Source organism: Pseudomonas urethralis, assembly GCF_021602465.1.
GTDB classification, from domain to species: domain Bacteria; phylum Pseudomonadota; class Gammaproteobacteria; order Pseudomonadales; family Pseudomonadaceae; genus Aquipseudomonas; species Aquipseudomonas vlassakiae.
On record NZ_BQIJ01000018.1, the window covers coordinates 1 to 56,023 of the forward strand.

The 56,023-nt window shown below is 64.3% G+C and carries 53 protein-coding genes and 2 tRNA genes (1 of these 55 cut by a window edge); 33 read left to right on the forward strand and 22 right to left on the reverse strand.

Annotation, left to right across the window (positions count from 1 at the left end; translation table 11 throughout):
• The first annotated feature begins 91 nt into the window (after window positions 1-91).
• Both L6D64_RS23005 and L6D64_RS23010 read left to right on the forward strand, forming a co-directional pair.
• The gene (locus L6D64_RS23005) at window positions 92-268 is read left to right on the forward strand and encodes a hypothetical protein (protein ID WP_236192587.1); all 177 of its coding nucleotides are present in this window, start codon (window positions 92-94) and stop codon (window positions 266-268) included.
• A gap of 9 nt (window positions 269-277) precedes the next feature.
• Window positions 278-523, forward strand: a complete 246-nt coding sequence (locus tag L6D64_RS23010) for a helix-turn-helix transcriptional regulator (RefSeq protein WP_099815245.1) — start codon at window positions 278-280, stop codon at window positions 521-523.
• On the opposite strand, the gene L6D64_RS23015 is transcribed toward L6D64_RS23010, so the two are convergent.
• The 3 genes from L6D64_RS23015 to sohB all read right to left on the reverse strand — a co-directional run bounded on the left by L6D64_RS23015 (window position 520) and on the right by sohB (window position 2,883).
• Window positions 520-1,497: a site-specific integrase gene (locus L6D64_RS23015; protein ID WP_099815251.1), complete on the reverse strand. Its 978-nt coding sequence runs from the start codon at window positions 1,495-1,497 to the stop codon at window positions 520-522. The genes L6D64_RS23010 and L6D64_RS23015 overlap by 4 nt on opposite strands.
• A 139-nt stretch (window positions 1,498-1,636) precedes the next feature.
• Window positions 1,637-1,710 (reverse strand) — tRNA-Cys (locus tag L6D64_RS23020).
• Between the two features lie 153 nt (window positions 1,711-1,863).
• Window positions 1,864-2,883: a protease SohB gene (gene sohB / locus L6D64_RS23025; RefSeq protein WP_176508574.1), complete on the reverse strand. Its 1,020-nt coding sequence runs from the start codon at window positions 2,881-2,883 to the stop codon at window positions 1,864-1,866.
• Window positions 2,884-3,078: 195 nt separating this feature from the next.
• On the opposite strand from sohB, the gene L6D64_RS23030 reads away from it, so the two are divergent.
• The 4 genes from L6D64_RS23030 (at window position 3,079) to L6D64_RS23045 (ending at window position 6,205) form a co-directional block, all read left to right on the forward strand.
• Window positions 3,079-3,789 carry a histidine phosphatase family protein gene (locus L6D64_RS23030; protein WP_176508575.1) on the forward strand — a complete coding sequence of 237 codons (711 nt, stop codon included), beginning with the start codon at window positions 3,079-3,081 and terminating at the stop codon, window positions 3,787-3,789.
• A 54-nt stretch (window positions 3,790-3,843) separates the two neighbouring features.
• Entirely contained in the window at window positions 3,844-4,161 is a 318-nt protein-coding gene (locus tag L6D64_RS23035; protein WP_054884931.1) for an SCP2 sterol-binding domain-containing protein, read from the forward strand.
• 185 nt (window positions 4,162-4,346) lie between these two features.
• Window positions 4,347-5,414 carry a phosphotransferase family protein gene (locus tag L6D64_RS23040; protein WP_176508576.1) on the forward strand — a complete coding sequence of 356 codons (1,068 nt, stop codon included), beginning with the start codon at window positions 4,347-4,349 and terminating at the stop codon, window positions 5,412-5,414.
• 23 nt (window positions 5,415-5,437) lie between these two features.
• Window positions 5,438-6,205, forward strand: coding sequence for an SDR family oxidoreductase (locus tag L6D64_RS23045; protein ID WP_099815250.1), 768 nt, complete (start codon window positions 5,438-5,440; stop codon window positions 6,203-6,205).
• A 78-nt stretch (window positions 6,206-6,283) separates the two neighbouring features.
• On the opposite strand, the gene L6D64_RS23050 is transcribed toward L6D64_RS23045, so the two are convergent.
• Window positions 6,284-6,634 (reverse strand): hypothetical protein, encoded by a 351-nt coding sequence (locus L6D64_RS23050; RefSeq protein ID WP_176508577.1) that lies wholly within the window; start codon window positions 6,632-6,634, stop codon window positions 6,284-6,286.
• 105 nt (window positions 6,635-6,739) lie between these two features.
• On the opposite strand from L6D64_RS23050, the gene L6D64_RS23055 reads away from it, so the two are divergent.
• From L6D64_RS23055 to L6D64_RS23075, 5 genes are all read left to right on the forward strand, one after another.
• Complete coding sequence (locus tag L6D64_RS23055; RefSeq protein WP_152957096.1) at window positions 6,740-7,033, forward strand: RcnB family protein; 294 nt, start codon at window positions 6,740-6,742, stop codon at window positions 7,031-7,033.
• A 113-nt stretch (window positions 7,034-7,146) separates the two neighbouring features.
• Entirely contained in the window at window positions 7,147-7,329 is a 183-nt protein-coding gene (locus L6D64_RS23060) for a hypothetical protein (protein ID WP_176508578.1), read from the forward strand.
• 74 nt (window positions 7,330-7,403) lie between these two features.
• A complete protein-coding gene (locus tag L6D64_RS23065; RefSeq protein WP_176508579.1) occupies window positions 7,404-7,796 on the forward strand; it encodes a glycine zipper domain-containing protein in 393 nt (130 codons plus the stop codon).
• Between the two features lie 153 nt (window positions 7,797-7,949).
• Window positions 7,950-9,779, forward strand: coding sequence for an SLC13 family permease (locus tag L6D64_RS23070; RefSeq protein WP_176508580.1), 1,830 nt, complete (start codon window positions 7,950-7,952; stop codon window positions 9,777-9,779).
• 138 nt (window positions 9,780-9,917) lie between these two features.
• Window positions 9,918-11,336, forward strand: a complete 1,419-nt coding sequence (locus L6D64_RS23075; RefSeq protein ID WP_176508581.1) for a GGDEF domain-containing protein — start codon at window positions 9,918-9,920, stop codon at window positions 11,334-11,336.
• A 1-nt stretch (window position 11,337) separates the two neighbouring features.
• Here L6D64_RS23075 and L6D64_RS23080 read toward each other — a convergent pair whose 3' ends face one another.
• Window positions 11,338-12,096, reverse strand: a complete 759-nt coding sequence (locus L6D64_RS23080) for a sulfite exporter TauE/SafE family protein (RefSeq protein WP_176508582.1) — start codon at window positions 12,094-12,096, stop codon at window positions 11,338-11,340.
• Between the two features lie 99 nt (window positions 12,097-12,195).
• Here L6D64_RS23080 and L6D64_RS23085 point away from each other — a divergent pair, with 99 nt between their 5' ends.
• The 3 genes from L6D64_RS23085 (at window position 12,196) to L6D64_RS23095 (ending at window position 16,206) form a co-directional block, all read left to right on the forward strand.
• Window positions 12,196-13,116, forward strand: a complete 921-nt coding sequence (locus L6D64_RS23085; protein ID WP_176508583.1) for a LysR family transcriptional regulator — start codon at window positions 12,196-12,198, stop codon at window positions 13,114-13,116.
• A gap of 480 nt (window positions 13,117-13,596) precedes the next feature.
• The gene (locus L6D64_RS23090; protein WP_176508584.1) at window positions 13,597-14,169 is read left to right on the forward strand and encodes a cysteine hydrolase family protein; all 573 of its coding nucleotides are present in this window, start codon (window positions 13,597-13,599) and stop codon (window positions 14,167-14,169) included.
• Window positions 14,170-14,292: 123 nt separating this feature from the next.
• Window positions 14,293-16,206 (forward strand): tyrosine-protein phosphatase, encoded by a 1,914-nt coding sequence (locus L6D64_RS23095; RefSeq protein ID WP_176508585.1) that lies wholly within the window; start codon window positions 14,293-14,295, stop codon window positions 16,204-16,206.
• Between the two features lie 29 nt (window positions 16,207-16,235).
• Here L6D64_RS23095 and L6D64_RS23100 read toward each other — a convergent pair whose 3' ends face one another.
• From L6D64_RS23100 to L6D64_RS23115, 4 genes are all read right to left on the reverse strand, one after another.
• Window positions 16,236-17,174 carry an AraC family transcriptional regulator gene (locus L6D64_RS23100; protein ID WP_371870318.1) on the reverse strand — a complete coding sequence of 313 codons (939 nt, stop codon included), beginning with the start codon at window positions 17,172-17,174 and terminating at the stop codon, window positions 16,236-16,238.
• A gap of 103 nt (window positions 17,175-17,277) precedes the next feature.
• Entirely contained in the window at window positions 17,278-17,994 is a 717-nt protein-coding gene (locus L6D64_RS23105) for a glycosyltransferase family 25 protein (RefSeq protein WP_176508587.1), read from the reverse strand.
• Window positions 17,995-18,018: 24 nt separating this feature from the next.
• Window positions 18,019-19,392 carry an oligosaccharide flippase family protein gene (locus tag L6D64_RS23110; protein WP_176508588.1) on the reverse strand — a complete coding sequence of 458 codons (1,374 nt, stop codon included), beginning with the start codon at window positions 19,390-19,392 and terminating at the stop codon, window positions 18,019-18,021.
• A gap of 218 nt (window positions 19,393-19,610) precedes the next feature.
• The gene (locus L6D64_RS23115; RefSeq protein WP_176508589.1) at window positions 19,611-20,993 is read right to left on the reverse strand and encodes an LLM class flavin-dependent oxidoreductase; all 1,383 of its coding nucleotides are present in this window, start codon (window positions 20,991-20,993) and stop codon (window positions 19,611-19,613) included.
• 274 nt (window positions 20,994-21,267) lie between these two features.
• On the opposite strand from L6D64_RS23115, the gene L6D64_RS23120 reads away from it, so the two are divergent.
• From L6D64_RS23120 to L6D64_RS23145, 6 genes are all read left to right on the forward strand, one after another.
• Complete coding sequence (locus tag L6D64_RS23120) at window positions 21,268-22,188, forward strand: ABC transporter substrate-binding protein (protein WP_176508590.1); 921 nt, start codon at window positions 21,268-21,270, stop codon at window positions 22,186-22,188.
• Entirely contained in the window at window positions 22,185-23,333 is a 1,149-nt protein-coding gene (locus L6D64_RS23125) for a phosphotransferase enzyme family protein (protein ID WP_176508591.1), read from the forward strand. Before L6D64_RS23120 ends, L6D64_RS23125 begins: the two co-directional genes overlap by 4 nt.
• A 12-nt stretch (window positions 23,334-23,345) precedes the next feature.
• The gene (locus L6D64_RS23130) at window positions 23,346-24,245 is read left to right on the forward strand and encodes a sulfurtransferase (RefSeq protein WP_176508592.1); all 900 of its coding nucleotides are present in this window, start codon (window positions 23,346-23,348) and stop codon (window positions 24,243-24,245) included.
• A gap of 85 nt (window positions 24,246-24,330) precedes the next feature.
• Complete coding sequence (locus L6D64_RS23135; RefSeq protein WP_176508593.1) at window positions 24,331-26,496, forward strand: TonB-dependent siderophore receptor; 2,166 nt, start codon at window positions 24,331-24,333, stop codon at window positions 26,494-26,496.
• Window positions 26,497-26,514: 18 nt separating this feature from the next.
• A complete protein-coding gene (gene pnuC / locus L6D64_RS23140) occupies window positions 26,515-27,111 on the forward strand; it encodes a nicotinamide riboside transporter PnuC (protein WP_176508594.1) in 597 nt (198 codons plus the stop codon).
• Window positions 27,108-27,896 (forward strand): GntR family transcriptional regulator, encoded by a 789-nt coding sequence (locus L6D64_RS23145; protein ID WP_176508595.1) that lies wholly within the window; start codon window positions 27,108-27,110, stop codon window positions 27,894-27,896. The genes pnuC and L6D64_RS23145 overlap by 4 nt, the downstream gene beginning before the upstream one ends.
• A gap of 36 nt (window positions 27,897-27,932) precedes the next feature.
• On the opposite strand, the gene metC is transcribed toward L6D64_RS23145, so the two are convergent.
• The 6 genes from metC to L6D64_RS23175 form a co-directional block, all read right to left on the reverse strand.
• The gene (gene metC / locus L6D64_RS23150) at window positions 27,933-30,632 is read right to left on the reverse strand and encodes a cystathionine beta-lyase (protein WP_176508596.1); all 2,700 of its coding nucleotides are present in this window, start codon (window positions 30,630-30,632) and stop codon (window positions 27,933-27,935) included.
• A 73-nt stretch (window positions 30,633-30,705) separates the two neighbouring features.
• A complete protein-coding gene (locus L6D64_RS23155; protein ID WP_176508597.1) occupies window positions 30,706-31,296 on the reverse strand; it encodes a cysteine dioxygenase family protein in 591 nt (196 codons plus the stop codon).
• 29 nt (window positions 31,297-31,325) lie between these two features.
• Entirely contained in the window at window positions 31,326-32,144 is an 819-nt protein-coding gene (locus tag L6D64_RS23160; protein ID WP_176508598.1) for an amino acid ABC transporter ATP-binding protein, read from the reverse strand.
• Entirely contained in the window at window positions 32,134-32,814 is a 681-nt protein-coding gene (locus tag L6D64_RS23165) for an amino acid ABC transporter permease (RefSeq protein ID WP_176508599.1), read from the reverse strand. The genes L6D64_RS23160 and L6D64_RS23165 overlap by 11 nt, the downstream gene beginning before the upstream one ends.
• Complete coding sequence (locus L6D64_RS23170) at window positions 32,804-33,538, reverse strand: amino acid ABC transporter permease (protein WP_176508600.1); 735 nt, start codon at window positions 33,536-33,538, stop codon at window positions 32,804-32,806. Before L6D64_RS23170 ends, L6D64_RS23165 begins: the two co-directional genes overlap by 11 nt.
• Window positions 33,538-34,377: a transporter substrate-binding domain-containing protein gene (locus tag L6D64_RS23175; protein WP_176508601.1), complete on the reverse strand. Its 840-nt coding sequence runs from the start codon at window positions 34,375-34,377 to the stop codon at window positions 33,538-33,540. The genes L6D64_RS23170 and L6D64_RS23175 overlap by 1 nt, the downstream gene beginning before the upstream one ends.
• 245 nt (window positions 34,378-34,622) lie before the next feature.
• Between L6D64_RS23175 and L6D64_RS23180 the strand changes: the two genes are divergently transcribed.
• Window positions 34,623-35,480, forward strand: coding sequence for a LysR substrate-binding domain-containing protein (locus L6D64_RS23180; protein WP_176508602.1), 858 nt, complete (start codon window positions 34,623-34,625; stop codon window positions 35,478-35,480).
• 142 nt (window positions 35,481-35,622) lie between these two features.
• Window positions 35,623-36,870 (forward strand): MFS transporter, encoded by a 1,248-nt coding sequence (locus L6D64_RS23185; protein ID WP_181018056.1) that lies wholly within the window; start codon window positions 35,623-35,625, stop codon window positions 36,868-36,870.
• Between the two features lie 55 nt (window positions 36,871-36,925).
• On the opposite strand, the gene L6D64_RS23190 is transcribed toward L6D64_RS23185, so the two are convergent.
• The 7 genes from L6D64_RS23190 to L6D64_RS23220 form a co-directional block, all read right to left on the reverse strand.
• A complete protein-coding gene (locus L6D64_RS23190; RefSeq protein ID WP_099815235.1) occupies window positions 36,926-37,312 on the reverse strand; it encodes a hypothetical protein in 387 nt (128 codons plus the stop codon).
• A complete protein-coding gene (locus L6D64_RS23195; protein ID WP_236192588.1) occupies window positions 37,312-37,905 on the reverse strand; it encodes a hypothetical protein in 594 nt (197 codons plus the stop codon). Before L6D64_RS23195 ends, L6D64_RS23190 begins: the two co-directional genes overlap by 1 nt.
• A gap of 227 nt (window positions 37,906-38,132) precedes the next feature.
• Window positions 38,133-38,208 (reverse strand) — tRNA-Gly (locus tag L6D64_RS23200).
• Window positions 38,209-38,271: 63 nt separating this feature from the next.
• A complete protein-coding gene (pgsA, locus tag L6D64_RS23205) occupies window positions 38,272-38,832 on the reverse strand; it encodes a CDP-diacylglycerol--glycerol-3-phosphate 3-phosphatidyltransferase (protein WP_027920568.1) in 561 nt (186 codons plus the stop codon).
• Between the two features lie 33 nt (window positions 38,833-38,865).
• Window positions 38,866-40,689, reverse strand: coding sequence for an excinuclease ABC subunit UvrC (gene uvrC, locus L6D64_RS23210; protein ID WP_176508604.1), 1,824 nt, complete (start codon window positions 40,687-40,689; stop codon window positions 38,866-38,868).
• Between the two features lie 6 nt (window positions 40,690-40,695).
• Window positions 40,696-41,334, reverse strand: coding sequence for a response regulator transcription factor GacA (gene gacA / locus L6D64_RS23215; RefSeq protein WP_054884910.1), 639 nt, complete (start codon window positions 41,332-41,334; stop codon window positions 40,696-40,698).
• A gap of 78 nt (window positions 41,335-41,412) precedes the next feature.
• Entirely contained in the window at window positions 41,413-41,787 is a 375-nt protein-coding gene (locus L6D64_RS23220; protein WP_176508605.1) for a helix-turn-helix domain-containing protein, read from the reverse strand.
• Between the two features lie 525 nt (window positions 41,788-42,312).
• Between L6D64_RS23220 and L6D64_RS23225 the strand changes: the two genes are divergently transcribed.
• The 11 genes from L6D64_RS23225 to L6D64_RS23275 form a co-directional block, all read left to right on the forward strand.
• Complete coding sequence (locus tag L6D64_RS23225; protein WP_176508606.1) at window positions 42,313-43,620, forward strand: nucleotide sugar dehydrogenase; 1,308 nt, start codon at window positions 42,313-42,315, stop codon at window positions 43,618-43,620.
• A gap of 91 nt (window positions 43,621-43,711) precedes the next feature.
• Entirely contained in the window at window positions 43,712-45,238 is a 1,527-nt protein-coding gene (locus L6D64_RS23230) for a glycosyltransferase (protein WP_176508607.1), read from the forward strand.
• A 32-nt stretch (window positions 45,239-45,270) separates the two neighbouring features.
• Window positions 45,271-46,434 (forward strand): PilZ domain-containing protein, encoded by a 1,164-nt coding sequence (locus tag L6D64_RS23235; RefSeq protein ID WP_176508608.1) that lies wholly within the window; start codon window positions 45,271-45,273, stop codon window positions 46,432-46,434.
• Window positions 46,435-46,455: 21 nt separating this feature from the next.
• Window positions 46,456-47,907 (forward strand): tetratricopeptide repeat protein, encoded by a 1,452-nt coding sequence (locus L6D64_RS23240; RefSeq protein WP_176508609.1) that lies wholly within the window; start codon window positions 46,456-46,458, stop codon window positions 47,905-47,907.
• Window positions 47,904-49,358, forward strand: a complete 1,455-nt coding sequence (locus L6D64_RS23245) for an alginate export family protein (protein WP_176508610.1) — start codon at window positions 47,904-47,906, stop codon at window positions 49,356-49,358. The genes L6D64_RS23240 and L6D64_RS23245 overlap by 4 nt, the downstream gene beginning before the upstream one ends.
• Before the next feature lie 14 nt (window positions 49,359-49,372).
• A complete protein-coding gene (locus L6D64_RS23250) occupies window positions 49,373-50,800 on the forward strand; it encodes an MBOAT family O-acyltransferase (protein WP_176508611.1) in 1,428 nt (475 codons plus the stop codon).
• A 9-nt stretch (window positions 50,801-50,809) separates the two neighbouring features.
• Window positions 50,810-51,904: an alginate O-acetyltransferase gene (locus tag L6D64_RS23255; protein ID WP_176508612.1), complete on the forward strand. Its 1,095-nt coding sequence runs from the start codon at window positions 50,810-50,812 to the stop codon at window positions 51,902-51,904.
• A gap of 18 nt (window positions 51,905-51,922) precedes the next feature.
• Complete coding sequence (locus tag L6D64_RS23260) at window positions 51,923-52,552, forward strand: alginate O-acetyltransferase AlgF (protein WP_176508613.1); 630 nt, start codon at window positions 51,923-51,925, stop codon at window positions 52,550-52,552.
• 27 nt (window positions 52,553-52,579) lie between these two features.
• Window positions 52,580-53,992 (forward strand): alginate O-acetyltransferase AlgX-related protein, encoded by a 1,413-nt coding sequence (locus L6D64_RS23265; RefSeq protein ID WP_176508614.1) that lies wholly within the window; start codon window positions 52,580-52,582, stop codon window positions 53,990-53,992.
• An 80-nt stretch (window positions 53,993-54,072) separates the two neighbouring features.
• Complete coding sequence (locus tag L6D64_RS23270) at window positions 54,073-55,212, forward strand: polysaccharide lyase (protein WP_236192590.1); 1,140 nt, start codon at window positions 54,073-54,075, stop codon at window positions 55,210-55,212.
• Window positions 55,213-55,215: 3 nt separating this feature from the next.
• Window positions 55,216-56,023 carry the 5' portion of a right-handed parallel beta-helix repeat-containing protein gene (locus L6D64_RS23275; protein WP_176508616.1) on the forward strand. Its footprint extends 647 nt past the window's final position, so the window shows 808 of its 1,455 coding nt (coding positions 1-808); the start codon lies at window positions 55,216-55,218; the stop codon falls past the right edge of the window.

A 56,023-nucleotide genomic window follows, 5' to 3' on the forward strand; every position in this document is an offset into this window, starting at 1 on the left:
GCGGGTACTTCACCCTGCTCAACCTGTCCAGCCTCGAAACCATTCCGCCCACACCGGCGAAGCTCAGCTGGGACTGAGCAGGGAGTCATCCATGAACCTGATCGACTGCTACGTCACGAAGATCCTCAGCGCGCCGTACCGCAAGTTCGGCGCCTGGTGGGTCGATGCCGAATACGAGGCCTATGGCCGCATCAGCAAAACCCAGCTCATGTTCCGCACTGAGGAAGCCGCCAGGGCGGCGAAGGTCGGGCATCACTTTTTGGCCTAAGGAGGTCAGATGGAGCAAGAAATCATCCACGTTCCCGAGCTGGCCAAGATGCTCGGGCGCACAGAATCATCGATCCGCAGTGCGCGGCAGGACGGAGCCAGCTGGCTGCCACCATTTTTCAAGCAGGGAAAGCGCGTGTGTTGGCGGGTCGCGACGGTGCGCAAGTTCTTGGAAGAGTACGAACAGGGTCTGCATGTGCCAGCCAAGCGGGGCCGGAAGCGCAATGCACCGCCGACCCTCGCCAGCGTTCGCTAGCCCAGCTTGTCCGCCAGAGTGTTCGGGCACAAATGCGTGTACCGCTTGAGCTGGCTCATCGTTTTGTGCCCGGTAATGCTGGCCACCTCCATGATCGACAGCCCCTTCTCGAAAAGCCTGGAGGTTCCTTCGTGGCGCAGGTCATGGAAATGCAGGTCCTTCACCTTGGCAGCCTTGCAGGCCCGGTTGAAGTACAGGCTAACCGAGTGCGGGGCCAGGGAGAACAAATTGCCATCGAGCCGATACGGCAGACTGTCGAGTGCTGCCCTGGCTTTCGATGACAGTGGCACCGTTCTCCTGGTCCCGTTCTTGGTATCCTCAAGCACCACGTGCTTTTCCTTCACGTTCTCGCGGCGCAGCCCCAGCAGTTCGCTACGGCGCATGGCAGTTTCCACCGCAAGCTTGATGATCGCCGGCATCTCGGCGTGAATCGCCCCCGCCTTCTCGATTACGTCCGCAAGTTCGAAGCTGGCCGGTCGACGATCCCTCTCCTTTGCCCCCTTGGGCATGCGAAGTTTGAAAATCGGGTTGCTCAGCCCCTCGATACCCCAGTCCTTGATCGCCACCGTGTACAGGTGGCTGATGATCGCCAGGTCAAGCTTGACCGTGGACACGGACCTTCCCGCCTTGAGCTCATTATCTCGGTACAGCGCAAAGTCGCTGGACTTCAACACGGCCAAGCCCTTGTCGGCTAAAGCATGCTTCTTCCACTTATTGATGCGCGTCAGCTCTTGCTTGGCGCCCTTTTTCTCTACGCTGACCTCGCGGGCATAGCGGTCCAATGCTTCGGCCAGGGTCGTTCGCTCAGCCTCACGCATGTCGACGAAACGAGCCCGCGACATGTCGCCTTCAATCTCAGCCGCCCATCGCTGGGCCTCGGCCTTGGTGTCGAAGGTGGCGGAAAGTGCGGGATATCCTTTGCGGCGGATCTTTGCCCGCCATGCGCCGCCTGGGCGCTGTTCGAAAGTAGCCATGAACCGGATTTTGCCGGGGACATTTGGGACATGCAATTTCTTCCAGTGTCCCAGATTTGTCCCAAATGCAGGGTTCGTGACCAATCCGCAGGCATTAAAAAAGCCCCGCAACCTCAATGGCTGCGGGGCTTTCGAATGGTGGAGGCCGAGGTCGGAATCGAACCGGCGTAGACGGATTTGCAATCCGGAGCATAACCACTTTGCTACTCGGCCTCAAAGTTCGGATCTAGCAGCTTGCGCTTCGCTATCTCCTTGAAACACCGCACCTTTTCAAGGTTTGCTGCGTTTCGATGGGCGCCATTATGTCCGCATTCTTTTCACCTTGCAACCCCCTGAACGAAAAAAAATTTCAACGGGTTCAAGGTGTTAGCGCAAGCGCCCGAGTTTACTCCACAAACCTACCAAGGTGTTCTCAACCGTGCCGCTGGCGGCCATGCCGATTCGCTCCTGCAGGCTCTTGCGTTCGGCATAGTGCAGGTGGAACAGGCTGGCCGTGCGGGCGCGCTCACTGAGGTACTCGTCGCTGGTCTGCAGTGCATCGACCAGCTTGCGGTTCAATGCGGCAATGCCGAGCCAGACTTCACCGGTGGCGACCTCATCGATGTGCAACTGCGGGCGGTAGCGGGCCACGAAGTCCTTGAACAGCTGGTGGGTGATGTCCAGGTCTTCCTGGAACTTCTCCCGGCCTTTCTCGGTGTTCTCGCCAAACACGGTCAGGGTACGCTTGTACTCGCCGGCGGTCAGCACTTCGAAATCGATGTCGTGCTTCTTCAACAGGCGGTTGACGTTGGGCAACTGCGCCACCACACCGATCGAGCCCAGCACGGCGAAGGGCGCGCTGATGATCTTGTCGCCGATGCACGCCATCATGTAACCGCCGCTGGCCGCGACCTTGTCGATGCACACGGTGAGCGGGATGCCGGCCTGGCGGATGCGCGCCAGTTGCGAGGCCGCCAGGCCATAGCTGTGCACCAGGCCGCCGCCGCTTTCCAGGCGCAGCACCACTTCATCGCGAGGGGTGGCGAGGGTCAGCAGAGCGGTGATCTCGTTGCGCAGGCTCTCGGTGGCGGAGGCCTTGATGTCACCGTCGAAGTCGAGCACGAACACTCGGCCCTTTTCCTCAGCCTTGCCCTTCTTCTGCTGTTTTTCCGCCTTGGCCTGTTGCTTGCGCAGGGCCTTGAGCTGGCCTTTGTCGAGCAAGCCGCTTTCCAGGCGCTCGCGCAGCTCCTTATAGAATTCGTTGAGGCGGGTGACCTGCAACTGCCCACCGGCCTTGCGCCGCCCCTTGCCGCGCAATCCGGCGATGGCGGACAAGACCACCAGGATGGCAATCACCAGGGTGGCGGTTTTGGCGAGAAAGCTTGCGTATTCGGCAAGAAACTCCACGTTGACTCCTTATGAACCTGCGCCCGATCGGCGCGAAACTGCTGCAAGCATACCGTTGCGCCCGTGCCCTCGCCAGCCGAGGTAAACGCTGGCAACACAGTTCAAACAACCTTTTCAAACGCTTGTATGTTTTTTCGTTGACAGCCTGTCTGGCGCATCCTAACCTCGCAGCAACCTTCAACGCCGGATACCGCAGTGGGCAATCTCTACCTGATCCGACATGGCCAGGCTTCCTTCGGTGCAGACGACTACGACGTCCTCTCCCCTGTCGGTGTGCGCCAGAGCCAGGCCCTGGGCGAACACCTCGCCCAGCTCGGCCTGCACCTGGACCGCTGCGTGGCGGGTGACCTGCGCCGGCAGCAGGATACTGCCCGGCACGCACTGCAGGCGATGAACGCCAGCGGTTGCCCGGTACCGGCCATTGAGACCGACCCGGCGTTCAATGAGTTCGACGCCGATGGGGTGATTCGTGCCCTGCTGCCTGGCCTGTTGACTGAGGAGCCGCATGCCCGGGAGATCCTGCGCAATGGTGCCCGGAACCGCAGCGAGTTCCAGCGCCTGTTCGCGCTGATGGTGCAGCGCTGGCATGCGGGCGAGCATGCCGATGACGGCCTGGAGACCTGGCAGGCCTTCACCGCACGGGTCGAGGCCGGCCTGCAGCGTCTGCTGGGCACTGCGGGCAGTGGCGAAAACATCGCCGTGTTCACATCCGGGGGCACCATCGCCGCCCTGCTTCACCTGGTTACCCGAATCACGCCCAGCCAGGCCTTTGCGCTGAACTGGCAGATCATCAACACGTCGCTCAGCCAGCTGAAATTCCGCGGCCGCGACGTGGCACTGGCTTCCTTCAACAGCCAAGCCCATGTGCAGCTGTTGAGGGCCCCGGAGCTCATCACCTACCGTTGAGCCCGGCCCGTTGTGTCCTTACGGACGCGAATATCACTTAACAAGGAAAACACCATGAGCGATGTAGCTAAAGCCGTCGAAGCGATGAAAGCAAAATTCAACCCAGCGGCTGCTGAAGGCCTGGACCTGGTGTTCGGCTTCAATATCACCGACGAAAACAAGCAATACGCGCTAATCGTCAAAGATGGCACCTGCGACATCCAGGAAGGTGAAAACCCGGATGCCAACTGCACCCTGGTGCTGGACAGCGAAACCCTGAAAGGCATCGTCAGCGGTGAAACCGACGGCATGCAGGCCTTCATGGGCGGCAAGCTGCGCGTCGAAGGCGACATGATGCTGTCGATGAAGCTCAGCGAGCTGTTCCCTTCCTGAGTGCCGGGCACAACGCAGAATCAAAGAACCGAAGCCTGGCCGGCTTCGGTTTTTTTTTGCCTGGCATTCGGTGCAGTGATCGACCGGCAACACCCTCGCCTATATGGCCCCTGGCACGCTTGTCCCACTGCCGCCAGGCCATTAGATTAGCCAATAGTCCTTGCACCAGATAATAAGGAAATCGCATGACGCTCACCGACCAGTCCACCCAGGTACGCCCCGGCGAAGAACTCGACGCGGCCGTCATCGATCCTTATCTGAAGGGCCACATCGCCGGCCTCGAAGGCCTGCCGAGCATCAGCCAGTTCCCGGGGGGCGCGTCCAACCTCACCTACCTGGTCAGCTACCCGGGCCGTGAATTCGTGTTGCGCCGCCCGCCCTTCGGTCACAAGGCCAAGTCGGCACATGACATGGGCCGCGAGTTCCGCATCCTCAACCAGCTCAACAGCGGATTCCCGTATTGCCCCAAGGCCTACGTCCATTGCACCGACGAGTCGCTGATCGGGGGTGAGTTCTACGTGATGGAACGGGTCAAGGGCATGATCCTGCGCTCGGACATCCCCGCCGAGCTGGGCCTGGACGCCAGCCGCACCGAGGCCCTGTGCAAAAGTTTCATCGACCGCCTGGTCGAGTTGCATCAAGTGGACTACCACGCTTGTGGCCTGGCCGACCTGGGCAAGCCGGAAGGATACGTGCAGCGCCAGATCGAGGGCTGGACCAGCCGCTACGAGAAAGCCCTGACACCCGATGCGCCACGCTGGGAGAACGTGATCGCCTGGCTGCACGAGAAGATGCCCGCCGACCATCCGCGGCCAGGCATCGTGCACAACGACTACCGCTTCGACAACGTCATCCTCGACGCCGACAACCCCATGCGCATCATCGGGGTGCTGGACTGGGAGATGGCCACCCTCGGTGACCCCTTGATGGACCTGGGCAACAGCCTGGCCTACTGGATCGAGGCCAGCGACCCGGCGCCGGTGCAACTGATGCGCCGCCAGCCAAGCAATGCCCCAGGCATGCTCACGCGCCGCCAGTTCGTCGACTACTACGCCGAGCGCGCCGGCATCCACCTGGACAACTTCGATTACTACTATTGCTACGGCCTGTTCCGCCTGGCCGGCATCGTCCAGCAGATCTACTACCGCTACTACCACGGCCAGACCCAGGACAAACGCTTCGCCCAGTTCATTCACATGAACCGGCTGCTGGAGCAGATGAGCCTGCAGGTCATCGGCAAGTCCACGCTCTGATGCCAGACAACAAGGAAAACAGCATGTCCAAGACCCAACTGTTCGACCTCGACGGCAAGATTGCCTTCGTCTCCGGTGCCAGCCGTGGCATCGGCGAGGCCATTGCCCATCTGCTGGCACAGCAAGGCGCCCACGTGATCGTCTCCAGCCGCAAGCTGGAGGGTTGCCAGCAGGTCGCGCAGGCCATTATTGCAGCGGGTGGCAAGGCCACGCCGGTGGCCTGCCATATTGGTGAACTGGAGCAGATCCAGCAGGTGTTCGCCGGCATCCGTGAACAGTTCGGGCGCCTGGATATCCTGGTCAACAATGCAGCCACCAACCCACAATTCTGCAACGTGCTCGATACCGACCCGAGTGCCTTCCAGAAGACCGTCGACGTGAATATCCGCGGCTACTTCTTCATGTCGGTGGAAGCTGGCAAGCTGATGCGTGAAAACGGTGGTGGCAGCATCATCAACGTCGCCTCGATCAACGGCGTTTCGCCGGGCCTGTTCCAGGGCATCTATTCGGTGACCAAGGCGGCGGTGATCAACATGACCAAAGTGTTCGCCAAGGAGTGCGCGCAGTTCGGCATTCGCTGCAACGCCCTGCTGCCGGGCCTGACCGACACCAAGTTCGCTTCGGCCCTGGTGAAGAACGACGCCATCCTCAATGCCGCGCTGCAGCAGATCCCGCTCAAGCGCGTGGCCGACCCCAAGGAAATGGCCGGTGCCGTGCTGTACCTGGCCAGCGATGCTTCCAGCTACACCACCGGTACCGCGCTGAATGTCGACGGTGGGTTCTTGTCCTGACGCTCGGGATGTATTGGCTCGGATATCGAGCGCCGCACGGGCGGCGCTCGATATTTGCACCACCGCAAGACTCAAGTCTTACAAACAGGTCGCCGCCGCCGCCCGGCGCTGCAGGGCCACACCGTCATTCTTCTGCGCGTAGTAATCCACCCGCGTCCCGCCCGCCTGCGGGTACACATCCACGAACGACTCCGCCTCGCGGGTATACACCGTCAACCCGCCCTGCTTGCGCGGCTCAAGGTAGCCACTGGCGTCGTCGCCGAACACATCCTCTTTCTGCCAGCTGAACTGGATGCACTGCGCCACCAGCTCCGGCGCCTTGCGCGAGTCGAGCTGGGCTGTCGGCTTGCCAGCGCGTGCCGCATCCATGGTCGCGCTCGCGCAACCTACCAACACCAGCGCCGCAACCATCGGCAGAATTGCTCGCATGTTCCATCCTCGGGGCAAAAAAGAAAGCGACTCTAGCACCGCAAATGAATTGTCCCAAGCGGGCCGCTGTCGCATCTGGTACATACCCCCCTCAAGGAGATTGCCATGAAAGCCAACCACCTTCTGCCTGCATTACTGCTGGCCAGCCTGCCGATGATGACCCTGGCTGCCCCTTCGGCCGAGGAAAGCGTCAAGGCACCGGAAACCCACAACCGCGAACTCAAAGTCGGCGACAAGGCGCCCGACCAATACAAACGCGACGACGCGGCCCTGAGCGACTGGAAAGCCAAGGGCCTGCCCGCACCGGAAAAGGAAAGCCACTGGGTGCGCATGGGGGATCACTATGTGCTGGTTCAGACCACTAATGGCGTAGTGCTTGCCATCCACCCTGCCTCCTGAGCGCCATTCATCGCTCGCGCAGCAAAATCTTGCGGGTCAAGGAAACCAAATGGATCGATCCCAGTCTCAGTTAGTGTCCCGTAAACCTATGCGGATCAAGGACCTATATCGAGATGACCCGCTTTGCAAGCTTTTCACTGATCGCCGCTTTCCTGCTGTTGTCGGGCTGCTATCACGACCACTACCGTGATGACGGCGGCTGGCGCGATGACGACCGCGGCCACCGTCACCACCACCGGCACGATCGCGACGATGACGACGACCGCCAATGGCGCAGTGACCGTTACGATCGCTGAAGCGTCTTCCCTACCCTGACCCGCCGCCCAACCGTGCGGCACCTTAACCTGATGATTCCTCTGAGGTTCCAATCATGCGTCTGACTCTACCTTCCCTCGCCCTTGGCCTGCTGCTGTGCCAGGGCGCTTTCGCCGGTGACGGTACTGCCGCCATCGGTGGTGGCCTGGGTGGTGTCCTGGGCAACGTTGTCGGCCAGCAGATGGGCGGCCGCACTGGCGCAGCCATCGGCGCCGGTCTCGGCGGTGCCGCCGGTAGTGCAGTAGCGGCGAAGAAAGGCAACCGTACCGAAGCCGCCATTGGCGGTGGCCTGGGCTCGGCCGGCGGCTCGCTGCTGGGCGGCGCAGTAGGTGGCAGGACCGGCTCTACCATCGGTGCAGGTCTGGGCGGCGCGGCCGGTGGCGCCTTGGGCAACCACATGGGCGACAACGGTGGCAGCAGCAAGCACCGCCATCATCGTCACCACTGAGTGACGTCAAGCAAAAGGGCCGCATCGTGCGGCCCTTTTCATTTGCCCATGGCTGCAAACCCTGCAGCACATCAACACCACCTTCACCGCAAGCTGCCACACTGACTGCTACTGTCTTTCGTGACCCTTTGAGTGAAGGAACACCCTCGCCCCATGAACCAGGAATTGCTCTGGGTACTCGGCCTGCTGGCTGTCGTCGTCATCCTCTTCGTCATCAACCGCCCGCGCATGGACGTGGTCGCCCTGCTGGTGATCCTCGCCCTGCCACTGTCGGGCATCCTCACCGTGGAACAGGCCCTGGCCGGTTTCAGCGACCCCAACGTGGTGCTGATCGCCGCCCTGTTCGTGATCGGCGAAGGGCTGGTACGCACCGGCATCGCCTACCGCATCGGTGAATGGATGAGCGAAAAGGCCGGTAATAGCGAGGCACGGCTGCTGGTCTTGCTGATGGTCTCGGTGGCCGGACTGGGCTCGGTGATGAGTTCGACCGGCGTGGTGGCCATCTTCATCCCGGTTGTGCTCAGCATTGCCGCACGCCTGAAACTGTCGCCCAGCCGGTTGATGATGCCGCTGAGCTTCGCCGGCCTGATCAGCGGCATGCTCAGCCTGGTGGCCACGCCCCCCAACGTGGTGGTGCACAGCGAACTGGTACGCCATGGCGCGCCCGGCTTCAGCTTTTTCAGCTTCACCCCGTTCGGCCTGGTGGTGCTGGTGCTGGGCATCGGCTACATGCTGCTGACCCGCAACTGGCTCAATGGCGAAACGCGCAAGGACGGCCGCGTGGAAAGCCGCCGCACGCTGCTGGACCTGGTGCTCGACTACAAGCTCAACGGCCGCGAACGGCGCCTGCGCATCCGAGCCAAATCGCCACTGATCGGCCATACCCTGGGCGAGCTTAAACTGCGCACCAGGCATGGCGCCAACGTCATCGGCATCGAACGCCAGCACAAGTTCACCACCCGGGTGATCGCCGCCGACTCAGGCACCGTCCTGCAGCAAGGCGATGTGCTGCTGCTCGACCTGTTCGCCCACCGCGACGACCTGCGCAGCCTGTGCCAGACCATGCACCTGGAACCGCTGCATTTCAAGGCCGCCTATTTCATCGACCAGTCCCAGGACCTGGGCATGGCGGAGGTGTCGCTGCCGCCGGGCTCTCAGCTGATCGGCAAGAGCATACTGGAGCTGGCCTTCCGCACCCGCTATGACCTCAACGTGGTTGGCCTGCGCCGCGAGCAGGCGGCCATTGAAGAACAACTGGTGGAAGAGAAGCTGCGCCTTGGCGATACGCTGCTGGTGGTCGGCCCATGGAAAGCCGTGCGCCAACTGCAGAGCCAGCCAAAGGACTTTCTGGTGTTGAGCCTGCCGGCCGAAATCGATCAGGTGGCGCCCGCCCGCGCCCGAGCACCGCATGCCCTGGTCAGCCTGGCGGTGATGGTCGGGTTGATGGTCAGCGGCGCAGTACCCAATGTCATCGCCGCGCTGATCGGCTGCCTGCTGATGGGCGCCGGGCGCTGCATCGACATGAACAGCGCCTACCGGGCCATTCACTGGCAGAGCCTGGTGTTGATCGTCGGCATGCTGCCGTTCGCCCAGGCGCTGCAGAAAACCGGCGGCATCGACCTGGCCGTGGGTGGCCTGGTCAGCTTGCTGGGCGGTGCCGGGCCGCTGGCCATGCTGGCCTGCCTGTTCATGGTCACGGCCATTATCGGCCTGTTCATCTCCAACACCGCCACCGCCGTGCTGATGGCCCCGGTGGCGATCAGCACGGCCACGCAGCTGGGCCTGTCGCCCTACCCGTTCGCCATGACCGTCGCCCTGGCAGCATCGGCAGCGTTCATGACGCCGGTGTCTTCACCCGTCAACACCCTGGTGCTCGGCCCGGGCCAGTACCGCTTTGCCGACTTCGTCAAAATCGGAGTGCCTTTCACCGTACTGGTGATGCTGGTCACGGTGCTGATGGTGCCCTGGTTCTTCGGTCTCTAGGCAATATGGCGAGGATTGGAGGCTATTTGACATCAACTTGCACGAACACGGCAGATTGACATCAAGCACCCGGTGCCAACACACTGACACGCCAATGCCCCAGGTGCTTATAGCCGTTGTCCTGGATTTCGTTTCCGCTTGTCGGTCGAGCCTATGGTTTTTCCAGCACAATCGCGCTTGTTGCCCTACCTTGCCCTGTTCGCCCTGACCTTCGCCCTGACCCTCGGCGGGATCCTGGCCCGGCCGATCGAATCGTTATCGCTGTTCTGGCCGGTCAATGCGGTGCTGGCCGGGGTGCTCTTGCGTTACCCGCGCCAAGCCAGCTGGGTGGGCTTTGGCCTGGTGTGGCTGGCCATGGTCGCCGCCGACCTGGCATGTGGCAGTGCCTGGGCTCCCGCCCTGTGGTTCAACCTGTGCAACCTCGGCGTGGTGGTGACAGTGTGGTGGTTGCTTTCGCGCTTGCCCCGCCTGCACAAACGGATGCGTACCCCGCATGGCGTGCTCAGTGTGTTCGGAGCCTGCGCAGCGGGTGCCGTGGTGGCGGCCAGCATGGCCTGCGTAATGGCTACACCGTGGTTCGAAAGGTCGTTGCAGGCCACCTGGCTGGCCTGGTTCAGCGAACAGTTCTCGACCAGTGTGCTGGTGCTGCCGGTACTGCTCACCGCCCCATCGACCCGTGTACTGATGCGCAGCGGCGCCCAGGCCATCCGCCTGGCGCCCTTGTTGGTGCTGCTGGCCTCACTGGCCTTGAGCATCGCCTTCGGCGGCCCTGGCGCCATTGCCTTTCCGATTGCCGCGCTGCTGTGGTGTGCCTGGACGTACTCGCCTTTTCTGGTTTCGTTGCTGGCGCTTACCGCTGGCAGCACACTGATCGTGGCGGTGGCGCAGAACCTCATGCACTTCAGCGTGCCGCAGAGCGAACCCGGAGTTACCACGCTGATGTCGGCGCGCCTGGGGATCGCCATGCTGGTCCTCGGCCCACTGGTCGTCGCCTGCGTCAGCCAGGCCAATCGCAGCCTGCTGGCGCGCCTGGCGCACCAGGCCACCATCGACCACCTCACCGGCCTGCTCAGCCGCAGTGCCTTTACCCGGCGCGCCAATGCCCTGCTCGACAGCCGTCAGCAGCATGGGCTGCCGCTGACCTTGATGATGCTCGACATCGACCATTTCAAGTCGATCAACGATTGCCATGGTCATGCAGTCGGTGACCAGGTCCTGCGCCAGTTCGCCAGTACCCTGCAGGAGCAGTTGCACGACCAAGCGCTGCTGGCTCGCCTGGGCGGTGAAGAGTTCGTGGTGGTACTGCCGGGGCTGCCACCGGAACAGGCCACGTTCACCGCCGAGCGTCTGCGCCGCGCCGTGCAGGACCTGCATGCCGCCCAGGGCGATACGCGCCTGCAGATCACCGTCAGCATTGGCCTGGCTGGCTGCGCCGCGGACCAAAGCGCGCCGAGCCTGGACGACCTGCTGGCGCGCGCCGATCAGGCGCTGTACCGGGCCAAGGCGCATGGCCGCAACCGCGTCGAGCAGGCCGAGGTGCAGCGCCAGGTCATCTGAGTCAGCTCAGCAGGTCCCAGGACAGCTTGGCGATCAGTACGCACAGCAGGATCAGGAACAGCCCGCGCACAAAACCCGCGCCCTTGCGCACTGCCAGCCAGGTCCCGGTCAGAGCACCGAGGATATTGCACGCAGCCATCGGCAGGGCGATGGCGTAAAGCACATTGCCCGACGGCACGAAGAACACCAGCGCTGCCAGGTTGGTGGCGATGTTGACCACTTTCGCCGATGCCGAGGCATGCAGGAAGTCAAGAGCAAAGAAGCGGATGAACAGGAAGATCAGGAAGCTGCCGGTGCCCGGGCCGAACAAGCCGTCATAGAAACCGATCGCACCGCCGATCAGCACCGCCAGGCACTGCTCCCGGCGGCCGATCCTGGCCGGCTTGTGCAAGGTGCCAAAGTCCTTCTTGCAAAAGGTGTAGATCGCCATCAGCACGATCAGCACCAGCACCGCCGGGCGCATCACGCTCGGCGGTACCCGCGACACCGTGGCCGCTCCGGCAAACGCCATCACAAAGGCACTGAGCGCCGCCGGCACGATCAATCCCCAGTCGAGGGCCACCTTGCGAATGAATGAACGAGCCGCAAAGGCCGTGCCGCACACAGAGGCCAGCTTGTTGCTGCCCAGCAGCGCCGCCGGCTGTGCCGTGGGCAGCACGTTGAACAGCGCCGGGATCTGAATCAGCCCACCGCCACCGACGGCGGCATCGATCAGGCCGGCAGCGAAAGCGAACAGAGAAAGTACGGCGATATCCATCATGGTGCGGCCCCTGGCAGTGAAAACAGACCGCAAGGCTAATCAATCCAGCGCGCTTGTGTTGAAATGCCGCATTGCGAAAACTGCAATCAGGAGCCCTCCATGGCATTGAACATGCTGCGCGAAATCCAGGCGTTCGTCAGTGTTGCGCACAAGCGCAGCTTCGTCGCCGCCGCCCGTGCGCTGGGCCGTTCGCCCAGCGCGGTAACCCGCGCGGTGCAAACCCTGGAAGACAGCAGCGGGTGCAAGCTGCTCAACCGCAACGCCAACGCGGTTACACTCACCGAAGCCGGTGAACGCCTGCTGCCCCATGCCGAGCGCTTGCTGGATGTGCAACGCGACGCGGCCGATGAACTGGCTGCGCTCACGGGTACTGCGCAAGGCTGGGTGCGCTTTGCCGCGCCGCAACTGCTCGGCGAGCACGTATTGCCTGGTGTGCTGGCCAGTTTCAGCCAGCGCCATCCGCAAGTGACCCTCGACGTGCAATACGGCGATGCCGCCTTCGACCCGTTGCACGGCAAGTTCGATTTCGTGGTCCGCGGCGCCTTTGCGCAGTCGAGCGAACTGATTGGGTACCCACTGTGGCGCTATCACCGCCACTTGTATGCCAGCCCGGCCTACGTCGCCCGCGCCGGCATGCCGGAACGGCCCGAGCAGCTGGACAAGCATGCCCTGATCCTGCACACCGCGCCGCGCATCCTCAAAGCGTGGCATTTCTGCCGTGACGGCCAGATCACCAGCCTGCGCCCTCATCCGCGCTTGCGCCTGGGCTCTGGCGACGCGGTGTACCACAGCACCTTGGCCGGCGCCGGCATCGCACGCCTGGCAGACTGGGTGGCAGAAGCACAGGTGAAGGCGGGACGCCTGGTGCGGGTATGCGCGGACTACCGGCTGACCTCAAGCACCGGCCAGGACCCGCAGATGCACGCGGTGTACCCCTCTGGCGAGCTGCCTGCCCGCGTGCGTGAGTTGCTGCTGGCCTTGCGCCAGGCCGGCTCAGCCGCCTCTGAACGCGCCAGGTAGCGGCTGCTCAATTTCTGCTCAATTTAACAGAGCCCGCAAATTGCCTGGCTTGCAGAACTTTATCCACAGACCTACCCACGTTTTTTGTGGACAGATTTCCCCGGACAATTAAGGACTTATCGCACAGTGATCGCCGAGACAACGTAAAGCGGTACAGCCGGACGAGGCGGCCAGGATCTTGCAGCGGTCTGGCCCGTCCAACGAGGCAGACGGGCCGGAAGGGGTGAGAAGAATCAGCTTGGCGGAATGGTGCCCAGCAAGCCGATCAGAACGGTCAACAGCAGAAAGCCACCCAGAAACAGCGCGAGCTTGCCCATCGGAACCTCTTCAGTGTGATAGCAGGGACGAACAGCATTGTGCGCCTCAGGCTGATACGGTTACAGATTCAGGTTCGAGGAAAAAAAGCGGATCAGATGACCCGCTCGCCTCTCGGCTTGTCGCCTGTGCTACGGTCAGATGCTCGCAGACAAGGAGCTTCGCATGACTGCCATCGCCGCCAATGCCGCATTGTTGCTGATCGACCTGCAGGTCGGTATCCATCACCCACGCCTGGGCCGGCGCAACAACCCCGAGGCCGAATTGCGCATGGGCGAACTGCTCGCGGCATGGCGCCTGGGCGGGCGGCCCATCGTGCATGTACGGCATGTGTCCCGCTCACCCGACTCGGTATTCTGGCCGGGCCAGGCGGGCTGTGAGTTCCAGCCGGCGTTTACGCCGCTGGCCAGCGAAACGGTGTTCGACAAGCATGTACCGGACGCCTTCGCCAACTCGGGCCTGGAGCGCTGGCTGCACGTTCGCGGCATCGGCGAACTGGTGATTGCCGGCGTGATCACCAACAACTCGGTGGAATCCACGGCGCGCTCGGCAGGCAATCTCGGTTTCGATGTCGTGGTCGTGGCAGACGCCTGCTTCACCTTCGACCAGCAAGACTGGCAAGGCCGGCTCTGGCCTGCCGAGGATGTGCATGCACTGTCGTTGAGCAACCTGGCACTGGATTACGCCCGGATCCTGGAGAGCCACGCGGTATGCACCAGCCTCTTGGGGGCGGCGTAGCCAGAAAACGCACACAACGGACAGAACGCGCAGCCATTGACGCTGCGCGGCTACTTGTAACATTCAGTTTCATGTTGCCCGCCGACAGTAGCCAGCCCAACGCACCTGATCGAGGCTACTGCCGTGTTGCAACGTCTGTTCTGCTCCGTGTACCTGCTCACCCTGGCCGTTTCCGCGGCCCATGCCGCCGACTTACTCGACACGCCGCGCCTGGCCGGCATCGACAATTTCCGCGATATCGCCGGCACCACCAGCGCCTATACCACCCGCCATGATGGCGTCATGCGCAGCGGGGTGTTCTACCGCTCCAACGCCCTGACCCCTACGGCGGCCGACCTCGCATTCCTCAACGGCCTGGGCATCAGCAATGTCTACGACCTGCGCACCCCCAGCGAAATCGCCAGCACGCCCGACACCCTGCCAGCAGGCGCCAGCTACACCAACATCGACATCATCGGCAGCACCACCTCGGGCTCGAACATCACCAACATCTCGTTCACCAGCGCAGCCCAGGCGCGGGCGATGATGCAGGATACCAACCGCGCCTTCGTCAGCGATGCCGGCATGCGCGGGCAGTTCAGCGTACTGTTCAACGAACTGGCCAACGCCGACGGTGCCGCGCTGTTCCACTGCACCGCCGGCAAGGACCGCACCGGCTGGACCGCAGCCGTGCTGCTGAGCATTGCCGGGGTCGACGAGGCGACCATCATGAACAACTACCTGGCCACCAACGACTACACCGCCACGCGCGTGGCCGCGACGCTGGCGGCCATGCCGGCGAGCATGGCCGCCATCTACGCCCCGCTGCTCGGCGTCGAAGCCAGCTATCTGCAGGCCGGGCTGGATGAGGTCACCGCCGAGTACGGGAGCATGGACAATTACCTCAAGGCCGGCCTTGGGCTGTCGCAAGAAACCCTCTATGTGCTGCGCGGCAAGATGGTGCGCTACGGCACGCTGCCAGGCGAAGCCGGCCTGCTGGGCAACGCCGCTGCCGGTGCACAGCTGCTGCGGCAGCTGCAGGACAGCCCGTTGTCGGGCACCTACAGCGCCTACAACGACTACCTGCAGTCGGCCATCGACGCCGGCACGCTGGGGGGCGTCGAGTCGACCGTGGGGGGCCAGGTGCATGCCGACGCCGCCAGCTTCCTGCTGCGCCAGGGGGCGATGATCGACCGTGCGGCCGCGCCGTTTGCCGATGGCAGCGACCTCAAGGTCGGCCAGTCGCGCCTGTGGAGCACCGCGCTGGCCGGGTACCTGGGCACCGACGGTTCCTCCCGCGCGGCCAGCAGCAACGAGCACAGCCAGGGGCTGATGGTCGGGCTGACCCAGCGCTTCTCCGAGCAGCTGAGCGCCCATGCCGGTTTCGGCTACAGCAATGGCAATGTCGGCGGGGCCGGTGGCGAGGCGGACACCGACCTGACCTTCCTCAGCCTGGGGGCGCGCTTTGCACCCAATGGCCTGGAACGTGGCCTGTTCATCGACGCCGATGCCAGCGCCGGCTGGCTCGACTATTCCAGCAAGCGTGAGCTCGGTGGCGGCCTGGGCACGGCGAAGGGCGACAGCCACGGCACACTGGCTGGCGGCAGCCTGACACTGGGCTATCGCCTGCCCACCGCCGCCCTGGTGCTGGAGCCGAGCCTGGGGCTGCGGGTCAGTCGCGTTGACGTGGAGGGTTTCACCGAAAAAGGCAGCGAACTGGCCTTTCAGGTCGATGACCTGAAAGAAACCCGACGCACCGCCGTGGCCAACCTCAAGGCCTCGTTCGCGCCAGTCGCCATGGGCAGATGGCAGCTGGTGCCAGGCGTCGAGGTGGGTTACGAGCATGTGCTGGGCGACCACCAGGTCGACAGCGAAGGCCATTTGCTGGGGCTTGATATCGCGCAGCGGGCGGCCTTCGACAATCGCGACCAGTTCACGGGCGGCGTCAACCTGATGGCCAACCTTGGGGCGCTGAGTGTCGGGGCCGAGGTGGCAGCCATGGGTGGGGGTGACAGCCATGGGGTCAGTGGCAGCCTCAAGGCCAGCTACGCGTTCTGAAGATCATGGGGGCCGCTGGGCTGCCCCGACTAGCGGCGCCGCAGATCGGCGGGGTTGATCCCGAAAGCCTGCTTGAAGTACTGGGCAAACCGCCCGGGATTGCTGAAACCATGGCGCAAGGCAACCTCCGCCACCGACCCGCCCTCCCCGCGCGCCAGCACCGCTCGCGCCTGCTCCAGCCGCACCTGCCGCTGATAGCCGACGATCGACGTGCCGGCAAAACGCCGGAAGCCTTCCTGCAACGCACGCAGGCTGACATTGGCCAACCCCGCCAGCTCGCTACCACTGACCTGCCTGGCCGGGTGTTCGCGCAGGTAGGCCATGGCCAGTTTCACATGCCGCGGCGCAATGGCCGGCACCGGGCTGCGCAACGCCTCGCTGTAGTTGTGTGGCCAGGTTTCCAGCAGCGCGTCGACCAGCATCTCCTGCAAGCGCACAGGCATCAGCAGGCCCGTGCTGATGAGCTGATCGAACTCGGTGCCGGTTGCCAGTTCGAGCAAGGCCCGGATGCCTGGCAGTGCGTAATTGCCCAGGCCAACCTGTGGCGCAAAGCGAATCGGCGCAGGCAAGGGTTGTTCGAGCAGGGTCGACAGCCGTTCGGCGAACGCGCCACGGCGGATCGACATGCCGCACTGAGCATGCCCGTCGCTGATGCGCACCGAGCGGATGTCGAGCTTGTCCACCGCCAGGCCGACCTGAGCACCGCCGATCGACTCGCCGCGGTGGTCGAAAACGATCTTGCCCGCAGTGGGCAGCACAAAGGTGATTTCGTCCTGCGGCGCTGGCAGGACGAGGGTGAAATCGCCCTGATAATGCATGCGTCGCACGCTCATGCCGTCGAAGCGACCATAGACGCCACCGATGGCAATGCCATCGCCCAGCGGCGGCATGTCGGCATACAGGTTGCCGTAAAGCTGGGTGAACAAGGCGGCGAATTCGTCGCTGCGCATGTCGCTGGAGCGGAGCATGAACGGCTTGCGGGTCGTGCCGGGATACACCGTGTCGCACACCTTGTGCCACGAAAAGGGACCCGAACACTATCAACTTCGCATGACAGGCAGGTGACGCCGGCTAGCGGGTTCGCCTGAGTTTTTCTGCCTTCAAGCGCCGGTAAAGGGCCATCACCGGCCGCAGCAGCGCCAGCCGGTCAAATACCGACAGGGCATGCAGGTCGGTGCGCGAAGGCCTCTGGTAGCCCAGGTTCCAGGTGAAGTAGTAGGCCTGGATGTTCTTGTCGGTGTGGATCAGCGTATTGAGGGCCGCGTCATAGTGCATCGGCCCACCGTCCGGGTGCCCGGGCGGGCGCTGCAGGATCTGCGCAAGAAAGTCTCGCAGCTTGCCCACGCTCTTGCCGTTCACCGCATAGAAGTGCGACAGGTGGATGGGACGATCGACCGGTGCCCAGCCGGGGTTATCGGAATTGCCTTCACAGGAATGGCCGAGGTAGGCGATGTCCCAGTCCATGCCTTGCAGGGATTCGATGGCCTTTTTGCCAAACGGGCCTATGCGCCGGGAAAACTGGATGTCGTCTTCCATGATGAGGATGTTGTCGACATTCAGGCGCACGGCTTCTTCCAGTATCTGCAGATGGCTCATGAAGCAGCCCCGGGCGCCGATGCTGGGAAAGCCCTGTTGATCGGTGGGCGTCACAGCAGGGAAGAAGCCGATCTTTTCGTCATCGATGTGGAAGCCGTTGCGGGCGAATTCGGCCTCGGTTTCTTCGCGGCGGTCCGTTCTGGACGGGATGTTGATGATTCGGGTCCGATCAAAGAAGTCGATCACATTCATCGTTCAGGTCCTTGGCGCAGCCGATCAGAAGGCGAACAGATGGCTGATGAACTGGCCACACAGGGCGCCAAACAACATGACTGGCAGCACCACCAGCTCCCGCTTGATACTCAGCATGCCCAGCTGGTGGCTGACCTTGAAGATCAGGAACAGCGTGAAGAAGGTATGCAAGGCCACGCCCCACAGTGCATAGGTCACCCCGCCGATGGCCAGCAGCAACGGCATCAGGGTGAACAGCGCCACCACCCGAATGATGTTGTCCATGGCCATGTACTTGGTCAGCCCGAGGGCCATCCATATCTGTTGCGTCAGGCCATAGCGCAAGGTGAACAGCGACAACGACAGGATCGCCATCATCTGCCCGGCCTCCTGATACCGGGCGTCATAAAGCCAGTGGATGATCAGCGGGCTGGCGGTGAACAGGAAACCGCAGGTGAACAGGGTCAGCACATCGAAGATCAGCCTGAAACGGAAATACAGGTGGCGCAGGCGGTCCATGTCGCCGGTCCTGGCCGCCTCGCTGAAGGCCGGCAAGGCCACTGCCCCGGCCAGCCGCTGCAGGCTGAGCTGGAAGGCCGCCAGAATGCCCACCGCAATCGAATACACCCCCAGCTGCGCCACCGTCATGCTGCCGCCGAACCAGATCCGGTCACCCTGCATGGCCAGCACGCCGACCGCGGACGACAGGAACACCCAGCGGCCGTAGTTGACGATCTCGCGCAGCGCGGCCGGGTCCCACTGCGGGCGGTCCTTGTGGCCCGGGAAGATCAGGTGGCTGAGCACCGTGGTGACCAGGGTCGAGACCAGACCCGCAGCCACCAGCGCCCAGATGGACCGCGTGAGGTAGCCGATCACCAGCATCACCACCAGGCCGGCGATTTGCGACACCAGCTCGACCAGCACCACCTTTTTCTGCTGGAAGGTGCGGATGGCCACATCGATCTTGGTCGACTGGAAGGCAAAGATGATCGCGAAAAAGCCAGTGACGGCCAGCACCGCAGGCAACTCCGGGGCGGCGTAGGTGGAATGTGCCGGCCACATTGCGAAGTGCTGGGACACCCAGGAGGCCAACGCCACCAGTTGCATCACCACGAACAGCCCAAGGCCGCGAATGATCTGCAGCGACCAGATCGTGTTGAGGAACAGCGGCTCGTCGCCGCGGGGGCTCTGGATGATGTTCTGCCGCAGGCCGACATCGGACAGCAACAGCAGCAGCACCGATACCGTGGTGGCAATGGCCATGAGGCCGAACATCTCTGGCAACAGCAAGCGGGTGATGATCAGGTTGCCGCCCAGGCGTATGACCTGGGAGGCCACGATGGAGCCGATATTCAGCGCCCCAGCCAACAACACGCGTTTGCGAAGACTTTGCGAGGACGACAGATCGATCGTAGACATGGCACCCACTGACCCGGCTTTTAAGACGTTACTATAGTCTCAATCTGCCATGCTGCTTGCGCGAGGGAGTACCCACCTCGCTCGTCGGTGCCCAGAACCCCGCACATGATCAACACCTCCAAGGCAAACCACAGGGTCGCCGCCTTGTGCACCCGCCGTCGAGCCCCATGAAGCCCTTTCGGCGGGCAAAGCCCCCCGCCGGGCCGGCAACTGTTGCCTCAGTCAGCATCTACCTGGCGGAACGACGCGCCATACGCGGTGGCGGGCAAACGGCCGGCTCCGTCGCCTCTCAACCGGGAACGCAACGTCCCGCTGTGCGGCTGGGTACGGTAGAGCCCTCGCTTCTGTAGCTCTGGCACTACCCATTCGACGAAATCCTCCAGCGTACCTGGGCTGGTCAGCGGGTTGAGCATGTAGCCACTGGTCCCGGAAATGCGCGCATGTTCTTCAATGCGATCGGCCACCTGCGCCGGCGTACCCACCAGGATCAGGTCCGTGCCCCGGGTGACGTTGGCGAAGCGCTGGCGGACATCACCTGCCGTCAACGGCTTGCCGCTGCCATCGGGGCGCATCATGTAGGAAGTGAGGCCTTCGGTATGGGTCGCCAAGGCATCGCTGTCGGCATAACGGCTCAAGTCGATACCGGTATCGCCGGCGTAGCTGACCAGCTGGGCCTCCAGGTGATAGTGGCTCTGCAACGCCTCGTACTTGCGCTGCGCCTCGATCTCGGTCTTTGCCGTGACGATCCGCAGCACGGTCAGCGACTGCACATCAGCCCGTGCGCGCCCACGTGCTTCGGCCATGCGCCAGATTTCCTCCAGGCCCTGGCGGATTTCGTGAGGGTTCGACTTGGCGATGAAGATCAGTTCGGCATGCTTGGCCGCGAACTCCCGTCCCCTGCCGGACCAGCCAGCCTGTATCAGCAGCGGTGTTCGTTGTGGCGACGGGGCGCTAAGGTGCGGCCCGGCCACCCGATAACGTTCGCCCCGGTGGTTGATCGGTTTCACGCCCTCACCCCGGGCATACACCTGCCGCGCTTTGTCAGCCACCACGGCGTCGTCCGCCCAGCTGCCTTCCCAAAGCTTGTAGACCACGTCCATGAACTCTTCGGCCCGTTCATAGCGGTCGTCATGCTTGATCATCTGTTCCAGGCCGAAGTTACGCGCTGCGCTGGAAAGATAAGAGGTGACGATGTTCCAGCCGATCCGGCCATTGCTCATGTGGTCGAGCGTACTGAAGCGTCGGGCGTGGCTGAACGGGTGTTCGTAGGTCGTCGATACGGTAGCGCCGAACGCCAGGTTGCGGGTGATCGCAGCCAGGCCCGGAATGATCATCAGCGGGTCGTTGGCAGGCGCCTCCACGGCCCGCTTCACGGCGGCTGCAGCGTTGCCGCCGAACACATCGTAGAAGCCCAGCACATCGGCGAAGAACAGCATGTCGAGGTTGGCCTGATCGGCGATGCGCGCCTGGTTTGCCCAGAACTGGAACGTGTTGGCGGCCAGGCGCTCATCAGCCGGATGCGTCCACAGACTCGGTGCGCCTCCACAGCCAACGCTGGCCTGCTCGTAGAGCGCGAACAAAAGGGGTTTCGGATCGGACATGAAGGTTCCTGTAATAAACGGCGTCACAGCCAAGCAGACAGCTATTTAAATATTAAGTAGGAATATAAAAAATAACTCTAATAATACTTAGGAATAACAATATACGTGGAGCAACCCTTGGGAATCGCCATCGCTTGATCAAAATAAAGAAATAAAAAAGACTGTATTTATTCCCAATAGAAATATCTCTATAGCTCACGGGTATTGGTATATACCAGAGACCTCCCCGTTAAATCGCTCCATGAGCCCTGAGGGCACCAAGGAGCACGACAGGATGATCGCCGTACGGGTAATGCTGGAATATTTTCACCCCTGGCCGAATTCGGCAGGTTTTTACCTCGCCAGGGAGCGCGGCTGGTATCAGGATGCCGGCTTGTCGGTACACCTTGCTGTACCAGACCCCTTCCACGGCGACACCTTGGAACACCTGCTCCAAGGCAAGGCCGACGTCGGCGTGTTTCCCAGCAACCGCTTGCTGGTCAGGCGCAGCCTTGGCCAATCGCTGCTGGGCGTCGCGGCCATCAACCACCAGGGTCTGGAGTCAATCCAGACGCTCACCGACTTCGGCATTCGCCGCCCCCGGGACCTGGCTGGCAAACGCCTGGCGCTCAACCCTACGCCCCGTGGCCTGGCGATGGTCCGCCATCTGGTGGCCGAGGATGGTGGCGACCCGGATGCCGTCATCATCGTCGACAGCAAAGTGCGCGAGCTGCGTCCCGAGGACCTGGCGGCGGGCATCGCCCATGCCAGTTTCGGCGGCTACTGGGCCTGGGAGGCGTTGATGGACAGCCCGATTCCGGCCGAGCGCCGCGTCGTATGGCCGGTCGATGAGATCGGCGCACCGCGTTACCACAGCTACCTGCTTGGCGGCCAGCAACGCTGGTTCGAGGACAACCCCGAGACCGCCCGGGCTTTTCTCGCCGCCACCGAGCGCGGCTTTCGCGCGGCAGCCGAAGACCCGCAGAGCGCCCTGGGCGCCTACGAGGCCGCCACGCCGTACTTTCCGGGTGAACTGCTCAGCCAGTCGCTGCAGCACATCGCCCCCACCTGGCTGCACCAAGGACGCTGGGGCCAGCAACGCGAAGAGCTGATCGCACCCTACGCCCACTGGTTGCACCGCCATGGCGTACTGGCCGATGCCGACGCCTGGCGCGGTGCTACCAGCAACCGCTACCTGACGGAGCCGCAGGCATGAGCGAGCCCGTGCGTATCGCCCACGGCATGGGCTTGCAACCGGTAGCAGCCGACTGGCCGGCCCTGTCACAACAGGATGTCGAAGACGTGCTTCAGCACTTCCCGCAAGTGGGTGCGGTGCACTCGCTGCACTGGCACAGCCCACGCCCCTTCTCGGCGGCCGCTCAGGTGCGCACTGCGCACGGTGAAGTATTCGTCAAGCGCCACCACCGCAGTGTCCGCCAGCCCGCCTGGCTGCTGGAGGAACACCGCTTCGTTCATTACCTTGAACAGCGTGGCGCCCCGGTTGTCACGCCCTTGCTCGACCGCAACGAACGCAGCGCCATCGCCCTGGGTGAATGGACCTACGAAGTGTTGCCGCTTGCCCAGGGTCAGGACCTGTACCGTGAGGCACTGTCGTGGACCCCGTTCCTTACCTTGGCGCATGCCCACGCGGCGGGTGCGGCCCTCGCTAGCCTGCACCAGGCCGCAGAAGGCTTCGCCGTAGGCGCCCGGCGCACTCCGGTGCTGGTCGCCAACCTGCGCCTGTTCGGCAGCAGCGCCCCACTGACGTCGATCGAAAACGCCTTGGCACAACGGCCGGCATTGAGCCAATACCTCGCGGGCAAGCACTGGCAGCAGGCACTTCGCGAACTCTATCTGCCCCATCACCGGACCCTGCTGCCACTGCTCGCGCAGCAGGCCCCCTTGTGGACGCACAACGACTGGCACGCGTCGAACCTGCTGTGGACCGAACCGGGAAGCAGCGCCCAGGTACAGAGCATCCTTGACTTCGGCCTGAGCGACCTGACCTTCGCCCTGTTCGACCTGGCGACCGCACTGGAGCGCAATTGCATCCCCTGGCTTGAACTCGATGCTGGCGGCCGCGCCAGCGCCGACCTCGACGCCGTCGATGCGCTGCTGGAGGGCTATCACCGTCAGCGTGCGCTGACCCAGGCCGACCTGCTCACGCTAAAAGCACTGCTGCCGCTGGTGCATGTGGATTTCGCCCTCGCGGAAATCGATTACTTCCAGGGCATCGTCGGCTCCCGCAGTAACGCCGACATCGCCTACCACAACTACCTGATCGGCCATGGCCAATGGTTTGGCGGCAGCGAAGGCTTGCGCCTGCTCGATCACCTCGACCGCATCGCCCGCACGCGCTGACAGGAGCCCGCCATGCCCGACATCCTCATTTCACCCGCCGCATTGCAACAGCGCCTGCAGCAGCCGGGGCTGGTGGTCATCGACGCCAGCGTCGAACTGGCCGCCGCGCGCTTCGATGGCGACTACCGTGTGGCCAGCGGGCATGCGGCCTGGCTGGCCGAACATATTCCAGGCTCACGGCATGCCGACCTGACCCGCGAGCTGGCTGATACCTCGGTCTCCTACAGCTTTGCCCTGCCCTCGCCAGCGGCTGCCCAGGCTGCACTGGCGCGCCTGGGCATCAGCGGTGCCCGGCAGATCGTGATCTACGACCGGCACGAGGGTTTCTGGGCGGCGCGCCTCTGGTGGATGTTACGCAGCATGGGCATTACCGCCTCGGTGCTCGACGGCGGCTTGAAGGCCTGGCGCCTGGCCGGCCTGCCGCTCGCCCAAGGGCAGCAGGCCCAAGGCACGGCGCCGGGCTCCCAGGCTACCCTGACCATTCAGGCAGGTTACTGGGCAAGCCGCGAAGACGTGCAGGCCGTGCTCGAGGGGAAGGCCCCGGGCCTGCTGGTATGCGCACTCGGCAAAGGGCTGTTCGAGGGCAGCGCGGTGAGCCGCTATGCCCGACGCGGCCATATCCCCGGCAGCCTCAACCGGCCAGCCCGCGAACTGTTCGACGAACAGGGCCGCTACCTGCCACCGACGGCATTGGCCAACGCCCTCGGCTCACTGCTGCTCGAAGACGATCAACCCCTGATTCTCTACTGTGGTGGCGGCATTTCCGCTGCCGCCACTGCCCTGGCCCTCACGCGCCTGGGCCGCCAGAACATGTCGATCTACGACGGCTCGCTCCAGGAATGGGCCGCCGACCCTGCATTGCCAATGACCACGGTGCCACTGCGCACTGAGGCTTCCCCCTTGCAAAAGTGAACCGTACGATGCGCCCGCGCGACATCGCGAGCACCCGTCTACCCGTTTTCCGCTAGCACGCCGCTGGTCACCCAGGAGTTTGTCCATGGCTTCATCCCTGTCCCTGCAACACCGCCACGGCCTCTTCTCAGGGCTGCTGAGCCTGTCGATCAGCCCTGCCCTGGCATGGGCGGACAGCACCCTGCTGGAGGCCGTCACGGTCACGGCCGAGCAACCCGACAGCTACCACGCCAGCACTGCCGCAGTGAGCGGCTTCGGCGAGGCCCCCCTGCTCGATACCCCGGCCTCGGTCGCGGTGTTCACCGAACAACTGCTCAAGGATCGCCAGGCCCGGCTGCTGAGCGAAGTGCTCAGCAACGATGCCTCGACCGGCGAAAGCTATGCACCCATCGGCTACTACGAGAACTTCGTGGTCCGAGGGTTTTCCCTGAGCGCCGCCAACAGCTACAAGATCAACGGCAGCACCATCACCGGCGAACAGAACGTCGCGCTGGAAAACAAACAGCAGGTCGAGCTGCTCAAAGGCCTGTCTGGTTTGCAGAGCGGTGTTTCCGAGCCGGGCGGGCTGGTCAACTACGTCACCAAGCGCCCGCAGAATGTGCGTTCGGTCACCGTGGCGAGCAATGAATCGGGCGAGCGTTACCTGGCCACCGACCTTGGCGGCTGGCTCGACAGCGAGCAGCGCCTGGGCGTACGCGCCAACTTCGCCCATGAAGACATCCGCAGCTATGTGGACAACTCCGACGGCAAACGTGATTTCGCCTCCCTGGCCGTGGACTGGAACCTCAGCGACGCCGCCCTGCTGCAACTGGATGCCGAATACCAGACCCGCGAACAACGCTCGGTACCGGGCTACCAGTTGCTTGGCGGTAACGTGGTGCCCAGCGGCATCGACCCCAAGGACCGCCTGGCCGACCAGCCCTGGTCGAAACCGGTGGGTATCGACTCGCTCAACCTTGGCAGCCGCTTCGAGTACCGCTTCGACGATGACTGGAGCGCCAACCTGAGCGCTTCGCGCAGCCGGGTGGTGATCGACGACTACAGTGCCTTCGCCTGGGGCTGCTATGGCGCCCCGAGCTGCGCCAGCTCCGCCGTGCCCAACTACTTCAGCCCCGAAGGCGACTACGACGTCTACGACTTCCGCAGCCCCGACGACACCCGCCGCAACGACGAGCTCCAGGCGACCCTGAGCGGGCGCTTCGACAGTGGCCCGTTGCAGCACGAGCTGACCCTTGGCAGCAGCGCCTTGCGCCGGCTCGTCGACCGCCGCGACGCGGTCAACGAATGGGTGGGCAGCGCCAACATCTACCAGCCCGTACCCGACTTTGCGCCGAGCAGCGCACCACTGGGGCATACCTATCGACGCCTTGACAGCCGCCAGTACGGCCTGTTCCTCACCGACCGGCTGAGCTACGGCGAACACTGGCAGGCCATTCTCGGCGGCCGCCAGGTCCGCCTCGACGAGAAAACCTTCGACATCGACGGCAATACCACGCGCCATACCCAGCGCTCGGAGTTCCTGCCCAATGTGGCATTGATCTACAAACCCAGCCCGGACATTTCCCTGTACACCAGCTACAGCAAGGGCTTGTCCCTGGGCGGCGAAGCGGCTTGGTTCACCACCAATGCCTACGAGATCCTGCCACCCACGGTGTCACGCCAGCTGGAGCTCGGCGCCAAGCGTGACTGGCAGGGGCTGAGCTTCGGCGCCGCGCTGTTTCGCATCAGCAAGGCCTATCAGTACTCGCGCCCCAATGACGACGGCAGCTTCACCTACGTACAACAAGGCGACCAGGAAAACATCGGCCTTGAACTTTCCGCCAACGGGCGCCTGACCGAGCAGTTGCAGGTGGCGGCCAGTGCCGCGGCCATCCGCGCCCGGGTCGAGGACAGCGGAACCGACCGCTACGAAGGCCATCAGGCGATCAACGTGCCGAAGGTACGCGCCAGCCTGCACGCCGACTACAGCATCGCCAGCGTCAAGGGCTTGGCCCTGCTCGGCGGCCTGCGCTACAGCGCCAGCAAGTATGCCAGCCAGGCCGGCAACGTGAAGGTCGAGGGCTACACCGTGTTCGATGCCGGCGCGCGCTACACCCTGGACCTGGAGGGCTATGAAACGGTAGTACGCCTGAGCGTGGACAACCTGTTCGACAAGCGCTACTGGCGCGATGTGGGCGAGTACATGGGTGACGGCTACCTGTTCCAGGGAGCGCCGCGCACCGCCCGCCTGTCTGCAACCGTGAATTTCTGAACCGCCCTGGAGGTGCCTATGTCACCGTTGGAAATCATCGCCGTGCTGTTCAACATCCTCGGCGTGTGGCTGACCACCCAGCGCATTCGTTGGTGCTGGCCGGTCAGCGTGGTGGCCGTGTTGCTCTATGCCTGGATCTTTTTCGAAGTGAAGCTGTATTGCGACATGCTGTTGCAGTTGGTCTTCGCCGTGCTGCAGGGCTACGGCTGGTGGCGCTGGAGCCAAGGCTACAGTGCCGCCGGCAAGGTCGAGGTGCAACGCTTGCCGCGCCGCGAAGCCATCATCAGCCTGGTGGCCGGGCTTGCCGGTGCAGCGGTGCTGGGGGGCCTGATGCAGCGCTACACCGATGCTTCAGCGCCCTGGATCGACGCGCTGCTGAGTTCGCTGAGCCTGGTGGCGAGCTTCTGGGCGGCACGCAAGTATGTCGCCAGCTGGGGGCTGTGGGTCGTGCTCGGCAGCGCCTACGTCGGGCTGTTCCTGTCCAGGGACCTGCAACTGACGGCCGCCCTGTACGCCGGTTTCGTGGTACTGGCCGGCTACGGCCTGCTGGCCTGGCGCAACGAGCTGCAGGCCCGGCAACGGCCACTGCCGGCGGGCGTCGAGGAGGTGCAATGAACCCGTTTCGTACCTCGTTCGTCAGCGAGTCGCAACCGCAAGCCACCTGGCGCGCCTCGCAGCCCCATTACCTGCGCATCCGCGATCAACTGGCCAGCGAGCTGGCCCAGTGCTGCCTGCCTGCCGACAGCAAACTGCCCGCTGAACGGGACATGGCCGAGCGCTTCGGCTGCACCCGCGTGACCCTGCGCCAGGCCCTGCAGCTGCTGGAAACCGACGGCGTCATCTACCGCCAGGACCGCCGCGGCTGGTACGTCAGCCCGCCACGCATCCGCTACGACCCGACCGGCATCATCGGCTTCATGGAATATGTCGCCACCCAGGGCCGCACGCCACGCACCGAGTGCCTGCACGCCGAACGCCGCCCGGCCGGGGCCTGGCTGGCCAAGCGCATGGGCCTGGAACACCCGGAGGAGCCGGTGTTCTACCTGCAGCGCCGGCGCTGGGTCGACCAGCGTCCGGTACTGCTGGAGTGCAACGTGCTGGTGGCTGACTGGTGCCCCAGGTTGCTCGACGCTGACCTCAACACCTCGCTGACCGCCCTGCTGCGCGAACGTTTCGGCCGCGTGCAGTCGCGCAGCGAACTGTGCATGCACCCCGAGACGATGAACGACTTTCAGGCCGACCTGCTGCAGGTCTCGCCAGGCTCGAGCAGTTTTTACCTGGAACGCCTGAGCTTCGGCGAACGCGGCCAGCCGGTCGAATTCGACCAGGAGTTCTGGCGCCCGGATGCACTCGCGGTGGTGTTGCAGACCCGCTATCCCGGCCAGGGCGAGGCGCCATGAACGACCTGTCCGACGCCCCACTGGTGCCTGCCCGGTTCAATAGCGTGCTTGCAGGGCCTGCTGCAGATCCCGGCGCAGCGACCCGACATCCTCCAGCCCGACATGCAAACGCACCAGCGTGCCCTGCAGCGGCGCGGCAAAGCGTCGATCGCCGAGGTCGCCAAGGGTCACCAGGCTCTCATAGCCGCCCCAGGACGCGCCGATGCCGAACAGCCGCAGGCGATCGGCGAACGCCTCTGCCCGGCCCAGGCTGCCATCGCTCAACACCAGGCTGAGCAGCCCGTTGCTGCCCTTGAAATCCCGCTGCCACAAGGCGTGACCAGGATGCTCCGGCAACCCTGGGTGGTACACCTGCGCCACCGCCTCGTGGGCTTGCAGCCAGCGGGCGATCTCCAGGCCCTGACGCTCATGCACGGCCATGCGGCTGGCCAGGCTGCGGGCCCCGCGCAGCACCAGCCAGGCGTCATCCGGGCTGACCGTGCAGCCGCAGGTATCGCTGCTGCGCGACAGCGCGGCGAAGGCCTCGCGAGTGGTGCAGACACTGCCCATCATCACGTCACTGTGGCCGGCGAAGTACTTGGTCAGGGCCATCACCGAGATGTCCGCCCCCAGGGCCAGCGGCTGATGCAGGTAGCCCGAGCCCCAGGTATTGTCCACCGCCAGCAGGATCCCGCGTGGCTTGCACAAGGTGGCCATGGCCGGCAGGTCGTTGAGCTCGTAGAGCAGCGAGCTGGGGCTTTCGCTGTAGACCATGCGCGTGTTCGGCCGCAACGCCGCTTCCAGCCCCTGGCCATCGGCGGCAAAGTACTCCACCGCAATGCCGAACGGCTGCAACAGTTCACGTGCCAGGCGCCGCACCGGGCCATAGACGCCATCGCTGAGCAGCAGATGATCGCCCGGGCGCAGGTAGGCGAGGAAGGTCTGGCTGATCGCCTGCAGGCCAGTGGCGAACAGTTTGCAGCGATAGCCGCCCTCCAGTTCGCTGACCAGGTCCTCCAGCGCAAACGCCGTGGGGTTGCCCCGCGCCCCGTAGCTCAGCACCCGCTGCTGGTCGCGCGTGCCACGGGCCGCACGCTGCTCGGCGACGCTGTCGAACAGCACGGTGCTCAGGCGGCTGACCGGTGGGTTGACGCCATGGGCGCCAGGGCCCGGCTCGCCGCGCCCGCCATGCACCAGGCGGGTGGCCGGCGGGTCGCTGTGGGTCAACGGGGTGAAGCTGGCGATCTCGGCCGGGTTCATCTGCGCGATCAGGCCGGTCTCCCAGGCGAGGTAACGACGGGCAGCGTCCTTGTTGCCGGCGTGGCGGTCGTGAACGAAGAACAGGAAATCGATGCAGGCGGCGTCTGGCAGGCTGCTGTCGCCGTTGACCTGCGGCCAATCGCCCAGCAATGCCTGTGGGAACAGCCCTGCGCGCTGGCGCTGGGCGGCGGGTAGTTCGCTGGCGGCCAGCTCGGCGATGCGTGGATCGTCGCAGATGAACACCAGGGGGCGTCGCTCTGCCCTCACCTGCTCGGCCAGGGTCGGGCGGATCGCCCACTTCGCACCGTACAGGTGGCGCTTGCGGTAGGCGCTGCTCGAGCGCAGGTCGAGCAACAGCGCGCCGTCCAGCCCGCTGGCATCGACCTCGGCCAAGGTCAATGGCAGCGCAGCCGGACCGGGCAACGCCAGGCCGCTGGCCAAGCCCCCTTCAAGCACATGGGCGTCATGCCCCATCTGCCGCAGCCAGCTGGCCACCACCGGGGCGCGCACGCCGTCGTCATCGAACAGCACGACCCGCGCATGGCGCACGCCGATGTACAGGTCGGTGCCCTGGATCAGCTGGCCGCCTGGGCAATGCTGGGCGCCGGACAGGCTGCCAGCAGCATGTTCCTCGGGGGTACGCACGTCGCAAAGGAACAGGCTGCGCTGCGGGTCCTGCTGCCACTGGCGCACCTGCTCTGCCGATACCTTGCCGACTCCTGCCTTGCGCGCCAGGGCCTCGGCGCGGGCATGCTGCTGCTTGAGTGAACTGCCACTGTGGGCCGGGTAATGTCGCTGTGCGCCATGCTCCAGCGGCAGGTCCGCCAGGAACCAGCCTTGGGTCCCGTTTTCCAGGGCATACACCGGGTTGTCTATGCCCAGGTTGATCAGGGTCTGCGCGCCGATGATGCTGCGGGTGCGGCCGGCGCAGTTGATCACCACTGGCGTGTGCGAATCGCTGACCAGGTCTTCCAGGCGATAGCTCAGCTCACCATTGGGGCAGCAGGTGGCGCCGGGGATGTTCATCTTGGCGAATTCGTCCAGCGGCCGGCCATCGAGCAGTACCAACGGCTTGCCCTGGCGCTGCCACTCGGCCAGTTGCAGCGGGGTGATGCACGGGGTGTGGCAGGTGTGCTCGACCAACTCGCCGAACGCCTTGGACGGCAGGTGCACCCCGGCGAACAATTCGAAGCCTGCGCCCTGCCAGCCCAGGCTGCCGCCCTCCAGGCAGTGCACGGCGCTGTACCCCAAGGCCTGCAAGCGCCGGGCTCCGCGCTGGGCCAGCTCGCCGCCGCTTTCGTCGTATACCACCACCCGGACTGCCGGGTTCGGCGCCAGGCGCGGCGCTTCGATCTCAAGGCGGCTGTAAGGCAGGTTGACGGCGTGGAACAGGTGGGCCTCACCGTATTGACCATGCTCGCGCAGGTCGAACAGGGCGATTTCCCGGCCGTCGAACAGCCAGGTGTGCAGCAGCGCTGGGGTGATGCTGGGAATCATGGGACGCAGTCCGTGGTCGTTTTCTGAATGGGAGAGTTGCCCTGCCGGCCTTCCGGCGGGCAGGCAGCAGCTGTCAAAGGCCGTAGGCCTGGATCGAAGGCGTCATCTGCGACTTGTTGTAGTTAACCACGCTGCCGTCGTCCTTGACCCCGTAGCGGTTCTCCAGCGACTCCAGCGGGCGGCCGTACAGGTGAAAGTGCAAGGTCGGGCTGTCGCCCTCGACGCGAATGCCGTGCAGGTCTTCACCCAGGAACGCCACGGAGGTACCCGGCTGCACCACGATCTCGCGCTCCAGGGCAAGGCTTGCACGGCGCGGATCGCTGCCGTCGTCCTCGCGGCGGTATACGCGGTTGAGCTCCTGGCCCTCGATGGCGACGATGATCGCCCAGGTTTCATGGTTGTGCGGCAGGGTCGCCTTGCCCGGCAGCAGCGAGTTGACGTAAAGCGTCGGCGCTTCACCGTCATCATTCAGGCGGTAGCGGAACTGGGTCTCACCGGTGGCGGCATCAGGCGCCGGGAAGCGCTCGAAGTTGAACAGGTCGCGGCGCTCGGCCAAGCCTTCGAGCAGCACGACAATCTGCTGCAGCGCGGCGCGGTCGACACCGCGCTCATGGATGGCGCGCACTTGCGCGAGGAACGGCTCGATCACGGAATCACGGGACATGGTCGGTCTCTCTTGTAGGAAAACGGGCATCACACGCTGAGGCTGTAGCGCCCCAGGTTGCTCAACACATCGGGCGCCGGTCGGCTGGGGCGGTGGCCGCCCTCGCCCAGCGCATGCTGGAGGAACGCACGGGTACGTTCGTGGGTGGGGGCGCGGAACACCTGTTCTGCGCCGCCATGCTCGACAATGCGACCGTGCTCGGTGAAATACACCTGGTCGCTGATTTCCTCGGCAAAACGCATTTCATGGGTGACCAGCACGCAGGTCATGCCTTCCTCGGTCAGCTCGCGGATCACCGCCAGCACCTCGCCGACCATCTCCGGGTCCAGCGCCGAGGTCACCTCGTCGAACAGGATCAGCCTGGGTCGCATGGCCAGGGCACGGGCAATGGCTACCCGCTGCTGCTGCCCGCCCGACAGCTCGCCCGGGAAGGCGGCAGCCTTGTGCCCCAGGCGCACCTTGTCGAGCAGCGCCAGGGCCTGGTCGCGGGCCTGCGCACGGTCACGGCCGAGTACCTTGGTCGGCGCGATCAGCAGGTTGTCCAGCACGCTCAGGTGCGGGAACAGGTTGTATTGCTGGAAGACGAAGCCCACCTGCTTGCGCAGGGCGATCAGCCCGGCCTCGCCGCGCAGTCGCTCGACCTGGGTGTCGCCGATGCGGATGCTGCCGTGCTGGGGCCGCAGCAGGCCGGTCATGCAACGCAGGATGGTCGACTTGCCAGAGCCGGACGGGCCGATGATCGACACCGCCTGGCCGGCCTGCACGTCCAGGTCGATGCCACGCAGCACCGGGGTGTCGGCAAAAGCCAGGTGCACGTCACGCAACTGGATCAAGGGTTCAGAAGGCATAGCGGCGCTCCAGGCGTTGGGTCAGGCGGGCAATCGGGTAGCAGTAGGCGAAGAACAGCGCCAGCACGCTGAAGTAGACCAGCACCGTGAAACCGCTGCGGTTGACGGTATTGGCAGCAATCTGCGCACTGTCGATCAGGTCGTGCACACCCACCAGCGAAGCCAGCGCGGTGCCCATGGTTACCACCGCATACAGGTTCATCCAGGGCGGCAGCATGCGCCGCAGGCACTGCGGCAGGATGATCGAGCGGAAAATCTGCCCGCGGCTGAACGCCAGCGAGCGCGCCGCCTCCCACTGGGTGCCGGGGATCGACGCGACCGCCCCGCGGAAGATCTCGGCCACGTTGGCGCTGGCCGGCAAGGCCAGCCCGACGGTGACCTTCAGCCAGTCGGGGAATGCCACCCAGGTGCCGCCCACCTGGACGTCGAAGGGGAATACATACGAGGTGAAGTAGATCAGCACCAGCCAGGGCGCGTTGCGAAACACTTGTACCCAGAGCCGCGCCAGCGCACGCAACGGTGCCAACGGCGACAGCAGCAAGCTGCCCACCAGCAACCCCAGCAACGTGCCCAGGCCGATGGCGCCAATGCTGATCTGGATATTCTGCACAAGCCCTGCGCCCAGGGTCGGCGACCAGTGCCACAGGGTGGCAAGGTTTTCAATGGCCATAGCCAGGCATCCTCAGGCGCGCTTCCAGGCCGCGGCCGGCACAGTTGACGGCCAGGCTCAGCAGCCCGTAGAAGGCCAGGATCAGGATCATCAGCTCGATGACATTGTCACCTTGGGTCCAGATCATGATCGCGGCGTAGGTGATGTCGTTGACGGCGATGGCCGAGGCCACGGCGGTCATCTTCACCAGGTCGATGAGGTTGTTGACCAGCGCCGGCAAGGCAAAGCGCAGCGCCAGCGGCAGTTGCACCTGCAGCAGTTGCTGGCGGCGGCTGAAGGCCAGAGAACTGGCCGCCTCCAGGGTGACCGCGGGTACCGCCTCGATGCCGGCGCGCAGGGCCTCGGCATGGAAGGCCCCCTTGTGCAGCGAGATCACCAGCACCACCCAGGCGAATGGCGTCATGGGGTTGGCGCTGCCCAGGCTCTGGTTGATCAGCATGTTCAGCACCAGGAAAGCGCAGTACAGCTGCACCAGGGTCGGGGTGTTGCGGGTGACCTCGATGAAGGCCCGTGCCGGCCACGCCAGCCAGCGGCGTGTCGAGGTCACTGCCGCAGCCAGCAGCACACCCACCAGCAGGCTGCCGGCAATGCCGCACAGGCACAGCCACAGCGTGTTCAGCGCGCCATCGAGCAACTTGCCGCTGGCGTAGGCGTCGAACACAAAGCTGTAGTCCAGGCCGAGCCGGGCAAGCTGCCCGACCAGCCAGTGCAGGGCATCGCTCATCAGGCGCCTTCGCCCTGCAGCTGGGTGCGCAACTCCACCAACGCTGGCGAGGCCGGGGTGATGTGGTTGGCCTGCTCACGCTCGATCAGCCAGCCGCTGCGGTGCCACTGCTTGACGAAAGGGTCCAGGCGCTGCTGGGTATCGGTCTCGCCCAGGCGCGTCCAGATCACCGACGGTGCCGGGTTGAGCTCGGGGGTGAGGGCTCGGTAGCCGCTCCATTCCCCGCCCTTGGCCAGCAGCGGGTTGATCAGCGTGGCGTCGTGCACGGCGGCCAGGCAATTGTTGCCGCGCAGGGCCAGCAGCGATTCGGCGGAGGTCTTGAAGGCCTTGATGTCGGCGCCCAGGTTGACCAGGGCCTGGGTGTAGCTGCTGCCCTGGCTGGTGCACACCGGCTGGCCCTTGAGGTCCGCCCAGGCCTTGACCGGGCTGCCCTCGGCCAGCACGGCGGTGCCGCCGACGCGGTAGAACGGGGTGGGCACGTGGCCCAGCAGCTTGTCGCGCTCGGCAGTCCATTCCATGTTGGCGATCAGCAGGTCGACCTTGCCCTGCTGCAGGAACTGCACGCGGTTGGCTGGCTGTACAGCCACCAGGTCGACATCGACGCCCAGCTGACGCGCCAGGTCGCGGGCCAGGTCGACACTGAAGCCGACGGGCTCTCGGCTGACCGGGTCGATGGCGCCGAACGGGCCGCCGGACAGCACCACCCCCACCGAAAGCTTGTGGCGTTGCTGGATCTTGTCCAGGGTGGCATCGGCCTGCGCCAAGCCGCTGGCGGCCAGGGTGGCAGTAGCCAGCAACGATGCGTACAACCCACGACGGGCGACGGTAGACAGCGACATGGTGAATCTCCTCATCCCGGCAGCCGGAACGCCCGGCCAATAGAGGCGCATGCTAGGAAGTTGCCGAGGTGAGGGGAAATTCAAATATTGACTATTCTTATAACTTCTTCGGTATAGCAGCGCTCAACAAATGGAATAAGCCAGTAATTACGGGCATCTATAGACGAGGATTTCCATCCCTGCCACTCTAGACATAAAGAATCTTTATGTTTTTTCGTCAGCCCTTGATGCAAAGATGCCTACCCATGACTACACCCGCCCTGGATCTCGACCTGCTGCGCACCTTCGTCGCCATCGCCGACCACACAAGCTTCGCCGAGGCTGGCCGCCACCTGGGCCGCACCCAGGCCTCGGTGACCCAGCACATGCAGCGCCTGGAGCAGCAGGTGGGCGTGGCGCTGCTGCGCAAGCAGGGCCGGCAGAAATCCCTTACCGATGCAGGCCGTCAGTTGCTGCGCCACGCCCGGCAGATGCTCGCGCTCAACGACGAGGCACTGGCCGGCCTGCGTCACGATAGCCTGAGCGGCGTGCTGCGCATCGGCTCGCCCCACGATATCGCCGACACCATCCTGCCTCCGCTGCTCAGCCACATCGCCCGCTCGGCGCCCAACCTGCGCCTGGAGATCGACGTTGGCCGCAGCCCGTTCCTGATGGAGGACCTGCAGCGCGGTAAAGTCGACATGGTCATCTCCACCCGCACCGCACCGGGCCTGGAAGGCTTCGCACTGCGCGCCTCGCCGGTGTGGTGGATCTGTGCGGCGCACTATCAGCACCAGCCAGGGGAGCCGTTGCCACTGGTGCTGGTGGACGAACCCAGCCTGTACCGCAAGCTGGCGCTCGAAGCGCTGGAGCACGCCGGCATCGCCTGGCGCCAGGCTTACCTGGCATCCAACCTGATCGGCGTCAAGGCAGCGGTGCGTGCCGGCCTGGGCATTACAGCACGCAGCCAGGAAATGGTCGGCCCCGACATGCGCGTGCTGGGGCAAAGCGATGGCCTGCCGGCTCTGCCTGACGTGACTTACTACCTGTGGGTGCGGTCCAACAGTGCCAACCCGCTGGTGCGTCAGGCTTACGCGATGGTGCGCGCCAGCGCCGGGGCCTGACAGGCATGATGACTGAACATCGGCGAGGCACGTGCACCTGGGCCAGGAACCTGTCGCCCACCCTGGCGGTCCCCTGACGAGAGCGGGCCGCCCCGCATGCCGGCTGCCGATTGCGCCCCATGGCTTTTACGAGACTGCATCCTTGACCCCTTCAAAGCCCTTCGCCTCGCATCACCGCGCCCTGGACTGGCTGAATTTCTTCCTCGCCGACGTGCGCGACGGCCTGGGGCCGTACCTGGCCATCTACCTGCTCGCCGTGCACCAGTGGCAACCCGCGAGTATCGGCCTGGTGATGAGCGTGGCGGGTATCGTGGCGCTGCTGGCGCAAACCCCGGCCGGTGCATTGATCGACAGCACCAGGGCCAAGCGCGCAGTGGTGGTCATTGCCGCCGTGCTGGTGACCGGCAGTTGCCTGCTGCTGCCGTGGCTATCGTCGTTCGCCGGGGTAGCCTTGACCCAGACGATCGCGGCCCTTGCAGGCTCGGTGTTTGCGCCGGCGATTGCCGCCATATCGCTTGGCATCACGGGCCCAAGGGCATTTACCCGCCGGGTGGGCCGCAACGAAACGTTCAACCACGCCGGCAATGCCTGCTCGGCGCTGCTGGCCGGCGGCCTGGCGTACCTGTACGGCCCGGTGGTGGTGTTCTACCTGATGGCCATCATGACCGTGGCCAGCATCGTGGCCGTGGCCCGGGTACCCGCTGCGGCCATCGACCACCAGCTGGCGCGCGGCCTTGGCCATGGCCCGATGGCAGCTGACCACCCTGCCGGGCTGAAGCTGCTGCTGCACAACCGTACCCTGTTGATCTTCGCCGTGTGCTGCGCGCTGTTTCACCTTGCCAACGCGGCGATGCTGCCGCTGGTGAGCCAGAAGCTGTCACAGATCGACCTGCGCCTGGCCACCCCGCTCACCTCTGCCTGCATTGTCGCGGCGCAATTGGTGATGGTGCCGATGGCGCTGCTGGTCGGGGCCAAGGCCGAGCAATGGGGGCGCAAGCCGTTCCTGCTCGCCGGCTTTCTCATCCTGCCCATACGGGGTGCGCTTTACCTGGTTTCCGACAACCCGTTCTGGCTGGTAGGCGTGCAATTGCTCGACGGTATTGGCGCGGGCATCTTCGGCGCACTGTTACCCATCGTGGTCAAGGACCTGACCGAAGGCAGCGGGCGCTTCAATGTCAGCCTCGGCGCGCTGACGGCGACGTTCGGGCTGGGCGCGGCGCTGAGCCCTGGAATCGCCGGGCTGGTGCTGCAGGCCGCTGGCTACGACGCAGCGTTTCTTGCCTTGGCGGCCATTGCCGCAGTCGCCTTCGTGCTGGTGCTGGTGGCATTGCCTGAAACCCGACCAGGCAGTTCGCCGTCGCCCTCTGCCACGCCTGTCGAGTCGACCTGAACTGCCTGGGAGTGTGAGAATTGCAGGCAAGCACGCACGCCTCCCAAAAAAAGGACTAAGGCGCCAGACTCACGCCGTTACAACGCCCCTTCGTAGAGAAGTCGCTGATCAGCCGCGCCTTGTCCACCCTCATCAGGATCGTGCAGCCACCCGGATGGGTGACGTCATCCCAGTAGTTGGTATGGACCATCACGTTGCCCTGCATTTCAGCGGTGCTGCCGACGACCTCCTGGCGTACGTAAGTGGTGTCGCGGTACCAGCCCAGCTGCACCCCCGCTCCGCCAGGCAATGGCTCCATGCGCCCGGGCGGGCCGAAGAAGTCAATCGCCTGTTTGGCGTCACGCCCTTGCCATTGATGGCTGGCACGCAGCTCCGGCAGGGTCGGAATACACCCTGTGAGCGTAAGCAGCATCAGGCCGAGCAGCCGAATTCGGAGGGTCATCAGGGGCTTTTGCTCAGCATGTCGTCCAACTCTTGCACCGCCTGGCTGTTGGCTTGCACACCCACCAACTGGATGAACATGGCTTGGACGGTAGCAACCATCTGGGCAGGAGGCATCTTGCCGATCGGCAGCATCTGATTGCGTGCTCGATTTTCAGGGGCGCAAACAAAGGCGAAGGTACGCTTCAACCAGTAGTCTTTCGGTGCGACCCAGCTGCGGGCATTGGTTTTCACATCCTTCACTGCGCCGTCGAAGCGCCGTATCGCACGAGCGCTGTCAAGGCGTATCTGGCGCTGTTTACACTTGACCTGGACTTCATAGGCGACAAGGGTTGGATAGGCGGGGTCTTCGAACAGCTGCATGACCTGCGCCGACTGCACGCCACCTGCCTTTTGCATGATGCCGGCACTGTCGGCAACGTACACTTCGTTGTGCAGACGTTCCCCTTTGCCGTAGATGATCCAATAGTCACCCGGCGCTTGATCGGCCATGGCCGTCGCACTACACGCCATGGCCAGGATGGCCAACCAGCGGCTTGCGGATAGAAGCCTGTCTTTCATGGAAGTCCTGTCCCGGTTGCTGTAATCCGGCACGGACTATACGAAAGCTGCCTCGCCAAGGTCGATTAGCACGCGTGTACTAGTGGCCGAACGCCTGCAGCGTAGGGAAGGCCGTCGCGCATTTGCTGGCCGAGGGTGTAGTCATTTCGGGACTGGAAAAGGCCGGATGGCCGTGGATCCGTGCGGATTCGACTGAAACGAAAAAAGGCCCCGAAGGGCCTTCTTTCTTGCCTTACCGAAAGCATTCGTTAAGGCCAATTTGGAGCGGGAAACGAGACTCGAACTCGCGACCCCGACCTTGGCAAGGTCGTGCTCTACCAACTGAGCTATTCCCGCGTCGTGATGGGTGCCATTCTAGCGATATCTGAAACGGCGTCAACCCCTTGATTCAAAAAAGTTTTATTTTTGCTCGGAGCCTTCGCGCAGGTGCGGCCAGGCAGCCAGCAGGTAGTGCACCATCGACCACAGGGTCAGCGCCGCCGCCACCAACAGCAGGCCGTAGCCCAACACGACCCAGAAGCTTACCACCGGCGGGTTGGCCAGCAGGATCACCAGCGCCAGCATCTGCGCCGCGGTCTTCCACTTGCCAAGGCTGGATACCGCCACATGCGCCCGCGCGCCCAGTTCGGCCATCCACTCGCGCAATGCCGAAACGACGATTTCACGGCCGATGATCACCGCTGCCGGCAGGGTCAGCCAGAAGTTGGCGTGCACCTGTACCAGCAACACCAGGGCCACGGCCACCATCAGCTTGTCGGCCACGGGGTCGAGGAAGGCGCCGAAGGGTGTGCTCTGCTGCAGGCGACGCGCCAGGTAGCCGTCCAGCCAGTCGGTGGCGGCGGCGATGGCGAACACCGTGCTGGCGGCCATGTAGCTCCAGTGATAGGGCACATAGAACAGCAGGATGAAGATCGGGATGAGCAGGACGCGTAGAACGGTGAGCAGGTTTGGAATATTCATCGGTACGACTGGCTGCGGGTTGAACCCGGCATTCTACTCGCTATGCAGGCTGGCATAAATCGACTCGGCGAGCTTTTTACTGATGCCGGGCGCTTTGGCGATCTCATCGATGCTGGCGCGGTTGAGCTCCTGCAGGCCGCCGAAGTGTTTCAGCAAGTCGCGGCGGCGCTTGGGCCCTACCCCGGCGACGTCTTCAAGGCTCGACGTGCGGCGAGCCTTGCCGCGCCGGGCGCGGTGGCCGGTGATGGCGAAACGGTGGGCTTCGTCGCGGATCTGCTGGATCAGGTGCAACGCCGGGTTGTCGCCCTTGAGGGTGAACTCATGGGCCACGTCGTTGAGGTACAGGGTCTCGAAGCCGGCCTTGCGGGTCACGCCCTTGGCCACGCCGAGCAGGGTCAGGTCGGTGAAGGCCAGCTCCTGCATCACTTCGCGCGCCATGTTCAGCTGGCCCTTGCCGCCGTCCACCAGCAGCACATCGGGCAACTTACCCTCGCCATCCTTGATCCGCCCGTAACGGCGGGTCAGGGCCTGGTGCATGGCGGCATAGTCATCGCCAGCGGTGACGCCTTCGATGTTGAAGCGACGGTAATCCGACTTGATCGGGCCCTCCGGGCCGAACACCACGCAGCTGGCGACCGTGGCTTCGCCACTGGAGTGGCTGATGTCATAGCATTCCAGGCGTTGCGGTACCTCATCCAGGCCAAGCACTTCGGCCAGGGCCTCGAAGCGCGCGGCCATGTGCTGGCGGTTGGCCAGGCGAGCATTGAGTGCTTGTTCAGCGTTGGTCACCGCCAGTTGCTGCCAGCGTGCGCGGGTGCCGCGCACCCGGTGGCTGATGCTCAGCTCGCGACCGCGCAGGCTCTGCACGGCTTCGGTGATCGCCTCGAAGTCTTCGTGCACCACGTTGACGATCAGCTCGCCGGGCAGCTCGCGTTCGGCATTGCCCAGGTAGTACTGCGACAGGAACGCAGCCATGACTTCGGCTACCTCCTCCTCGATGCCCACCTGGGGGAAGAAGTTCTTGCTGCCCAGCACACGGCCACCGCGCACGCTGATCAGGTGCACACAGGCACCACCGGGGTTGACGAAGGCGGCCACCACATCGACATCGCCGGAGCCGCCCTCGATGTACTGCTGGTCCTGGACCCGGCGCAACAAGGCAATCTGGTCGCGCAGCTCGGCGGCCTTCTCGAAGTTGAGGGCCATTGCCGCCTTTTCCATGGCTTCGTTGAGTTCGTTGCCCAACTGCTGGCTGCGGCCTTCGAGGAACATCACCGAGTGGCGCACATCCTCGGCATACTCCTCGGGCGTGACCAGCTGGGTGCACGGGCCCTTGCAGCGCTTGATCTGGTACTGCAGGCAGGGGCGGGTGCGGTTGGCGAAGTAGCTGTCTTCGCACTGGCGCACGGAAAAGGCCTTCTGCAGCAGGCTGAGGCTCTCGCGAATGGCGCCCGCACTGGGGTACGGCCCGAAATACCGCCCCTTGGCTTTCTTCGCCCCGCGGTGGATGCCCAGCCTCGGGAATTCACCCTCCGACAGGAACACGTACGGATAGGACTTATCGTCGCGCAACAGAATGTTGTACGGCGGGCGCCACTGCTTGATCAGGTTCTGCTCGAGCAGCAGCGCCTCGGTCTCGTTGGCGGTGATGGTGGTTTCGACCTGGGCGATGCGCGCCACCAGCGCAGCGGTTTTCGGCGCCAGGCCGGTCTTGCGGAAGTAGCTGGCCAGGCGTTTCTTGAGGTTCTTGGCCTTGCCCACATAGAGCAGCCGCGCCTCGGCGTCGAACATCCGGTATACGCCTGGGCGACCACTGCAGGTCGCCAGGAACGCGCTGGCATCAAAGACTTGTGACATGAAGGATTAGAGGCTTGCGTCAACCATACCGTGGCGAACGGCCAGCAAGGTCAGTTCGACATCGCTGGTGACCGAGAGTTTTTCGAAGATCCGATAGCGGTAAGTATTGACGGTCTTGGGCGACAGGCACAACTTGTCGGAGATGATCTGCACTTTCTGGCAGCCGACAATCATCAGGGCGATCTGGATTTCCCGTTCCGACAACGCGTCGAACGGCGACGCTTGCGGCTGGAACGACTTCAGCGCCAGCTGCTGGGCAATCTGCGGGCTGATGTAACGCTGGCCGGCAAAAGCCAGGCGAATGGCCTGGACCATTTCGTCCAGGCCGGCGCCCTTGGTCAGGTAACCGGCGGCGCCGGCCTGCATCAGGCGGGTGGGGAACGGGTCCTCTTCACACACGGTAACCGCCACCACCTTGATGTCGGGGTGGCTGCGCAGCAGCTTGCGGGTGGCCTCCAGGCCGCCGATCCCGGGCATCTTCACGTCCATCAGGACGACGTCAGGTTTCAGTTCCCGGGCGAGTTTCAGCGCCGACTCGCCCGAATCCGCCTCACCCACCACCTGCAGGCCGTCGATATCAGCCAGCATGCGAGTAATACCGGTTCGAACCAGATCGTGATCGTCGACCACTAGAACCCTAATCAAGCAGACACCTCGTCAACAGGGCGATTGGATCCCGCCACCTTAACAAAATTTTTCACGGCGGACCTAGCGTAAAACTTCCTACAGAAACGTCTGACGCTCATGACGCAGCTGTCGTGCCGGTTCCCCTCCACTGCCCTCGCCCACCAGGCGCCCCAGCAGATGCCACAACGCCGCCTTGTCAGCCGCCGGCAACCGCCGGAACGCGCCCAGCAGACCGGTTTCATCTGCCGACAGGCTTTCCAGCGGCGCCGGAGTGCGCTCCCCGCTGAGCACATACAGCGCATCCACGCCCTTGGTCGCCAGCGCTGCCAGGTAATCCGCCCGAGGCGTGCGCTCGCCACTTTCGTATTTGCCCTGAGCGTTGGGTTCGACACCGCCGATGTCACCAAATACCCGCTGGGTCATGCCCAGCCGTTCACGCTCTTCTCGCAGCCGTGGGCCGATTCCTTTCATATGACGTTCTCCTTGTTCCTGTGCCGTCATGGGCTACCTGCTCACAATCCTGAGAGCAGCTGCAGACTGTGCGGTCACTATGCCCATCGTCGACCTTCGTCGCAAGCCAGTATTGCGCCACCACCGCGCCCTGCGAGGCCTTGATTTACAGGGATTTTATCTGTCCCAGCGGTGCAGCTCTGGCTGACCAAGCCGAGGGAGAAACCAGGAAAACGCCACGTCCTTGGCGTCACTTTACCGCCACTCAGGGGGTTATCATTTTTTTGACGCCCAACTAACAGCAACTTTAACTTGTTGATTTATAAGAGTTTTTAAACTTTAACAGGCAACAATTAAATTAATTTCAAACAACCCAATATCAGCGCTTGCAATAAAAATATAAACGCCCTTAGGCTGTAAAAAGACCACTAAGAAACAGCCTGCAACGCCACTTCGAGCGCGGCTTACTTCTGCGCGTCTGCCATTCGACAACTTCATGAACGATGTATCTCGGCCGGCTTTGCCGTGCCCCAGGGAGAGGGACGTATGAACATCAGTATCTTTGGACTTGGCTATGTAGGCGCAGTCTGCGCGGGGTGCCTGTCGGCCCGCGGCCATCACGTGCTGGGGGTGGACATTTCCCCGGCAAAAATCGAACTGATCAACCAGGGTAAATCGCCGATCGTCGAGCCAGGCCTGGAACAGCTGCTGCAGGACGGTGTCAGCACAGGCCGCCTGCGCGGCACCACCGACGTGCAGGCGGCGATCCTCGCCAGCGACCTGTCGCTGCTGTGCGTCGGCACCCCGAGCAAGAAGAACGGCGACCTGGACCTGGTGTACATGGAGGCGGTCTGCCGGGAAATCGGCACCGCCCTGCGCGACAAGGCCAACCGCCACACCGTGGTGGTCCGCAGCACCGTGCTGCCAGGCACGGTAAAGAACGTGGTGGTCCCGATCCTGGAGCAATACTCGGGTAAGAAAGCCGGCGTCGACTTCGGCGTGGCGGTCAACCCGGAATTCCTCCGCGAAAGCACGGCCATCCAGGACTACGACTTCCCGGCCATGACCGTGATCGGCGAACTGGACAGCCAGTCGGGTGACCTGCTCGAGTCGCTGTACAACGGCCTTGAGGCACCGGTGATCCGCAAGTCGATCGAAGTCGCCGAGATGATCAAGTACACCTGCAACGTATGGCACGCGACCAAGGTCACCTTCGCCAACGAGATCGGCAACATTGCCAAGGCTGCCGGCGTCGATGGCCGCGAGGTGATGGATGTGGTGTGCCAGGACCACAAGCTCAACCTGTCCCGCTACTACCTGCGCCCGGGCTTCGCTTTCGGCGGCTCGTGCCTGCCCAAGGACGTGCGCGCCCTCACCTACCGCGCTGCCAGCCTGGATGTGAAGGCGCCGCTGCTCGACTCGCTGATGGCCAGCAATGCCTCGCAGGTGCAAAACGCCTTCGACCTCATCGAGCGCCAGGACAAACGCAAGATCGCCCTGCTGGGCCTGGCCTTCAAGGCCGGCACCGACGACCTGCGCGAAAGCCCGCTGGTGGAACTGGCCGAGCGCCTGATCGGCAAGGGCTACCAGTTGCACATCTTCGACGAGAACGTCGAATACGCCCGCGTGCACGGGGCGAACAAGGAATACATCGAAGCGAAGATCCCCCATGTTTCGTCGCTGCTGCACAGCGACCTGCAGCAGGTGATCGATGACGCCGAGGTGATCGTCCTGGGCAACAACGACCCACGCTTCGCCAGCGCCCTGCAAAGCGGCCACGGCAAGCAGGTGATCGACCTGGTCGGCTTCATGCCCGGCCTGAGCGACAGCCACAGCCAAGGCATCTGCTGGTAACCGACCCGGCACCCACCGCGCACCACCTGCCATTGGCTCAGGCCTCGGCGGGGTGGCGCGCGGGCACCGCAAAAACAGGAGTCAAGCCGACATGGATCGACAGCAACCGCCCTTCGTGGCCCCCGGCTACCTGCGCGCAGGCGCCAGCTTCTTCGGCTGGGCGTGCCTCGCCGGGTTGATTGCGCTGGCGTCGGAGATGGTCGCGCCGCAGTACCTGGACCCGGACCACCACCTGTTCATCTTCATCATCGGCACGCTGGGCATGTGGCGCTACGGCAATGCCGTGGTCCATTACCTGCGCGGCATGTACTTCCTGCACTGGAAGTTTCCGCGCCTGCGCCGGCAGGTCGACCGCCTGGGCGATGCCGCGCTGCCCTCGCACATGTTCATGGTGGTGACCAGCTTCCGCATCCCGACCACCACCACCTTCAAGGTCTACCAGTCGGTGTTCCAGGAAGTGCAACGGCTGAACGTGCCCTGCACGGTGATCGCCTCGATCGTCGAGAAAGGCGACGAGACCTTCATCAAGCAGATCATGCGCAACGAGGTCAAGGACCGTGACGACATCAAGCTGGTGATCGTCCGCGCCCGGGGCACCGGCAAGCGTGACGGCCTGGCCCATGCGTTCCGCGCGCTGTCGCGGCAGATGCCGCTGAGTGACGCCGTGGTCGGCGTGGTCGACGGCGACACCATGATGCTGCCTGGTTGTGTCGAGCGAGCGGTCAAGCTGTTCGCCGTGCTGCCAGACGTGGGTGGCCTGACCACCAACGAATTCTGCGAAGTCGAGGGCAGCCGCTGGATGCGCCAGTGGCACTCGATGCGCTTCGTCCAGCGCCACATCAACATGTGTTCGATGGCGCTGTCGCACCGGGTGCTGACCCTGACCGGGCGGCTGTCGTTCTTCCGCGCCGAAGTGATGACCGACCCCGAGTTCATCCGCGACGTCGAGGCCGACTTCCTCGAACACTGGCGCCTGGGCCGCTTCCAGTTCCTTACCGGGGACGACAAGTCGAGCTGGCTGAGCCTGATGCGCGCTGGCTGGAACACCTTCTACGTGCCCGACAGCCATACCCTGACCGTCGAGCACCCGCCCAGCGACAGCTTCTGGATCGCCACCCGCCAGCTGATGTTCCGCTGGTACGGCAACTCGCTGCGGCAGAACTTCCGCGCCACTGCCCTGCTCGGCCGGGCCCGCCTGGGGCTGTTCACCCTGTACGTGCTGCTCGACCAGCGCGTGTCGATGTGGACCTGCCTGATGGGCCTGACCGCCTCGGTGGTGGCCGGCCTGGTGTTCGGTATCCAGTACCTGCTGGTGTACCTGTTCTGGGTGCTGATCTCGCGCAGCCTGGTGACCGTGCTGTTCGTCTTCGCCGGCCACCCGGTCAGCCCGATGTACCCCTTCGTTCTTTATTACAACCAGATCGTCGGTTCGCTGATGAAGGTCTACGCGATGTTCCACATGGACCAGCAAAGCTGGACGCGACAGAAGACCACCCTGGCCACTGGCAGCGTCGACTTCGACGCCAGCCTCAACCGCTGGTCCTCGAAGGCGATGCTGTGCTCGTCGATCGCGATCTTCTTCGGGGTCATTACCGTTCTCCTCGGACTCTCTCATTAAGAAACCGCAACGTTAAGGAAAGGCGCCTGCACATGAGTACCACGAACATTCCCGCGGCCCCGGGCAAGACAGCGGCCAACATCGTCCACGAGGCGGTCGACGAGCGCCAGTACGTGCGCACACGGATGAACGCACGGGTGCGCCTGGCCAGTGCCGGCCAGGCCCCGTTCGAAGTCGCCTTGCAGGATATTTCCCTGGGCGGGCTGGGCCTGATCCACGACGCGCCGCTGAACGTCGGCACGCTGTACGACGCCTCGATCCGCCTGCGCCTGAACCAGGTCGACCTGAACATCGACAGCAAGATCCGCATCGTCTCCCAGCGTGGCAGCGAAGTGGGCGCGCAGTTCGTCGAACTCGATGCACAGAAGCGCGACATCCTGCGCTACCTGATCAGCGCCTACATGTCCGGCGAGATCGCCGACATCAACGGCCTGTTCAATGTCATGCAGCGCGAGAACTACATCAAGGAACGCAAGCACAAGTACGCCAGCGCACGCACCCCGGGCGCCCGCCTCAAGGCCCTGACCGGCACCTTGCTGTACACCGCCGCTGGCGTCGCCGCGCTGGCCTTCGTCGGCTACAAGGGCTACCTGCTGTTCTTCCGCATCCCGGCGCTGCAGGCCCAGGTGGCGACCAACGCCCAGGTCATCAGCATGCCCGACAACGGCTATGTGAAGTACCTGCTGCCCGCCGGCGCCACCGAAGTGCAGGCCGGCCAGCCGCTGGCCAGCATCTCCACGCAGCTGGCCACCAGTTTCACCAGCCCGGCCGACATGAAGGCGGTCGCCGACCTGTCGCCGGGTGACCTGCAGACCCTGCTCGGCCGCGCCACCATCGAGACCGTGATCAACAGCCCGTGCGATTGCACGGTCTACTACCCGAACCAACGCCTGGACGGCTACGGCTATAAAGAGGCCGCGCTGATGCACCTGCTGCCCAAGGACCAGGGCCTGTTCGTACGCGCCAATGTGCCGTTCGACAAGCTCGCCGATGTCGACCGGGTGAAGTCGGTGGACATGCAGGTGTTCGGCCTCGACCAGCACTACAGCGGCAAGGTGGTCGACGCACGGGTCGATGAGGTCAACCGCAACCTGGCGTTGACCATCCAGCCTGACAGCCCGTTGCCGGCGGCGGCCTACCAGAAAGCGGTAGCGGTCGATCTGTTCATGGGCCTGCCGTTCGGCGCAGCGCGCTAAACGGCCGAGGACGATGACGCCATGACCGCCAATAAGCCCCCCCGCCTTTTGCTGGCTGGCCTGGCCCTGGCCTGCGCCAGCTCGGCCAGCGCCGGGCAGAGCCTGGAGCAGATCCGCTACGCGCTGTACAAGGACCCGTCGGCCGAGGTCACTACCGACCTGCGCGAACTGGCTGCCCGTGGCGACCTGGCCAGTACCCTGCTGCTGGGTGATGTGCTGGCCGGGCGCGAAGATGCCAGCCGCGCGGAAGTGGTGGCGCTGTACCAGAAGGCCTTTGCCGACGGCCATGGCATGGTCCCGGCACTGGCTTCGCTGGCCCGCCTGATCGACCGCACCCCAAGCCTGCGCGAGGCGCTGCGGCCGTGGATGGCCCAGGCACTGACGCGCTACCCGGCCAACCTCGACCCACGCAACACCAGCACCACGCTGGAAGTGTTCCTGACCTACCCGGAGCTGGTCGACACCGCCCAGGCGGCGCAGTTGCTGGCCCTGTACGAACAGGCCTGCCTGCTCAACTGCCTTCCTGCGCTGTACCACGCCGTGCTTGCCGAACGCCAGGGTGACCGTGCCGGCGCCGAGCGCTGGTATCGCCAGGCGGTGCGCGTGGACGTGCGCGCCCTGGACCGCTACTACGCGTTCCTCGGCGAACAGCAGGACCGCCTGTTCCCGCCCTTCGCCGACCAGCTCGAGCCAGAGCGCGAGCAGTTGCCGGTGGAGATCATCCACCGCGTCGCCGCGCTGCTCGACAGCATCACCAGCGTGCAGCGCGCCGAACAGGAAGCCGACCGCTACGAGAACCAGGCCAGCGCACCCGGGGCCGAAAAGCTGCCACCGACGCCCGAGCAACAGGCGCGCGAAAAGGCGCAGGACGACGCACTGAACCTGGCGACCGCCCGCGTCCAGCGCTGGCGCGATGTGGCCGTGGCCCGCGGCTTCGTGCCGGCCATGGTGTCCAAGGCCAACTACATGATCTCCAACCCGACCGAGCACAACGCCGAGGAAACCCAGGCGCTGATCGACCAGGTGCGCGAGCGCGAACCCACCCGGGCCAAAGCCTTGCAGGCGCAGTTCTACATGGTCAACAACTGGCTGACCCTGGACCCGGACAAAGCCCGCGCCCTGATCGATGAACTGCGCGCCAACGGCTACCCCGGTGCCGGCCTGCTGCTGGGGGAGTACTACAGCAAGGGCGTCGAAGACCAGCCTGACCAGGAAAAGGCCTTGGCGCTGTTCCAGGCCGAAGCCGACAAGGGCAACACCGCCGCCTGGTACCGCATGGCCACCCTGCACGCCTATGGCCGTGCCCTGTGCCACGACCCGGTCAAGGCCTACACCTATGCCCGGGTCGCCTTCGACCTGGGTGAACGCAGCGCGCGCAGCCTGATCAGGCGGCTGGAAAAGACCCTGCCAAAGGATGACATCGAGCGTGCCCTGGCCGCTCGCAACGGGCTGTTCAAGGAGGCCACCCTGTGAAAGCGCATCACCCCCTGTTCGGCGCCCTGCTGGCCCTGGCGCCACTGCCGGCGGCGTTCGCCGCAGAAGAAATCACCGGCCCCGAGGCCGACAGCAACGAACCGGTGCGCGTCACTGCACGGGATGGCAGCGAGCCGGTGATCACCTCGGAAGTGTTCAACAAACTCACCGTACAGACCGGCTACGGCCCTGAAGACTCCCAGGTCGGCAGCGACCGCGAGATGTTCTACAGCCTGCGTTACGAGCCATCGTTCGCCTGGTACTCGCCGGAAAAGCGCTGGGCCAAGTGGACGGTCTACGGCCGCCTGTGGTTGAACTACGACTCCAGCCAGTCGAGCAACCTGACCAACGAGGCATCCAACGCCAACGAACGCGAGCAGCCCGAAGGCTGGTACGCCGAACTGCGCGAGTTGTACGTCAAGCGCAACCTGATCGGCGACGACCCGCGCTTCTCTGCATCGTTCGGCCGCCAACGCTTCTATGACGACTACGGCATCTGGTGGGACGACAGCCTCGAGTCGCTGCGTTTCAACTATCAGGACACCTTCAGCGAGGCGTTCGTCGCCGTCGGCCAGAAGTTCCACAACTACAACACCGACGTCAACCGCCTGGCCGACAGCGAGGAGCGCACCACCTACCTGATGGGCCAGTACGCCTACCGCTGGAGCCAGAACAACCAGGTCGGTGTGCGCCTGATGCACGAGAACGACCACAGCGGCCACGACGCCGGCGACCGTTACGACTTCAAGGGCATGCGCTACGGGCTGTTCTTCAAGGGCGACAACCTCGCCTACCCAGTGCTCAGCGACTACCACCTGGAACTGGCGGCGCTGGACGGCAAGATGGACAACACCGACGGCAACGGCGTCACCACCACCGGCCACAGCAGCAAGGGCTGGGCGGTCCTCGGCGAAGTCGGCAAGCGCTTTGACGATCTGGCCTGGACCCCGCGCGTGGCACTGCGAGGTGGCCTGACCGACAAGCCCAGCGACGAGAACGACGGCTTCCGCCTGAACGCCATCCAGTCCGACCGCATCACCCGCACCGGCTCCTACAGCACCCGCCTGACCAGCTCGTTCGTCGCCCTCGACCTGCGCAACCTGAGCTACTACGGCTTTGCCGTGGAGACCCGCCCTACCCCGCGCAGCGCACTGGACTTGCGGGTGACCCAGCTGGACCTGCGCGATGCCGATGGCACCCTGCCGATCCGCATGAACGGCGACCAGCGTTCGCAGCGCAATCGCGCCATCAACCAGGGCAGCAACGGCAACGGGCGCAATGTCGGGCAGATGATCGACCTCAACTACTACTGGAAGATGTTTCCGGTGGCTATCGACGGCAAGCACCTGGACGTCAACGCGCTGGTCAGTGCCAGTTACCTCAATGCCGGCAGTGCATTGCAAACCGGTGATGACTACCAGCTGAGCGTCGGCGTGGTGATCAGTTACTAAGGAAGGGCCGTGCCATGATCTTCGCCTCCAATGTGTTCCTGTTCCTGTATCTGCCGCTGTTCCTGGCCGTGTATTTCCTGGCCAAGGCGCAGTGGCGTTCGACGGTGATCGTGGCCGCCAGCTACATTTTCTACGCCTGGTGGCGGCCGGACTTCCTCCTGCTGTTCGTCGGCATCACCTATTGGAATTACTGGTTCGGCCTGCGCATCAAGGCACGCCTGGATGCCGGCGACAAGCGCCTGGCCCTGCGTCTTCTGTGGGTCGGCGTGGCCGGCAACCTGTCGACCCTGGGCTACTTCAAGTACGCCAACTTCGGCGCCGAGGTGCTGGCCTTGCTGCTGGCGCCGCTGGGCATCAACACCTGGACGCTGGAAAACATCTTCCTGCCGCTGGGCATTTCGTTCTACGTGTTCCATGCCCTGAGCTACATCGTCGACATCTACCGCAAGGACGCCACGCCAACCCGCAACTTCATCGACTTCGCCGCTTTCGTCGCGCTGTTCCCGCACTTGGTAGCCGGGCCGATCCTGCGCTACAGCCAGCTGGCGCCGCAGCTGCGCGAGCGTAGCCATTCGCTGGAGCTGTTCTCGCTGGGCGTGTGCCGCTTCATGCTCGGCTTCATCATGAAGGTGCTGATCGCCGACCGCCTGGCCCCGATCAACGTGCTGTTCGTCAGCGAAGGCACGCTGCAGTTCAGCGATGCCTGGTTCGGCCTGGTGATCTCCACCCTGCAGCTGTATTTCGACTTCGCCGGCTACAGCCACATGGCCCTGGGCCTGGCACTGATGATGGGCTTCCGCTTCCCGGAGAACTTCAACCAGCCCTACGTGGCGCAGAGCATCACCGAATTCTGGGCACGCTGGCACATGACCCTGGCGCATTTCCTGCGCGACTACGTGTACATGCCGCTGGTGCGCAAGCGCGTGGCCGGCGCCTTGCCGGCGCTGATCTGGACCATGCTGCTTTCGGGCCTGTGGCACGGCGCGAGTTTCGCCTTCATCTGCTGGGGGCTGTTCTTCGGCGTGGGCATGGTCATCGAACGCAAGTTCAACCTGGCGACCAAGGTCACCACGCCCTACCACCCAGGCCGCAACCTGCGCACCGGGGTGCTGATCCTGCTGAGCATGCCGCTGTTCTTCACCATGGACCTGCGCCACAGCATCGACATCTACAAGGCACTGTTCGGCTTCAACGGCTTCGGCTCGCTGGAACTGTACGTGCTCGGCGCCTCGAAAATGGCCATGGCCTTTGCCCTGGTGGCGCTGGCCTGGCTGGTGCTGGCCGGGATCAACAACGTGCGTTTCTACGCCGGCAACAAGGAAGACTATTTCATGCGCCACGTCGGCGCGCTGCACAGTGTGCTGCTGTGGGGCGGCTTCCTGCTGGCGCTCAGCAGCCTGGCGGCCAACTCGTTCTCACCCTTCCTGTATTTCCAGTTCTAGGAGCCTGCCATGTACCCGGTGATGAATTCGGCCAGCAAGGCCAATGGCATTCTGTTCGCGGTGGTGCTGGCGGCGATGTTCATCTATTCGCTGCCGCCGGTGTTCAGCTTTGCTCGCACCTCGACCGACACCTGGAACCTGTTCGTCGATGGCAAGCTGCTGCGCAAGTTCGAGCAGGCCTACGACAAGCGCTTCTTCCTGCGTGAGCCGTCGGTGGAACTGTGGGCCGATGCCCAGTTCCACTTGTTCGGCGAAGGCACCAAGGGTGTGGTGCTGGGCAAGGATGGCTGGCTCTACACCAACCAGGAATACCGCGTGCCCAACGACCTCGAGGCCAACGTGGCGAGCCAGCTGGAGCAGATCGCCAAGGTCCGCACGCAACTGGCCGAGCACGGCAAGCAGCTGGTGATCCTGCCGCTGCCGATGAAGCTGGATGTGTACGCGGCGCATGCCAAGCATGCCTTCGACCCACGGGTGACCAGCCTCTACGACCACTTCGTCGGTGAGCTGCAAAACCGCCATCTGGACGTGGTACCGCTACGCGCCGCGTTTCTCGCCAACCTCGAAGGCCCGCCGCTGTTCCTCAAGTCCGACACCCACTGGAGCCCGGAAGGCGCGCGGCTGTCGGCCTACGAACTGGCACGCCAGCGCCCGCAACTGCTGGGCGACCAGGTGTACGTGTCGCGCAAGGCCGGTGAGAAGAGCATCAAGGGCGACCTGATGAACTACATCCAGTTCGACCATGCGCGCCTGGCGCCGCAGTTCGGCCCCAACCCGATCGCCTTGTACGAAACCCTCAAGGCCGAACAAGGCGCCGACGACCTGTTCGCCGAGGCAAACCAGAGCCTGCTGCTGGTCGGCACCAGCTACAGCAAGATCGACGACTGGAACTTTGTCGGCTTCCTCAAGGAGGCACTCAACCGCGACCTGTTGAGCATTGCCGTGGAAGCCCGCGGCCCGTTCGAGGCGATGAACCAGTTCCTTGCCAGTGACGAGCTGGCCAACACGCAGATCGACACCGTGGTCTGGGAATTCCCCCTGCGCACCTTGCTCGCCCACCGCCCCGGCTCGCTCAGCCGCAGCGCGGCGCCCCAGCATTTCTGACGATTCAAGGAGAGCCTGATGAAACTTGCCCCACTGTTCACCGCCATCGCCCTGGCCGCCGCCAGCCAGGCTGCCCTGGCCGCCGAAGGCAACGCCGACCTTTACGATGCCGTGGCCCCGGCCGACTCGGCGTTCGTCCGGGTGCTGAACCTGTCCGAGCGCAACATCGACGTCACCCTCAGCGGCAAGGTCAACCCGCAACGGGTTGCCGCCGGCCAGCTCAGCGGCTACCGCTTCACCCCTGCCGGGCCGCACAAGATCGCCGTCGGCAGCCAGTCGATCGAACCGCAGCTGAAGGCCAATGCAGCCAGTACGGTGGTCTACGACGGCAAGCAGCTGAAACTGATCAGCGACAAGTACGTCAACGAGCCGAAGAAGGCGCAGATCGCGTTCTACAACCTGACCGCCAACCAGGCCGCGCTGAAGACCTCCGATGGCAAGCACGAAGTGGTCGAGGCACTCGGCAACGGCGAGACCGGCACGCGCATGGTCAACGAGGTCAAGATCGACTTCGCCGCCTACCAGCAGGACACCAAGGTCGCCAGCTTCGACGAGCAGTTCCTCAAGAAGGGCCGTTCGTACAGCTACGTGCTGCTACCCGGCAACCGCAGCATGACCATCGCCAACAGCATCGACCCGACCGAGTGATGAATGCCCTGCAAGGATGAATGGCACATGAAGACCCTTGTTCCTTTTGGCCTGAGCGCTGCCCTGGCCTTGCTCAGCCTGCCGGCCCTGGCCGCGCAGCCAGCCCCGGCTGCCCAGGTGGCCGGGCCTGGTTGCGAGAACCTGCAGTGCATGGTTTGCCCGGCCTTGAGCGACCCGCAACGCTATGCCGAGGGGCGCATGAAACTGATGCGCGAGATCGTCCCTGGCAAGGATCGCTGGCTGTTCCGCTCGGCCGTCGACCTGACCAATGACTTTGGCATCCCCGCGCCGATGCGCCCGGAGTTCGCCCGCTTGATGCAGGCCTTCGAACGCCAGGGCATCCACGTGGCCATGGCGATCCAGCCGACCCGCGGGCTGATGCACCGCGACAAGCTGTTCGCCGACCAGTTGCATGGCTTCGACTACGCCCGCGCCAGCAACAACCTTGGTAACTTCCTCGGCCAGTTGCGCCAGGGCGGCGCGGTGGTGGCGCCGATGATGCAGCTGGTGCAACAGCCGCCGAAAGGCGAGTACTTCTTCCGCCGCGACCACCACTGGACGCCCAGCGGCGCCGAGGCCACGGCCAGACTGATGGCCGAGGAAATCCGCCGCCAGCCGTTCTATGCCGGGCTGACCAAGAAGGCATACCGTACCGAGCCGGGCGTGATGGTGCCCAAGGACGGCACGATGAACCTGGCGCTGAGCAGCATCTGCGGCAACAACTACGGTTTCCAGTATGTGCGCGGCTACCAGACCATCCCGGTGGCGGCTGGCGCCGACGCGCTGTTCGATGAAGCACCGGACCCGCAGGTCATCCTGGTCGGCGACAGTAATGCCGCGGCCCGTGAGGACGAGAGCAAGCAGTTCAACTTCGATGGCTACCTGAAGCAGTACCTGAATGTCGACATCCTCAACTACGCCCTGCCTGGAGTGGGCGAGGATGGCTCGCTGCTGGAGTACCTGTTGTCGAGCGACTACAAGCCCAAGGCACCGCCCAAGCTGATCGTCTGGGAACTGCCGGCCAACTACCGGCTCGACTCGCCGTTGATGTACCGCCAGCTGGTGCCGGCAGTCCAGGGCGGTTGTTCGGCAGGCCGGGAAGTGCTCGGCGCGAAGCTGCAGCGCCCGGCATTGAAAGTGGGTGAGCGCATCGAACTGCTGAGCAATGCCGGCAGTGGCCGCCAGGCACTGTCGAAGGGTTTTCTCGACATTCGCCTGAGCGACAAGAACGTCAAGGACTTCTACATCATCGTCTATTACGACAATGGGGCGCGGGACAAGGTGTGGTTCCGCCGCGACGCGGTGGTGACCGGTGGCCAGTACTACCTGGAGCTGAGCAAGGCACCGGAGTTTGCCGGGGCCAACCTGCTGTCGGTGTTCATGGAGCCGACCAAGCCCGGGACCACGGCGACCGATGTGGAGACTCGCCTGTGCCTTTGACCTCCATTGATGGGGCTGCTCTGCAGCCCATCGCGGGCAAGCCCGCTCCTACCTCGACCGCGTCAGCCACACGAATCGGTGTGGGAGCGGGCTTGCCCGCGAAGGGCCGCAAAGCGGCCCCAATCCTGCTCACGCTGTTCCTGCTGAGCCCCCAATCTCAGGCGGCCCAGTCCATCTGGCCCGCCCACAGCACGCCACAGTCAGCCATGATCGCCGACTACCGCACCCTGGCCTGCAGCCAGCAGCCGCCAGCGCCCTACACCGGCAGCCTGCACCTGGAAAGCAAGTACGACCAGCGCGACGCCAGCAAGTCGACCCTGCGCAGCAGCCCCGACGCCGACAGCGAGCAGATCGCCAAGCAGGTCAAGCAGTTCGTCGGTGGCCTGATCTATGCCAGCAAACGCTTTCAGCGGGCGAAGAAGCCGCAGGACGCCAACATGGCCCTGGCCTGCCAGGACCAATGGTTGCAGGCATGGGCGGCAGCCGGTGCCCTGCTCAACCCCGATGCCAGCGGCACCGGCATGGCGGCCCGCAAGTGGGCGCTGGCCGCCATGGCCGGCGCCGTGCTGCTGACCCAGTCCGCAGCCGACGGCAAGCTGCAACTGAGCCCGGCACAGCGCAGCTGGTTCAGCCGCCTGGCCGAGCAAGTGATCGCCGAGTACGCACCCCGGCGCAGCGCTACCCGGATCAAGTTCAATAATCACGACTACTGGGCGGCCTGGGCCGTGGCCGCTACCGGCATGCTGGTCGGGCGCGACGACTTCATCCAGTGGGCCGACGGCAACCTGCGCCGCGGCCTGGCCCAGGCCGTGCGCTCCGCTGACGCCAGCTACGCCTATCTGCCGCTGGAAGTGGAGCGCGGCAAACTGGCCGCCACTTACAGCCAGTACGCGCTGGTCCCCTTGGTGCTGCTGGCCGAATCGGCTCGCGCCAACGGTTTGCCATGGAGCGCCGACGATCAGCAGACCCTCGACCTGCTGGCCAACTTCGCCGCGCGCAGCGTGCTCGCCCCTGATGGCCTGCCCGAACTCACAGGCAAATCCCAGGTGGATGTCGCGCCCTACAAACTGGCCTGGCTGATCCCGTTCCTGCAGCGCAACCCCGGCCATGCCCTGGCGCGCCAGCTGTACGACAACGAAGACGGCGAGGTGGACAACTACAGCCAGCTCGGTGGCCCGATCAAACCGTTCTACCCCCCTCTGCCCGGATCAAGGAGCTGACCCATGGCCGCCCTCGCCCGCTTTTCCTTCACCTGCCTGGCCGCCTTGTGCCTGGCCGGCGCTGCCCACGCCGCCAGCCAAGCGCTGCCGGTCAACCAGACCGTGGATACCCTGCCCGGTGAGCAACGCCAGCTCAAGGCCGAACAACTGCGCCAGCAGGTGCGCCAGGCCGTGGCCTTCCAGCAGGCCGAGCGGCCACGCCCGGCCGGGCGCGCCAGCGTCAGCCTGCAGCCAATGTTCTCGTCCCAGGCGGGCAGCTGGCCGTTCGAGCCATTCGTCAACAATGGCCTGTTCCGCGCCATCGCCGGTTACCAGGCGCACCACCCGCAAGTGGTGATGCTGCGCGGTGGCAGCATCACCCTGGCGCAGTTGCACGACGCCCTGAACGATCCGCGCATCCTCAAGCGCTACAAGGATGGCTACCTGCTCAGCTACCCGCTGATGATCGCCAGCGATGCGGGGCTGGTGCTCGAAGGCACCAGCCTGTACCTCTCGAGTTTCTCCGGCACGGCGCTGATCAACCAAGGCTGGCTCGGGCTCAACCAGTCCAGCCTGGAGAGCATGGCCGGCGACAAGCCGGGCAGCACCGACAGGGCCTGGCGGCCCTTCGTGGTGGCCTGGGCCGGTAGCCATACCCAGGTGATCGGCTCGACGCTCAAGCGCCTGGGCTACAACGCCAATCTTTCCCGTGGCCTGACCACGGCCTTGAGCACCCAGCAGGCGGCCAGCACGCGCCCGGCCACGCTGATCATCCGCGACAGCCAGTTCAGCGAGATGTCCAGCGCGGTGGAGCTGCAACACAGCCAGGCGA

What these genes read in the sequence shown, in the direction of transcription:
- L6D64_RS23005 (WP_236192587.1), top strand. Translation starts at nt 92, where the DNA reads ATGAACCTGATCGACTGCTACGTCACGAAGATCCTCAGCGCGCCGTAC.
- L6D64_RS23010 (WP_099815245.1), top strand. Translation starts at nt 278, where the DNA reads ATGGAGCAAGAAATCATCCACGTTCCCGAGCTGGCCAAGATGCTCGGG.
- L6D64_RS23015 (WP_099815251.1), bottom strand. Translation starts at nt 1,497, where the DNA reads ATGGCTACTTTCGAACAGCGCCCAGGCGGCGCATGGCGGGCAAAGATC.
- L6D64_RS23035 (WP_054884931.1), top strand. Translation starts at nt 3,844, where the DNA reads ATGAGCGATGTAGCTAAAGCCGTCGAAGCGATGAAAGCAAAATTCAAC.
- L6D64_RS23040 (WP_176508576.1), top strand. Translation starts at nt 4,347, where the DNA reads ATGACGCTCACCGACCAGTCCACCCAGGTACGCCCCGGCGAAGAACTC.
- L6D64_RS23045 (WP_099815250.1), top strand. Translation starts at nt 5,438, where the DNA reads ATGTCCAAGACCCAACTGTTCGACCTCGACGGCAAGATTGCCTTCGTC.
- L6D64_RS23050 (WP_176508577.1), bottom strand. Translation starts at nt 6,634, where the DNA reads ATGCGAGCAATTCTGCCGATGGTTGCGGCGCTGGTGTTGGTAGGTTGC.
- L6D64_RS23055 (WP_152957096.1), top strand. Translation starts at nt 6,740, where the DNA reads ATGAAAGCCAACCACCTTCTGCCTGCATTACTGCTGGCCAGCCTGCCG.
- L6D64_RS23060 (WP_176508578.1), top strand. Translation starts at nt 7,147, where the DNA reads ATGACCCGCTTTGCAAGCTTTTCACTGATCGCCGCTTTCCTGCTGTTG.
- L6D64_RS23065 (WP_176508579.1), top strand. Translation starts at nt 7,404, where the DNA reads ATGCGTCTGACTCTACCTTCCCTCGCCCTTGGCCTGCTGCTGTGCCAG.
- L6D64_RS23070 (WP_176508580.1), top strand. Translation starts at nt 7,950, where the DNA reads ATGAACCAGGAATTGCTCTGGGTACTCGGCCTGCTGGCTGTCGTCGTC.
- L6D64_RS23080 (WP_176508582.1), bottom strand. Translation starts at nt 12,096, where the DNA reads ATGATGGATATCGCCGTACTTTCTCTGTTCGCTTTCGCTGCCGGCCTG.
- L6D64_RS23085 (WP_176508583.1), top strand. Translation starts at nt 12,196, where the DNA reads ATGGCATTGAACATGCTGCGCGAAATCCAGGCGTTCGTCAGTGTTGCG.
- L6D64_RS23090 (WP_176508584.1), top strand. Translation starts at nt 13,597, where the DNA reads ATGACTGCCATCGCCGCCAATGCCGCATTGTTGCTGATCGACCTGCAG.
- L6D64_RS23100 (WP_371870318.1), bottom strand. Translation starts at nt 17,174, where the DNA reads ATGCTCCGCTCCAGCGACATGCGCAGCGACGAATTCGCCGCCTTGTTC.
- L6D64_RS23105 (WP_176508587.1), bottom strand. Translation starts at nt 17,994, where the DNA reads ATGAATGTGATCGACTTCTTTGATCGGACCCGAATCATCAACATCCCG.
- L6D64_RS23110 (WP_176508588.1), bottom strand. Translation starts at nt 19,392, where the DNA reads ATGTCTACGATCGATCTGTCGTCCTCGCAAAGTCTTCGCAAACGCGTG.
- L6D64_RS23115 (WP_176508589.1), bottom strand. Translation starts at nt 20,993, where the DNA reads ATGTCCGATCCGAAACCCCTTTTGTTCGCGCTCTACGAGCAGGCCAGC.
- L6D64_RS23120 (WP_176508590.1), top strand. Translation starts at nt 21,268, where the DNA reads ATGATCGCCGTACGGGTAATGCTGGAATATTTTCACCCCTGGCCGAAT.
- L6D64_RS23125 (WP_176508591.1), top strand. Translation starts at nt 22,185, where the DNA reads ATGAGCGAGCCCGTGCGTATCGCCCACGGCATGGGCTTGCAACCGGTA.
- L6D64_RS23130 (WP_176508592.1), top strand. Translation starts at nt 23,346, where the DNA reads ATGCCCGACATCCTCATTTCACCCGCCGCATTGCAACAGCGCCTGCAG.
- L6D64_RS23135 (WP_176508593.1), top strand. Translation starts at nt 24,331, where the DNA reads ATGGCTTCATCCCTGTCCCTGCAACACCGCCACGGCCTCTTCTCAGGG.
- pnuC (WP_176508594.1), top strand. Translation starts at nt 26,515, where the DNA reads ATGTCACCGTTGGAAATCATCGCCGTGCTGTTCAACATCCTCGGCGTG.
- L6D64_RS23145 (WP_176508595.1), top strand. Translation starts at nt 27,108, where the DNA reads ATGAACCCGTTTCGTACCTCGTTCGTCAGCGAGTCGCAACCGCAAGCC.
- metC (WP_176508596.1), bottom strand. Translation starts at nt 30,632, where the DNA reads ATGATTCCCAGCATCACCCCAGCGCTGCTGCACACCTGGCTGTTCGAC.
- L6D64_RS23155 (WP_176508597.1), bottom strand. Translation starts at nt 31,296, where the DNA reads ATGTCCCGTGATTCCGTGATCGAGCCGTTCCTCGCGCAAGTGCGCGCC.
- L6D64_RS23160 (WP_176508598.1), bottom strand. Translation starts at nt 32,144, where the DNA reads ATGCCTTCTGAACCCTTGATCCAGTTGCGTGACGTGCACCTGGCTTTT.
- L6D64_RS23165 (WP_176508599.1), bottom strand. Translation starts at nt 32,814, where the DNA reads ATGGCCATTGAAAACCTTGCCACCCTGTGGCACTGGTCGCCGACCCTG.
- L6D64_RS23170 (WP_176508600.1), bottom strand. Translation starts at nt 33,538, where the DNA reads ATGAGCGATGCCCTGCACTGGCTGGTCGGGCAGCTTGCCCGGCTCGGC.
- L6D64_RS23175 (WP_176508601.1), bottom strand. Translation starts at nt 34,377, where the DNA reads ATGTCGCTGTCTACCGTCGCCCGTCGTGGGTTGTACGCATCGTTGCTG.
- L6D64_RS23180 (WP_176508602.1), top strand. Translation starts at nt 34,623, where the DNA reads ATGACTACACCCGCCCTGGATCTCGACCTGCTGCGCACCTTCGTCGCC.
- L6D64_RS23190 (WP_099815235.1), bottom strand. Translation starts at nt 37,312, where the DNA reads ATGACCCTCCGAATTCGGCTGCTCGGCCTGATGCTGCTTACGCTCACA.
- pgsA (WP_027920568.1), bottom strand. Translation starts at nt 38,832, where the DNA reads ATGAATATTCCAAACCTGCTCACCGTTCTACGCGTCCTGCTCATCCCG.
- uvrC (WP_176508604.1), bottom strand. Translation starts at nt 40,689, where the DNA reads ATGTCACAAGTCTTTGATGCCAGCGCGTTCCTGGCGACCTGCAGTGGT.
- L6D64_RS23220 (WP_176508605.1), bottom strand. Translation starts at nt 41,787, where the DNA reads ATGAAAGGAATCGGCCCACGGCTGCGAGAAGAGCGTGAACGGCTGGGC.
- L6D64_RS23225 (WP_176508606.1), top strand. Translation starts at nt 42,313, where the DNA reads ATGAACATCAGTATCTTTGGACTTGGCTATGTAGGCGCAGTCTGCGCG.
- L6D64_RS23230 (WP_176508607.1), top strand. Translation starts at nt 43,712, where the DNA reads ATGGATCGACAGCAACCGCCCTTCGTGGCCCCCGGCTACCTGCGCGCA.
- L6D64_RS23235 (WP_176508608.1), top strand. Translation starts at nt 45,271, where the DNA reads ATGAGTACCACGAACATTCCCGCGGCCCCGGGCAAGACAGCGGCCAAC.
- L6D64_RS23240 (WP_176508609.1), top strand. Translation starts at nt 46,456, where the DNA reads ATGACCGCCAATAAGCCCCCCCGCCTTTTGCTGGCTGGCCTGGCCCTG.
- L6D64_RS23250 (WP_176508611.1), top strand. Translation starts at nt 49,373, where the DNA reads ATGATCTTCGCCTCCAATGTGTTCCTGTTCCTGTATCTGCCGCTGTTC.
- L6D64_RS23255 (WP_176508612.1), top strand. Translation starts at nt 50,810, where the DNA reads ATGTACCCGGTGATGAATTCGGCCAGCAAGGCCAATGGCATTCTGTTC.
- L6D64_RS23260 (WP_176508613.1), top strand. Translation starts at nt 51,923, where the DNA reads ATGAAACTTGCCCCACTGTTCACCGCCATCGCCCTGGCCGCCGCCAGC.
- L6D64_RS23265 (WP_176508614.1), top strand. Translation starts at nt 52,580, where the DNA reads ATGAAGACCCTTGTTCCTTTTGGCCTGAGCGCTGCCCTGGCCTTGCTC.